Annotated in this window: 51 protein-coding genes and 2 pseudogenes (1 of these 53 running past the window's edge); 45 read left to right on the top strand and 8 right to left on the bottom strand. The window is 39.9% G+C overall.

All coding sequences use genetic code 11. The features are described 5' to 3' along the window. The 7 genes from AX762_RS08280 to AX762_RS08250 form a co-directional block, all read left to right on the top strand. Positions 1-273: the 3' portion of an ABC transporter permease gene (locus AX762_RS08280; RefSeq protein ID WP_071848675.1), read on the top strand. The gene continues 678 nt to the left of window position 1, outside the view; the window shows 273 of its 951 coding nt (coding positions 679-951); the start codon falls outside the window, past its left edge; the stop codon is at positions 271-273. A 17-nt stretch (positions 274-290) separates the two neighbouring features. Further along, a complete protein-coding gene (locus tag AX762_RS08275) occupies positions 291-1,241 on the top strand; it encodes an ABC transporter permease (RefSeq protein WP_071848674.1) in 951 nt (316 codons plus the stop codon). A 123-nt stretch (positions 1,242-1,364) separates the two neighbouring features. Continuing rightward, positions 1,365-3,044, top strand: a complete 1,680-nt coding sequence (locus AX762_RS08270) for an ABC transporter substrate-binding protein (RefSeq protein WP_071848673.1) — start codon at positions 1,365-1,367, stop codon at positions 3,042-3,044. Between the two features lie 118 nt (positions 3,045-3,162). Beyond that, the gene (locus AX762_RS08265) at positions 3,163-4,257 is read left to right on the top strand and encodes an ABC transporter ATP-binding protein (protein WP_071848672.1); all 1,095 of its coding nucleotides are present in this window, start codon (positions 3,163-3,165) and stop codon (positions 4,255-4,257) included. Then, the gene (locus AX762_RS08260; RefSeq protein ID WP_071848671.1) at positions 4,241-5,221 is read left to right on the top strand and encodes an ABC transporter ATP-binding protein; all 981 of its coding nucleotides are present in this window, start codon (positions 4,241-4,243) and stop codon (positions 5,219-5,221) included. The genes AX762_RS08265 and AX762_RS08260 overlap by 17 nt, the downstream gene beginning before the upstream one ends. 100 nt (positions 5,222-5,321) lie before the next feature. Next, the gene (locus tag AX762_RS08255; protein WP_071848670.1) at positions 5,322-6,683 is read left to right on the top strand and encodes a M20/M25/M40 family metallo-hydrolase; all 1,362 of its coding nucleotides are present in this window, start codon (positions 5,322-5,324) and stop codon (positions 6,681-6,683) included. 478 nt (positions 6,684-7,161) lie between these two features. Continuing rightward, positions 7,162-8,880: a Na/Pi cotransporter family protein gene (locus AX762_RS08250; protein WP_143139330.1), complete on the top strand. Its 1,719-nt coding sequence runs from the start codon at positions 7,162-7,164 to the stop codon at positions 8,878-8,880. Between the two features lie 56 nt (positions 8,881-8,936). Here AX762_RS08250 and AX762_RS08245 read toward each other — a convergent pair whose 3' ends face one another. Next, positions 8,937-9,833 carry a fumarylacetoacetate hydrolase family protein gene (locus AX762_RS08245; protein WP_071848668.1) on the bottom strand — a complete coding sequence of 299 codons (897 nt, stop codon included), beginning with the start codon at positions 9,831-9,833 and terminating at the stop codon, positions 8,937-8,939. 164 nt (positions 9,834-9,997) lie between these two features. On the opposite strand from AX762_RS08245, the gene AX762_RS08240 reads away from it, so the two are divergent. The 11 genes from AX762_RS08240 to sufB all read left to right on the top strand — a co-directional run bounded on the left by AX762_RS08240 (position 9,998) and on the right by sufB (position 21,330). Beyond that, on the top strand, positions 9,998-10,228 hold the full coding sequence (locus tag AX762_RS08240) for a DUF2969 family protein (protein WP_071848667.1): 231 nt from the start codon (positions 9,998-10,000) through the stop codon (positions 10,226-10,228). 252 nt (positions 10,229-10,480) lie between these two features. Then, the gene (locus tag AX762_RS08235; protein ID WP_071848666.1) at positions 10,481-11,524 is read left to right on the top strand and encodes a YihY/virulence factor BrkB family protein; all 1,044 of its coding nucleotides are present in this window, start codon (positions 10,481-10,483) and stop codon (positions 11,522-11,524) included. Between the two features lie 66 nt (positions 11,525-11,590). Further along, positions 11,591-11,980 (top strand): arsenate reductase family protein, encoded by a 390-nt coding sequence (locus AX762_RS08230; RefSeq protein ID WP_071848665.1) that lies wholly within the window; start codon positions 11,591-11,593, stop codon positions 11,978-11,980. Positions 11,981-12,010: 30 nt separating this feature from the next. Beyond that, entirely contained in the window at positions 12,011-12,382 is a 372-nt protein-coding gene (locus tag AX762_RS08225) for a glycine cleavage system protein H (RefSeq protein WP_177244074.1), read from the top strand. Between the two features lie 1,013 nt (positions 12,383-13,395). Further along, on the top strand, positions 13,396-14,190 hold the full coding sequence (locus AX762_RS08220) for an SDR family oxidoreductase (RefSeq protein WP_071848663.1): 795 nt from the start codon (positions 13,396-13,398) through the stop codon (positions 14,188-14,190). 171 nt (positions 14,191-14,361) lie between these two features. Next, positions 14,362-15,807: a phosphatidylserine/phosphatidylglycerophosphate/cardiolipin synthase family protein gene (locus tag AX762_RS08215; protein ID WP_071848662.1), complete on the top strand. Its 1,446-nt coding sequence runs from the start codon at positions 14,362-14,364 to the stop codon at positions 15,805-15,807. A gap of 230 nt (positions 15,808-16,037) precedes the next feature. After that, on the top strand, positions 16,038-16,811 hold the full coding sequence (gene sufC, locus AX762_RS08210) for a Fe-S cluster assembly ATPase SufC (RefSeq protein ID WP_071848661.1): 774 nt from the start codon (positions 16,038-16,040) through the stop codon (positions 16,809-16,811). Positions 16,812-16,829: 18 nt separating this feature from the next. Next, positions 16,830-18,128, top strand: a complete 1,299-nt coding sequence (sufD, locus tag AX762_RS08205) for a Fe-S cluster assembly protein SufD (protein ID WP_071848660.1) — start codon at positions 16,830-16,832, stop codon at positions 18,126-18,128. Further along, positions 18,125-19,363: a cysteine desulfurase gene (locus AX762_RS08200; protein ID WP_071848659.1), complete on the top strand. Its 1,239-nt coding sequence runs from the start codon at positions 18,125-18,127 to the stop codon at positions 19,361-19,363. Before sufD ends, AX762_RS08200 begins: the two co-directional genes overlap by 4 nt. Further along, the gene (gene sufU, locus AX762_RS08195; protein WP_071848658.1) at positions 19,350-19,820 is read left to right on the top strand and encodes a Fe-S cluster assembly sulfur transfer protein SufU; all 471 of its coding nucleotides are present in this window, start codon (positions 19,350-19,352) and stop codon (positions 19,818-19,820) included. The genes AX762_RS08200 and sufU overlap by 14 nt, the downstream gene beginning before the upstream one ends. A gap of 115 nt (positions 19,821-19,935) precedes the next feature. Further along, positions 19,936-21,330, top strand: coding sequence for a Fe-S cluster assembly protein SufB (gene sufB, locus AX762_RS08190; RefSeq protein ID WP_071848657.1), 1,395 nt, complete (start codon positions 19,936-19,938; stop codon positions 21,328-21,330). A 325-nt stretch (positions 21,331-21,655) separates the two neighbouring features. Here the strand turns inward: sufB and AX762_RS08185 are convergent, their stop codons facing one another. Next, complete coding sequence (locus AX762_RS08185) at positions 21,656-22,501, bottom strand: helix-turn-helix domain-containing protein (protein WP_071848656.1); 846 nt, start codon at positions 22,499-22,501, stop codon at positions 21,656-21,658. 88 nt (positions 22,502-22,589) lie between these two features. Here AX762_RS08185 and AX762_RS08180 point away from each other — a divergent pair, with 88 nt between their 5' ends. From AX762_RS08180 to AX762_RS08165, 3 genes and pseudogenes are all read left to right on the top strand, one after another. Beyond that, the gene (locus AX762_RS08180) at positions 22,590-22,769 is read left to right on the top strand and encodes a hypothetical protein (protein WP_071848655.1); all 180 of its coding nucleotides are present in this window, start codon (positions 22,590-22,592) and stop codon (positions 22,767-22,769) included. Between the two features lie 854 nt (positions 22,770-23,623). Further along, complete coding sequence (locus tag AX762_RS08170) at positions 23,624-24,481, top strand: polymorphic toxin type 44 domain-containing protein (protein ID WP_071848653.1); 858 nt, start codon at positions 23,624-23,626, stop codon at positions 24,479-24,481. Positions 24,482-24,525: 44 nt separating this feature from the next. Continuing rightward, positions 24,526-25,089, top strand: a pseudogene (locus tag AX762_RS08165) (SufD family Fe-S cluster assembly protein); the annotation flags it as partial. Positions 25,090-25,392: 303 nt separating this feature from the next. On the opposite strand, the gene AX762_RS08160 reads toward AX762_RS08165, so the two are convergent. Beyond that, on the bottom strand, positions 25,393-25,929 hold the full coding sequence (locus tag AX762_RS08160) for a DUF308 domain-containing protein (RefSeq protein ID WP_071848652.1): 537 nt from the start codon (positions 25,927-25,929) through the stop codon (positions 25,393-25,395). Between the two features lie 641 nt (positions 25,930-26,570). Here AX762_RS08160 and AX762_RS08155 point away from each other — a divergent pair. Together AX762_RS08155 and AX762_RS12620 are read left to right on the top strand one after the other, a co-directional pair. Continuing rightward, positions 26,571-27,227 carry a fasciclin domain-containing protein gene (locus tag AX762_RS08155; protein WP_071848651.1) on the top strand — a complete coding sequence of 219 codons (657 nt, stop codon included), beginning with the start codon at positions 26,571-26,573 and terminating at the stop codon, positions 27,225-27,227. A 141-nt stretch (positions 27,228-27,368) separates the two neighbouring features. Next, positions 27,369-27,536, top strand: coding sequence for a hypothetical protein (locus tag AX762_RS12620; RefSeq protein WP_177244073.1), 168 nt, complete (start codon positions 27,369-27,371; stop codon positions 27,534-27,536). A gap of 63 nt (positions 27,537-27,599) precedes the next feature. Here AX762_RS12620 and yghU read toward each other — a convergent pair whose 3' ends face one another. Beyond that, complete coding sequence (gene yghU, locus AX762_RS08150; protein ID WP_071848650.1) at positions 27,600-28,385, bottom strand: glutathione-dependent disulfide-bond oxidoreductase; 786 nt, start codon at positions 28,383-28,385, stop codon at positions 27,600-27,602. Between the two features lie 395 nt (positions 28,386-28,780). Between yghU and AX762_RS08145 the strand changes: the two genes are divergently transcribed. The 4 genes from AX762_RS08145 (at position 28,781) to AX762_RS08130 (ending at position 33,657) form a co-directional block, all read left to right on the top strand. After that, a complete protein-coding gene (locus AX762_RS08145; protein ID WP_071848649.1) occupies positions 28,781-29,746 on the top strand; it encodes a glycosyltransferase family 2 protein in 966 nt (321 codons plus the stop codon). Continuing rightward, complete coding sequence (locus AX762_RS08140) at positions 29,743-30,159, top strand: GtrA family protein (RefSeq protein WP_071848648.1); 417 nt, start codon at positions 29,743-29,745, stop codon at positions 30,157-30,159. Before AX762_RS08145 ends, AX762_RS08140 begins: the two co-directional genes overlap by 4 nt. Continuing rightward, entirely contained in the window at positions 30,152-32,902 is a 2,751-nt protein-coding gene (locus AX762_RS08135) for a YfhO family protein (RefSeq protein WP_071848647.1), read from the top strand. Before AX762_RS08140 ends, AX762_RS08135 begins: the two co-directional genes overlap by 8 nt. Before the next feature lie 134 nt (positions 32,903-33,036). After that, positions 33,037-33,657 (top strand): GyrI-like domain-containing protein, encoded by a 621-nt coding sequence (locus AX762_RS08130; protein WP_071848646.1) that lies wholly within the window; start codon positions 33,037-33,039, stop codon positions 33,655-33,657. A gap of 378 nt (positions 33,658-34,035) precedes the next feature. Here the strand turns inward: AX762_RS08130 and AX762_RS08125 are convergent, their stop codons facing one another. Further along, a complete protein-coding gene (locus AX762_RS08125) occupies positions 34,036-34,554 on the bottom strand; it encodes a GNAT family N-acetyltransferase (RefSeq protein ID WP_071848645.1) in 519 nt (172 codons plus the stop codon). Between the two features lie 208 nt (positions 34,555-34,762). Between AX762_RS08125 and AX762_RS08120 the strand changes: the two genes are divergently transcribed. The 7 genes and pseudogenes from AX762_RS08120 (at position 34,763) to AX762_RS08095 (ending at position 39,119) form a co-directional block, all read left to right on the top strand. Continuing rightward, positions 34,763-35,416: a YitT family protein gene (locus tag AX762_RS08120; protein WP_071848644.1), complete on the top strand. Its 654-nt coding sequence runs from the start codon at positions 34,763-34,765 to the stop codon at positions 35,414-35,416. 124 nt (positions 35,417-35,540) lie between these two features. After that, positions 35,541-36,341, top strand: coding sequence for an SDR family NAD(P)-dependent oxidoreductase (locus tag AX762_RS08115; RefSeq protein WP_071848643.1), 801 nt, complete (start codon positions 35,541-35,543; stop codon positions 36,339-36,341). A 209-nt stretch (positions 36,342-36,550) separates the two neighbouring features. Further along, the gene (locus tag AX762_RS08110) at positions 36,551-37,426 is read left to right on the top strand and encodes a phosphate/phosphite/phosphonate ABC transporter substrate-binding protein (RefSeq protein WP_083432885.1); all 876 of its coding nucleotides are present in this window, start codon (positions 36,551-36,553) and stop codon (positions 37,424-37,426) included. Further along, on the top strand, positions 37,427-37,630 hold the full coding sequence (locus AX762_RS12805; RefSeq protein ID WP_177244072.1) for a hypothetical protein: 204 nt from the start codon (positions 37,427-37,429) through the stop codon (positions 37,628-37,630). 48 nt (positions 37,631-37,678) lie between these two features. Continuing rightward, positions 37,679-37,831 (top strand): annotated as a pseudogene (locus AX762_RS08105) (Fe-S cluster assembly protein SufB); the annotation flags it as partial. Positions 37,832-37,953: 122 nt separating this feature from the next. Next, complete coding sequence (locus tag AX762_RS08100) at positions 37,954-38,271, top strand: transposase (RefSeq protein ID WP_071848641.1); 318 nt, start codon at positions 37,954-37,956, stop codon at positions 38,269-38,271. An 8-nt stretch (positions 38,272-38,279) separates the two neighbouring features. Continuing rightward, the gene (locus AX762_RS08095) at positions 38,280-39,119 is read left to right on the top strand and encodes an IS3 family transposase (protein WP_083432884.1); all 840 of its coding nucleotides are present in this window, start codon (positions 38,280-38,282) and stop codon (positions 39,117-39,119) included. A 105-nt stretch (positions 39,120-39,224) separates the two neighbouring features. Here AX762_RS08095 and AX762_RS08090 read toward each other — a convergent pair whose 3' ends face one another. Further along, complete coding sequence (locus tag AX762_RS08090; protein ID WP_071848639.1) at positions 39,225-40,658, bottom strand: PLP-dependent aminotransferase family protein; 1,434 nt, start codon at positions 40,656-40,658, stop codon at positions 39,225-39,227. A 148-nt stretch (positions 40,659-40,806) separates the two neighbouring features. Between AX762_RS08090 and pdxS the strand changes: the two genes are divergently transcribed. Then, positions 40,807-41,697, top strand: a complete 891-nt coding sequence (gene pdxS / locus AX762_RS08085) for a pyridoxal 5'-phosphate synthase lyase subunit PdxS (RefSeq protein ID WP_071848638.1) — start codon at positions 40,807-40,809, stop codon at positions 41,695-41,697. 2 nt (positions 41,698-41,699) lie between these two features. Next, positions 41,700-42,272, top strand: a complete 573-nt coding sequence (gene pdxT, locus AX762_RS08080) for a pyridoxal 5'-phosphate synthase glutaminase subunit PdxT (protein ID WP_071848637.1) — start codon at positions 41,700-41,702, stop codon at positions 42,270-42,272. A 186-nt stretch (positions 42,273-42,458) separates the two neighbouring features. Here pdxT and AX762_RS08075 read toward each other — a convergent pair whose 3' ends face one another. Together AX762_RS08075 and AX762_RS08070 are read right to left on the bottom strand one after the other, a co-directional pair. Further along, positions 42,459-43,493: a zinc-binding dehydrogenase gene (locus tag AX762_RS08075; protein ID WP_071848636.1), complete on the bottom strand. Its 1,035-nt coding sequence runs from the start codon at positions 43,491-43,493 to the stop codon at positions 42,459-42,461. Positions 43,494-43,868: 375 nt separating this feature from the next. Further along, positions 43,869-44,051: a hypothetical protein gene (locus AX762_RS08070; protein ID WP_071848635.1), complete on the bottom strand. Its 183-nt coding sequence runs from the start codon at positions 44,049-44,051 to the stop codon at positions 43,869-43,871. Positions 44,052-44,401: 350 nt separating this feature from the next. Between AX762_RS08070 and AX762_RS08065 the strand changes: the two genes are divergently transcribed. The 9 genes from AX762_RS08065 to AX762_RS08025 all read left to right on the top strand — a co-directional run bounded on the left by AX762_RS08065 (position 44,402) and on the right by AX762_RS08025 (position 57,621). Continuing rightward, a complete protein-coding gene (locus AX762_RS08065) occupies positions 44,402-45,757 on the top strand; it encodes an ABC transporter substrate-binding protein (protein WP_071848634.1) in 1,356 nt (451 codons plus the stop codon). Between the two features lie 91 nt (positions 45,758-45,848). Beyond that, positions 45,849-46,772 (top strand): carbohydrate ABC transporter permease, encoded by a 924-nt coding sequence (locus AX762_RS08060; protein ID WP_218162488.1) that lies wholly within the window; start codon positions 45,849-45,851, stop codon positions 46,770-46,772. An 11-nt stretch (positions 46,773-46,783) separates the two neighbouring features. Beyond that, on the top strand, positions 46,784-47,599 hold the full coding sequence (locus AX762_RS08055) for a carbohydrate ABC transporter permease (RefSeq protein ID WP_143139327.1): 816 nt from the start codon (positions 46,784-46,786) through the stop codon (positions 47,597-47,599). A gap of 26 nt (positions 47,600-47,625) precedes the next feature. Then, a complete protein-coding gene (locus tag AX762_RS08050; RefSeq protein WP_071848632.1) occupies positions 47,626-49,311 on the top strand; it encodes an ROK family protein in 1,686 nt (561 codons plus the stop codon). Between the two features lie 14 nt (positions 49,312-49,325). Further along, positions 49,326-50,867: a DUF4127 family protein gene (locus tag AX762_RS08045; protein ID WP_071848631.1), complete on the top strand. Its 1,542-nt coding sequence runs from the start codon at positions 49,326-49,328 to the stop codon at positions 50,865-50,867. Continuing rightward, a complete protein-coding gene (locus AX762_RS08040) occupies positions 50,857-52,455 on the top strand; it encodes an FAD-dependent oxidoreductase (RefSeq protein WP_071848630.1) in 1,599 nt (532 codons plus the stop codon). The genes AX762_RS08045 and AX762_RS08040 overlap by 11 nt, the downstream gene beginning before the upstream one ends. 12 nt (positions 52,456-52,467) lie before the next feature. Further along, the gene (locus AX762_RS08035) at positions 52,468-55,560 is read left to right on the top strand and encodes an alpha-mannosidase (protein WP_071848629.1); all 3,093 of its coding nucleotides are present in this window, start codon (positions 52,468-52,470) and stop codon (positions 55,558-55,560) included. Between the two features lie 32 nt (positions 55,561-55,592). Next, the gene (locus AX762_RS08030; protein ID WP_218162491.1) at positions 55,593-56,273 is read left to right on the top strand and encodes an N-acetylmannosamine-6-phosphate 2-epimerase; all 681 of its coding nucleotides are present in this window, start codon (positions 55,593-55,595) and stop codon (positions 56,271-56,273) included. A gap of 553 nt (positions 56,274-56,826) precedes the next feature. Next, entirely contained in the window at positions 56,827-57,621 is a 795-nt protein-coding gene (locus AX762_RS08025) for an MBL fold metallo-hydrolase (RefSeq protein WP_071848627.1), read from the top strand. The last annotated feature ends 50 nt before the right edge of the window (positions 57,622-57,671 follow it).

The following is a 57,671-nucleotide window of genomic DNA, read 5'->3' as shown; positions in this document are numbered from 1 at the left end:
GTGATCTTAACTAAGCATGGCATCAGAAATGCTCTTATTCCCGTAATTACGATTATTGGGACAGATTTGCCTAGGCTTGTTGGTGGAGCCATTGTAACAGAACAGATTTTTCAATGGCCGGGTCTGGGGCGTCTGACGATCATGGCTATCCAGCAACGTGAATATCCGATGCTGATGGCAATAACAATGTTGTCGGCAGTTGTCGTGTTATTCGCTAACTTATTTGTAGATATTATGTATGCGGTAGTCGATCCGCGTATTAAATATAATTAGAAAGGGGGGAGATAAGAATGGCACAAAATGTAGGCAATAAAAATGCAGAAGCAATGTTTCGTTTAGTGAGTACCATGGATAGAGCGAATTATCCGGACACTGCTGAACAGGTTGCGACAGATGGTGATAGTTACATTAAAACAGTGGCTAAAAGGTTTTTGAAAAATAAAATTGCGGTAATTAGCCTCGTGATCTTTCTTATCTTACTTTCAACCGCCGTTTTCGCCAATCAAATAGCACCGCATCCACGTGATGCTTCAGTGGGTATGTTTCAGGCAGCGCCCTATGATAATTTTTATTTAGGAACGGATGATATCGGACGAGATGTTCTGACGAGACTTATCCATGGGACGCAAGTATCTATGATTGTCGGAATTGGTTCGGTTTTCGTTTACGTCATCATTGGAACGACCTTAGGTTTAGTTTCAGGCTACTTCGGAGGGTTCGTCGATAGTATTATCATGCGTATAACCGAAGCCTTTATGTCTTTTCCGTTTTTTATGGTTATCTTAACGCTGGTATCATTACTAGGATCCGGAATATGGGTCGTAACGATCGTACTTGGAACGTTAGGCTGGCCGCCGCTTTGCAGGCTGGTCAGAGGGCAAGTACTGACATTGAAAGAGCAGGATTTTGTTTTAGCAGCTGTTTCAACAGGTTATTCTGTGCCCGGTATTTTATTCATTCATATTTTACCCAATGTGCTATCTCCGATCCTAGTAAATGCAACATTTGGGATCGCAACAGCCATATTAACAGAAGCATCATTGAGCTTCTTGGGTGTTGGTGTGCAAAAACCACGTCCAAGTTGGGGGAATATTTTATCCGAGGCGCAGTCATTGAGAGTATTGACTTCAGAACCTTGGAGATGGGTGCCTGCAGGTATCTTGATCTTTATCGCAGTTCTGGCCATCAATTTTATCGGAGAAGGCTTACGTGAAGCGATTGAAGGAGAAACAAAAACATAATGGCTTTTTGGGGGGAACCATTGATGTTGAAAGCTTTATAGAAAGTAAAAAAATAGTTAAATAAAATCATTAAAACATATAAGCGTTGCCTTTAAGGTAACGACTTAAAAAGGGGAGACTAACATGTCTAAAATGAAAAGCGTATTAAAATATGGAACAATCGTATTCGCATCATCTCTATTTTTATCAGCTTGTGGTAATGGGGATGTACCGGATTTGGATGAAGATGCATCATCAGAAGAAGGAGCAGAAGAATCAGCTGAAAGTCTTCCGGAAGTTGATGCTGGAGATGGTTCAACGCTTATGGTCGGGTTGACTAATGCACCAGACAGTTTCAACCCGTTCTACCGTCCAGGTGTAGCAGGAACATGGATTCAGCGCTTTTTCTATGACAGTTTGCTGGTCATGCCGACTGCAGATAGTTTTGAACCTGGACTCGCATCATTCGAAACAGAGGATAATCAAGTCTTTACAGTTAACATCGATCCTGACGCAAATTGGTCGGACGGGGAACCTGTCTCTGCAGATGACGTAGCCTTTACACTGAATACGATTGCTGATCCGCAAGTTGAAACAACGCTCGGTACGAGTGTAGCGATGATTGAAGGAACGGATTCATCAGGAGTACGTGAAGAAGGGACAGAAGAATTAGCTGGTGTTGAAGTCGTCGATGAAAAAACATTGACTATTACGACTAAAAGTCCAGTCGACTTAGCTTACCTATCAGAATTCTTAGGGTTCAATGTTCTCATTGCACCGAAACATGTCTTTGAAGATATCGAAATCGTCGATATTCCAAACTCACAAGAGGCAACAATGCCGTCTGTTTTCAGTGGGGCTTATCAGTTCGTTGAATATGACAACGATAACTACGTTCATTTAGAAGCTAATCCTGATTACTTCCGTGGTGCACCAGCAATTGAAACTGTGTATGCACGTGTAATGAATGGCACATCACTAATTACTGAATTCCAAGCTGGCAACTTACACATGACAGCTGGCGGAGGTATCGGCATGGTGCCAGTACAAGATATCGGTTTACTAGAAGACATTGAAGGATTAGTTGTTGAAGAACACCCAAGTTTTAACGGTCAATACATGGTTATCAATAATGAGAAATTTGATAATCTAGAAGTTCGTCAAGCTTTTGCCTATGCACTAAACAGAGAGCTGACAGTTGAAAACTTACTGGGTGGACGTGGCGAAGTCCTCGCTTCAACATACTCTTCTGCCAGCCCATATAAAGATGACAGCTTAGAGCCCTTGGAATATGATCCGGAATTGGCAAAAGAAATGCTTGAAGAAGCCGGTTTTGACTTTGATACCCCACTTGAATTTGTGGTACCTACAGGAAATGCCGTCAGAGAACAAAACGGTAACTTGATCGAACAATGGTTCTCAGAAATCGGTGTGACAGTTAATCTTAATAGCTATGACTTCCCAACTTGGTTATCCATGGCGCAGGATTTAGACTATGACATTGGTTTAATGGGATGGGGACATACAGTCGATCCGAACATTGCAAGTTATATCCAAACAGGTGGAGCTTCCAATAACATGGCTGTATCAGATCCAGTCGTTGACGACCTGATCGAACAAGGCATGGCTGGAACCGATTTTGATGAACGTTACCCTATCTATGCTGAACTGCAACAACATATGCAAGATGAAATGCAAATCGTACCTTTATATTCCGATTCTCAATTCAGTGTTCAAGTGGATAATTTGAATGGTGGGATCAAGGAATACTGGGCAGGTTCACTACACGACTTGCACGAATGGACACTAGATACGGAAGAATAGACCCTTTTTAGTTGGAATTATTGGAGAGAGACACCCATTAAGAAAGGTTTAGTGTGTGTCTCTTTTTTCAATATACGTTGGTAGAAGAGTTGTAGTTAGAAAGGATAAGGTGAAAAAGATGGAAGAAACAACAATTTTAGAAGTGAAAGACTTAGCGGTTTCTTTCCAGACATTTGAAGGCGTTGTACAAGCAGTCAGAGGTGTAGATTTTTCATTAAAAAAAGGAGAAACATTAGCCATTGTTGGTGAATCAGGAAGTGGTAAATCTGTTTCCACTAAAGCAATCAATCAGTTGCTCCCAAAAAAGAATACCCTAATTGAAAGAGGGGAAATCCTGTTTGAAGGAAAAGACCTGCTTAAACTTTCCGAAAAAGAAATTCAGAAAATCAGAGGCAATGACATTGCGATGATCTTTCAAGATCCAATGACGTCATTGAATCCGACAATGCAGGTAGGAAAACAGATAGCTGAACCGATCATAGCCCATAAAGGCGTGAGTAAGGGAGAAGCAAAACAGAAAGCTCTTGAATTGATGGATTTAGTCGGGATTCAACACCCGGAAAGAACGTATAAAAGTTACCCACATCAATTTTCCGGTGGAATGAGACAACGCGTCATGATAGCTATCGCACTGGCATGTGAGCCCAAAATCCTCATTGCCGATGAACCGACAACGGCGTTGGATGTGACCATTCAGGCTCAAATACTGGATTTGATGAATAATTTAAAGAAAGATCTGGATACGTCCATTATCTTTATCACACACGATTTAGGCGTCGTCGCTCAAATGGCTGACCGCGTAGCTGTTATGTATGCAGGCAAAATAGTGGAAATCGGTACGGCAGATGAAATATTTTATAATCCGATGCATCCATATACCTGGGGATTGCTTGCGTCCATGCCGACATTAGATGTGGAACAGACAAGTTTGTATACTATCCCAGGCTCACCACCGAACTTATTGCATCCCCCAGAAGGAGATGCGTTTGCTGCCAGGAATGAATATGCTTTAGGTATCGACTTTTATGAAGATCCAGAGCTGTTTAAAGTCAGCGAGACCCATTTCGCTAAAACGTGGCTTTTGCATCCGGATGCACCAGAGGTTATACCACCCGCAGAAGTAATAAGACGGAAGGAAAAATTCCGTTATTTAAATTCAGAAAAGAGAATGTCTAAAACAGTGGGAGGGGAAGCTTATGGCAGAAGATATTGAAGAAAGAAAACGAATCGTTGAAATAAAAGAATACAAACAGTATTTCAATGAAGGAAAAAAATCAGAAGTACGCGCAGTGAAAGATGTAAGCTTTTCAATATATGAAGGCGAAACATTTGGTCTCGTTGGCGAGTCGGGTAGTGGCAAGTCTACTACTGGTCGAGCAATCATCAAGCTGGGAGACATTACCGGAGGTCAAATTCTCTATAAGGGACAAGATATCAATAGCATCAAACGGAGAAAAGATTTATTGAAATTCAGAAAATCGATGCAGATGATTTTTCAAGATCCCTATGCTTCCCTAAATCCACGGTTGACGGTAAAAGAAATAATCGGGGGAGCGCTGAAGGTTCATGGTATGGAAACAAACAGTGCTGAACGGACTAAGAAAGTGCATGAATTGCTCGAATCAGTAGGTTTGAACAAACAGTTTGCGAATCGCTATCCTAAAGAATTTTCTGGTGGACAGTGTCAACGGGTAGGGATTGCGAGAGCTTTAGCTGTCGAACCGGATTTTATCATCGCTGATGAAGCAATCAGTGCATTGGATGTTTCTATTCAAGCACAGGTGATAAACCTGCTAAAAGAGTTGAAAGAGAAAAACAATTTAACGTATCTGTTTATAGCCCATGACTTATCCATGGTTAAATACATCAGTGACCGCATCGGTGTGATGAATAGAGGACGCATTTTAGAAGTCTCCAATGCAGATGAACTCTATATAGCGCCACTTCATCCGTATACCGAATCGCTGTTATCAGCTATTCCAACACCCGATCCTGAAGCTGAGCGGCATCGTGTCCGGACCGAATATGATCCGGGCTATCATCACTACGATAATCATAACGGAGTCGGTTTGCATGAAATTGCGCCGGAACACTTTATTTATTGTCATGAAGATGAAGTCCCTTTGTATCGTAAAAAGCGACAAAGGTTACTGAAAAAGGCCAAGCAGTATGCTTGATACCTTGAGCAAAAAAGACTACAAAGCGGCATAAACGAGAAGCCACCGATAAAGGTAAACTTCTCGTTCGTGTCTTTTTTAATACATAGGGGGAGATAAAATGTTGACAACAGACCATGCTGTAAAAGAAATCATCCGGGAACGGAAAGAAGAATTCTTTGATTATTTACGTTTAGCCTCAGTGTCCACTCAAAATAGAAACATCTTGCCTACGGTGAAATACGTGGAACAGATGATTCAAAAAACGGGTGGAGAGACACAAGTGTTAGACGATTGTGGTGGCAACCCGGTCGTTTACGGCTACTTTCCTGCAGGTGAAAAGGACAATCCGGATAAAACAGTGCTGTTTTATAATCATTACGACGTGCAGCCGGAAGATCCGCTAGACGAATGGAAAAGCGAACCGTTTGAACCGACTGTGAGAGACGGCAAACTTTTCTGTAGAGGTGTGGCCGACAACAAAGCTAATTTCGTTGTCCGTTTATATGCGATTCAAGCTTTGATGGCGACAGAAGACGGTCTGCCGTGTAATGTGAAATTTTTAGTTGAAGGTGAAGAGGAAAATGGTAGTCCGAATCTTGGTCCGTACATTAAAAAGTATGCCGATCTGTTCAGCAGTGACGGCTGCATCTGGGAATTCGGCGGCAAAGACGAGGAAGAAAATTTTGTCATTCAAACAGGAGTCAAGGGCATGGCTTATTTTGATCTGCTGGTTGAAAGTGCAAACGTCGATATTCACTCGTCACTTGGAGCGGTCATCGATAATGCGGCCTGGCGATTAACACATGCCTTAGCCAGCTTGAAAAACAAAGAGAATCAGGTATTGGTGGATGGTTTTTACGATAACATCGAAGAGCCTTCTGATTACGCGCGCGAAGTCGTCAACCAGCAAAAAGTAAACAGTGAGAAGATGACGAAAATATATGGATTGAAGCATCCGTTCATCACAAAAGATCTGGACTGGTCAACGGAAGAAGCCTTGACGTTTTATCCGACGATGACGATCAGCGGACTGTTGTCGGGGTATACAGATGAGGGGACAAAAACAGTTTTACCAAGAAAGGCATCTGCAAAACTGGATTGCCGCTTGGTCCCCGGACAGGATCCAAAACACATCGAACAGGTCATCAGGAAACATCTGGATAAAGAAGGGTTCCAGGATGTCGAACTGTTCTTACTCAAAGGACTGAAGGCATTCCGTTCAGACTTGGAAAGTCCATTCTTACAGACAGTCAAAAAGGCGGCTGAGAAAGTATACGGAAAAGAGTCAGGAGTTGTCTTGTCACCAACGAATGCTGGATCAGGTCCAATGGCTTATTTTGGAGAATACCTAAACGTTCCGGTAGCGAGCAGTGGTTGCGGGTACGCGGAATCAAAAGCGCATGGGCCCAATGAATCGATTAGATTGAAAGATTTCGAAGATGGTGCATTACACATGGTTCAATTTCTCAAAGATTTTTAAACAGCTAAAACAGAGCAGATGCTCTGTTTTTTTGCGTCTGAAAAAATCTGACGGGCAGCTTTGTAAACGAATGGTTTAAAAAAAGTGAATTTTGTTACGAAAATGTGAACAAGAGGTAAATGAAACAGAGAAATGAATGACGGATAATGAACAATTTGACAAGAAATGAAAACGTGTTACATTCGAAGTCTTTCAGTCAATTACGAATGCTCAAGCGAGACAATTACATACTAGTTCGCTTTTGAACAATTAGTGAAGAAACCATTTTTTAATAGCGCTTTCTTTGTATTGCGATTCCTTGCGATCGATCAGCCCGTTACATTAAAATATTCTCAGACAGGAAAAACATATTTTTTTTGTCTAAGATAACATTTATGATAGATGTATAGTGTCTGAAATGGGCTAAGCAGAAACTGCTTTATTCAGGTAGTTGTTTCAGCATTTATGTTACTGAGATTATAAAATGGAGGGTTTCGCGTTGGATATACAAGAAATGCTATTTATGTTTATAGGTGGATTAGGTATTTTCCTGTTTGGATTGAAATATTTGGGAGATGGCCTACAAAAATCTGCTGGAGATAGTTTGCGTACGATTCTAAATACGATGACAGCCACACCCGTTCGTGCGATCATTGCAGGAATAGTGGTTACAGTGCTGATGCAGACGAGCACAGGAACGACGGTATTAGCCGTAGGACTTGTTAGTGCTGGATTTATGAAACTCAAGCAAGCCATTGGTGTCATTATGGGTGCTAATATCGGAACAACAGTGACAGCGTTTATAATCGGGATCGATATCGGTGCTTTTGCATTACCGATCATGGGAATCGGCGCCTTTTTACTGTTTTTCTTTAAACGAATCTCGATCAATAATATTGGACAGATCATGTTTGGTTTCGGTGGTTTGTTCTTCGGTCTGGAACTCATGGGAGATGCCATGTATCCGTTAAGAGACTTTCAGGCTTTCCAGGACGGAATGGTCAGCTTATCAGGGAATCCAATTCTGGGTGTAGGGGTTGGGACCGTCTTTACCTGGCTCGTTCAAAGTTCCAGTGGTAGTATCGGTATCTTACAAGAATTATATGCACAAGACCAAATCGCACTTGCTGGTGCGCTACCTGTATTATTCGGTAATAACATTGGTACCACAGTGACCGCCTTTCTGGCTGCTATTGGTGCCAGCGTTGCTGCAAAACGTACAGCCGCTTCACATATCATTTTCAATTTAGTAGGGACCTTTGCTGTTCTTCTAGTGCTTAAACCGTTCACTTCATTGATCGTCACGATCACACCTATATTAAATTTGAATCCGGCAATGCAGATAGCCTTTGCGCATGGATTGTTCAACATCACGAACGTGTTGATTCAAATGTGGTTTATCAATCAACTGGCCGATTTAGTAACCAAAATCGTTCCTGGTGATGATGCTCTTATCGAATACGATGCGTCACATTTAGATTTTTCTATCATCACAACCGTACCTGCCATTGCTTTGAACCAGGCGAAACTGGAAGTTCAGCAAATGGGCGAGTTTGTTTTGGAAGAATATAAAGAAATGTTTAAGTACTACAAGAATCAGGATGAAACGAGCCTGTCTAACTCCTTGCAGCTTGAAGAGGTCGTGAATGATATCGATATGCGTCTGACTGAATATTTGATGCTGATCTCGGTAGAAGACCTTCCACTGAAAAGTTCGACGGAACATGCAGAGCTAGTGGATATCACCAAGTATCTGGAACGTATCGGTGACCACAGTGAGAATGTATTAAACAACATCAAAGAAGCCGCACGGGCTCAGAAAAAAATAGCGAAGAAAAGCAATAAGGAACCAGAAAAAATCTTTTACGATGAAGATTTGATTGCGTTGTTTGGTCTCGTGGAACAAAACATTTCCGATGCCGTCGCGTCCTACACACAAGATAGTTATTCACTTGCGGGTAAAGTGATCAAACGTGAGAAAGAAGTCAACCGTTTAGAAGAAGATATCCGTAAGAAATATATCGATCGCTTGAACAGAGGAACCGGTTTACCATCCGATGGGATACTGTTCGTTGATATCGTTTCAAACCTGGAAAGAATGTCTGATCATGCAGCTAAAATTGCCAAGCATTCATTAGGTATAAGATATCCTTTCCAACAGGATATAAAAAGACCGCGTCACACACGCAAAGTAGAAGAAGCAACTAAAACTAATTAAAAACGAAAAAAGAGGGAATGACTCATTCAAGTCGTTTCCTCTTTTTTCTATGCTCTCTATACGAATGTATTCGTCAAGGTGCCGAGCGATTCAATCGTAATTTCAATTTCATCTTTTGTCTTTAACCAGTCCTGTTGCTCTTTTGGTTTCTCCAGGATAACGCCCGTTGGTGTACCGGTAAAGATCAAGTCTCCAGGTTTTAAAGTCATAAATTGAGAGGCTTGACTCACCAGTTTATTCACATCAAACAACATGTCTTTGGTTGAACTGTTTTGAACGATTTTGCCATTACGTTTGGTTTGAATCGTTAAGTCTTGACAATCGGTTATCTCGTCTTTTGTAACTAAGGCGGGACCCACAGGTGCAAAATAATCCATTGTTTTTCCGATCAACCACTGAGAAGATTCAAACTGAAAGTTCCGCTCAGAGAGGTCATTGCCAATGGTGTAGCCGAGTATGGCTTCACCTGCTTCTTTTTCGCGCACGCTATTCACGCTCTTACCTATAACGACAACGAGTTCCGCTTCATAATCAACGCGTTCGGCATTAGCTGAAAGAGGTATTTTCTGTTTGTGTGCAGCTAGAGCATTGGAAAATTTACTGAAAAAAATGGGATCTGTTGGGACCTCTCCACCCGTTGCTTTTATATGTTCAACGTAATTCATCCCTACACAAAGGATCTTTTCGGGATTTTTTACAAGCGGTAAGTATATGATCTCTGTTTCCGGTATCAAATAGTCTTTCAAATCTAGATGTAAGTCGCCTGCTTTGTTTAAAGTATCTTGAATCTGCTTTAATCCGTCGCCACTATGCTCGAGCAAATCTGCCATCGTTTGAGGGAGAGAGGTGTTTAAATGTCGAGCTAGGCGTAAGATATCTAGCACATCGGTTTCCATTTCTAGTCCTATTTTTTCAGTCAACTTTTCTTGTGCCCGATAACGAACCAGTCGCATAATATAACCCCTTTTTTGTTTGTTGCTATACTTAGAAGTATAAGTAAAACGATATCAATAACAAAAAATAGCGCTTGTGATTATTTAGGATAGTAATATTGCTTCTTGCTCAAAGGGTTTGTTTTTAGTACACTTATGGGACAGAAGAAAGTGGAGGAATTCATATGGCAAAAAGAAACAAGCAAATCGAAGTAGAAATCAACGAAACTAAAAATAATACGGATGCGTTTACTGAATTGGAACTCGTCGTTAAGAAAAAAGTGATCGGTACCTTGCAACAAGAAGGTGACAGTCTCGTCGGCGTAGAATTCAAGTCAGGCAAAAAACGAACAGCCCAATCTATCGATGAAGGCGTCCAAATGATTATTGAAGAATATAACTTACATGATGAATAAATAGTTTTTTAAATACAATACAAAAAGTACGCTTGTTTTGGCTGAAATCAAAACAAGCGTATTTTTTTTGTTTAGTCACTGATGGATTCGATTCGGTTGCGTACACATAATGGCTAGCCGTCTAATTAGTTTCATGTTATCACCTGTTACTTCTATCTACATCCAGTACTCGACAGTGCTTCTTGATAGGGATGAAACACCTAATTATGCTATGATTGATAAAAGAAGAAATTTGAAAGAAGGTGTGTAATAGTGGAAAAAGTTGAACAATTTGAAGAGAAGATTCCACGAAAAGATAAACTCGTGCGTTTCATCAAAATCGCTCAATCAAACTGGGAGAGAGGAACAATAAATCAAAGTGCTGCCGAAATGGCCTATTTTTTACTTTTATCTTTGTTTCCTATTTTACTGGTTTTAGCGAATATTATTCCGTTATTACCGATCAATTCGGATGAAATATTGAATATCGCACAAGATTTTGTGCCACAGGATATATATAATGTACTGGAACCGGTCATTTTGAATTACCTGGAAAGTGGAAGTGGAGGTGCGATTTCCTTTGGTTTGTTAGCCGCACTCTGGTCAGCGAGTCGTGTGATCACCATTTTAAGACGTGTATTGGATGATGTCTACGGTTCCACGCAAACGAGTAATTTTGTCATCGGCCGGATAATCTCACTTATAACGATGGTTGCGATAATCCTTGTCATTGGCATGGCAATATTTGCTTTTGTCTTTGGTGAACAGATATTAGTGTTTGCACAAGAGACGATAGGCATAACAATTCCATTCATTCAACAATTCTTATTATTGCGATGGGTCGTACTGATCGTCATTTTATTCCTGGTCTTTTTAATCGTTTTCTGGTTTGTACCCAATCATCATTTAACGTTCAAGTATTCTTACCAAGGCGCCATTTTTGCCACAGTCGGATGGGTAGCGTTGACGGAAGGATTTTCTATCATATTGAACTTTGCTGGTGGAGATGCCGTAGCGAACGCCACATTCGGCGCATTCATTGCGTTGATGGTATTCTTGTATCTGTCGAGTTTGATCTTGCTCTTTGGCGCGCTTATCAATGCGATGATCTTTGAATGGAAAAATTATATATCTGTTCCTGAATACGAAGCGAAAAAACGCAATGAAAAACGCCTGCTAGATTCAGATTGGAAAGGTTATCCAAGTGAAGCTGAAACAATCTTACTGAAACGCAAGCTCTATAAAGTAGGTAAATTGAAAGAGGACGAATTGAAAGAATGGGAAAAGAAAAACCCGGATATTGATACGGACAAATGATGAGCCTAATGTAGAGTGAGTGCCTGGCTGCCTCACTCTTTTATTTTTGTTCGAAAGTAGTCTATAATGATAAAGGCACACGATGTATCACAGGGAGGAATACATTTGGAATTTTATTGTCATCCACGGTGCAGCACATGCAAAAAGGCACAGAAGTGGTTAGATGGACACAACATTTCATATACTTTCAAAAATTTACTGGAGACATCGCCATCCAAAGAAACATGGATACAGATCTTGTCAAAATCGGACCGTACGATAAAATCCTTTTTCAACACAAGCGGAAATGTCTACAGAGAAAACAACTTGAAAGAGAAAGTACCCAATATGAGTATCGAAGAAGCGGCTGAGTGGCTCTCTTCAAACGGTATGGTGGTCAAACGTCCGTTGGCGATGGACGGAGATAAACTGACGGTCGGCTATAAAGAAGACATTTATAACCAAACTTGGCTATAGTCAAGTGCATACAGCAAAGGAGAAATGATAATGACAGTTAAATATCACAACAATGGTATCTGGATAGAAAAAATGAACGAAACGGATTACCGTATCGGTTTATCAGAAAAAGGCCAGGACGATGTGGGCGAAGTCATGTTTGCGGAGATCACTGAAAACGACGGCAAGCTCGAGCAGGGGGACGCCTTTTTAAACGTTGAAGGTGCCAAAGCGGTCACCGAAATCACGCTGCCGTTCTCTGCAAGTGTTAAAGAAACGCATAAAGAACTGGAAGACGAACCTGCGTTATTAAATAAAGAAGATAAAGCTAAGAACTGGATCATCACAGTGACCGAAGTGGCTGCCAGTGTCTGGGAATCACTGGATACGGAATTGGCATTCGACAAGGAAGCCGAAGCTTAAATAATATAAAAGGTAAAGAGCAGAGAAATCTGCTCTTTTTTTTTACTTAAGTGCACTTAATTAAAGCCCAATTGGCATCACTCAAACATGATTTTCACCTCAGTACGTCGAATAGGGGCAGTCTTAGGTAGACTCCAGTAGAAAAGCCATTGAGCCTTCCGAACTTGGCACTACTTGGCACCACTCACTGAGATTTTTCATTGAGTATGCCGAACATGGGACTACTTGGCACCACTCACCGGATTTTTACATTGAGCCTGCCGAACTTGGCACTACTTGGCACCACTCACTGAGATTTTTCATTGAGTATGCCGAACATGGGACTACTTGGCACCACTCACTGGATTTTTTCGTTGAGCCTGCCGAACATGGGACTACTTGGCACCACTCACTGGATTTTTACGTTGAGTATGCCGAACTTGGCACATCTTGGCACCACTCACTGGATTTTTACGTTGAGTATGCCGAACTTGGCACTACTTGGCACCACTCACCGGATTTTTACATTGAGTATGCCGAACATGGGACTACTTGGCACCACTCACTGGATTTTTACGTTGAGTATGCCGAACTTGGCACTACTTTTGAGGTAGTCTTAATAGTGGACACAATAAATTGGAGTATAATTAGCCTATAAAATAAAGGATGTGTCCATTATGCCAAAGCATTACGAACATGGCACTACTTGGCACCACTCACTAAAATCTTCCATTGAGTATGCCGAACTTTCATGTAGTCCAAATGATGGACACAGTAAACTATAGTATAATTAAGTATAATATAATTATAAATCTAAGAATGTTTTCATAATGAATGAATAAACGAGCCCGCCTATTCAAGACCATATTGACATTACCCAGTCAGTCATTTCCTCGAGCAAGACGAATCTATCAAATGTTGACACTTAAACAAAGAAAGCGATTAAATCATTATCATATACAGCTGAAAAAATCTATGATATATACTTTTTCCATAGTATAATTGAAGCGAATACATAATGAGGAGGAAGAACAATGAAAGTTAACGATAAAACATTAGTCATCACGGGTGGCGGTTCGGGTATGGGCAGGGAACTTGTCATGGAACTATTACATAGAGGTGCGCGGGTAGCCACTTTGGACATAAATGAAGAGTCTTTGCTTGAGACGGCGCGTCTGGCATCAGATCATAAAGAACAGATCTCCACACATGTTATCGATATCACTGACAAAGCTGCGATCGAAGCGTTAGTCGATGAAGTGAAGCAGTTTCATGGCAGTGTTGACGGAATCATCAATAACGCCGGAGTTATTCAGCCGTTTATCAACGTTAACGACTTGGGTTACGACAAAATCGAACAGGTCATGAATATCAATTTTTACGGGACGCTGTACATGGTGAAAAGTTTCTTGCCTGAATTGTTGAAACGTCCGGAAGGGCACATTCTTAATGTTTCGAGTATGGGAGGTTTCTTACCGGTTCCGGGTCAGTCGGTTTATGGGGCATCCAAAGCAGCTGTCAAACTGATGACCGAAGGATTGCACTCGGAACTCCTGAATACCAATATAGGAGTGACGGTTGCCTTCCCGGGTGCGGTCAAAACAAACATCATGGCAAATTCTCAAGTTGTACGCGAATCTAAAGCAGGTGATTCCGGTAAAGAGCATAAATTGACCAGTGCCTCAGATGCTGCTAAAATGATGATCGATGCTATCGAAGCCAACCAATACCGGGTGATGGTTGGGAATGATGCAAAAATGATGGATCGCCTGTATCGTCTCATGCCTAAAAAAGCAGCGGCAATCATCGCCGATAAATTGAAAAGTTAAATCGGTCTGTGAATCCATCCGACACACACGAATATAAAGGTTTTTACACATCCTTATGTAGCGATGTGTAAAAACCTTTTTTATTTTAATTGAAACTGAAATTTTTGATGTTATTTTCAATGAATTAAGGTAAACTGATAAAAAGAAAAGTTGGAGAAATGTGGGGAAAAGATGAATCAAGTGGATTTAAGTCGAAAATTAGTGAATTGGTTATGGAAAACAGCAGCAGTGTACTTACTTTATGTTTTAGTTACGGGAATCATTTGGCCAGTCATCAGGCCGACCCCGGAAAAGATCGACGTGCAGCCTGAATTTGTTGAAACATCAGAAAAGGTTGCTTTGCTTGAATATGGCATCGAAGGCTTTGGGGCACGGATGGATATCATCGATGAGGCTGAAGAAACTATCGATGTCGCTTACTTTTATATGAAAGAAGGGGAAAGTGTCGATCTCTTTTATGCCTACATATTAGCTGCTGCCAACCGTGGCGTGAAGGTCCGCTATATTTTGGATGGTGTCTTTCACGGGGTAAGAGGTGAAGATAGGGATGTCATGCATGCCTTCAACGAACACCCGAATATTGAATTTAAACTTCACGAGCCCATTAGTTCGGTCTTTTATGCACCCTGGCGTATAAACAATCGCCTGCATGATAAATTGCTCCTCGTTGATAATAAATACTCAGTGAGCGGGGGACGTAACATCAGCGATTTATACTATGAGCGGACCAGTTCAGATATGGCGTATTCCTTTGATCGAGATATTTTCATGATGAAAACCGAAGCAGATGAAACGGGAATAATTGATCAGATGGGTGACTACTACAACGAGTTGTTCAATAGTGATTACGCGGTAGACCAAACGAATTGGTCTACGTTTGACTGGAGCGGGGATAAAGCGGATCAGAAAATGGCTGAACTGGAAGGCGTTTACCTTGACTATAAGAAAGAACGTGAAGATAGAGAACCGCTGACCTCGATTGAAACGTGGGAAGCAAAAGCCGTAGACATCGACCAGGGTTACTACGTGCACAATGAACTGTCGCGCGGGTTCAAACAACCGTTCGTTTGGAGCCATCTACTTACCTTAGCTAGTCAAGCTGAAGAGCATTTATATGTTCAAAGCCCCTGGATAGTGCCGAACAGCCAGATGCGGGCAGATATAGAAGCAACAGATTTCCAGGCTTCAGAGGGCCTGATGTTAACGAATGGCATGTCGACCGGCAACAATAAAGGCGGCCAGGCAGGAACGGAAAACAGGAAATCGGTCTTCATTGATTCCTTTTTGGATTACTACGAATACCAGCCAAAAGAATCGACCCTACATACGAAAACATGGGTGTTCGATAAGCAGATCAGTGCCATCGGTTCGTTTAACCTTGACGCCAGGAGCAGTTACTTGAGCACCGAATCAATGGTCATACTGGACAGTGAAGCATTAGCCGAACAACTGCTGGCTGAAGCAGAAGAAAGTTATCTGGAAAAAAGCGTACAAGTCTATGCCGATGATTCAGAATCAAACGGAGAAAAAACAAAAGGACAAAATCCGACTTGGCAGACGCGGGCAATGATGCCGATACTGAGATCCTTTGCGTGGTTACTTGAAGATCTGCTCTAAACTGTATGCAAAAAACGATAGAAAGTGACTGATCGATTAAATCGATCAGTCACTTTCTTTTTTCACTCGGATTTTCCAAACAATAATTTATATAAACTGGTATTCGGGCAGAATCAGGAGATATAATGATATTATAAGGTAAATAGGAAGAATAACTTGAATATCATTCTCAATTAGACTAAAATAATAGAAGTAAGTAAAAAAAATCAAGTAGAAAAGGAAGGCACATAATGGCAGTTTTAGAAATCAAGAACCTACATGTATCCATTGAAGATAAAGAAATTCTAAAAGGCGTCAATTTAACCATGAAAACAGGCGAGATCCACGCAATCATGGGACCAAACGGAACAGGAAAATCAACGCTTTCAGCCGCAATCATGGGACATCCAAAGTATGAAGTCACAGAAGGTGAAGTATTGCTTGACGGCGAAAACATCTTGGAAATGGAAGTCGACGAACGTGCCCGTGCCGGACTGTTTTTAGCTGTACAATACCCAAGTGAAATTGCAGGGATATCCAACGCAGAATTTATGCGCGCTGCCATCAACTCACGCCGAGACGATGACAACAAAATGGGCGTTATGGAATTCCTTAAAAGATTAGATAAAAAAATGGCACTTTTAGATATGCCGGAAGAGATGGCTGAGCGTTATTTGAACGAAGGCTTCTCTGGCGGAGAGAAAAAACGTAATGAAATCTTACAATTGATGATGATCGAACCCACCTTTGCGATTTTAGATGAAATCGACTCAGGACTCGATATCGATGCCCTGCAAGTCGTTTCAAAAGGGATCAATGAAATGCGCGGCGAAGGCTTCGGTTCATTGATAATCACACACTACCAGCGCTTGCTCAACTACATCACACCAGATATTGTTCACATCATGATGGATGGACGCGTAGTGAAAACCGGTAACGCTGATTTAGCGAAAGATCTGGAAGCAGAAGGATACAAAGGTCTAATGGAAGAACTAGGATTAGACATCGAAATTGAAGAAGACTAAGTGTAGAGGAGGCATAATATGGAAACCAAAGTAAGTGAATATGTGAGTCATAAAGATGCTTTAACCGCCTTCTCTCGCGGATTACAAGAACCTGAGTGGATGCTTGAGATGCGCTTAGCTGCGTTAGACCAAATAGACGAGCTGGAACCTCCCGTTATTGAGCGTCTGCGTTACAACCGCTGGCCTCTATGGCAAGTACCGAATTTAACAGGAGCTCCGTCACCTAAACCAATCGATCCGTTTGAATTTATTGAAGATAAAGCGGATGCGACACGTGTCATTCAAGCAGGAAACGATACGGTGATCGAAACATTGCCCGAATCACTCAAAGAAAAAGGTGTAATCTTTACCGATCTACACACGGCATTGAGAGAACATCCAGAGCTGGTAAAAGAAGCCTACATGAGCAAAGCAGTGAAACCGGGAACCAACAAAATCACCGCGTTCCATGCCGCCTTCATGAACTCCGGACTCTTTTTATATGTCCCTAAAAATGTTGAGATCGAAGACGCTTTTGAATCGGTCTTGATCCAAAACAGTTTAGTGGAAGATACATTTATCAAACATGTTTTGATCTATGCAGACAGCAATTCTAAATTCAATTATGTTGAAAAAACCTTGACCAAAGGGGATAAAAAGAACGCTGCGAACATCATTGTGGAAGTCATTGCGAAAGCCGGCTCCCAAGTGAAATACAGCGCAGTCGACCAATTGGGGGAAAACTCCACCGTCTACTTCAGCCGTAAAGGCTACACGTTTAGAGATGCCCATATCGACTGGGCCGTTGGGGTCATGAATGGCGGGAACGTTGTCGCTGACTTTGACACCGATTTGATCGGAGACGGTTCAAGCACAGATCTGAAAGCTGTTGCTGTCAGTAATGGACGTCAATTGCAAGTCGTTGATTCAAAAGTCGAGAACCATGGCAATAACACTGTAGGGAACATCTTCCAGCATGGGGTTATTTTGGACCGTGCGACTTTAACATTCAACGGGATCGGTCATATTCTCAAAGGGGCTAAAGGTGCAGATGCACAACAGGAATCTCGTGTCTTGATGCTTTCAGACAAAGCCCGTGGAGACGCTAACCCGATTCTCCTGATAGATGAAAACGAAGTAACCGCCGGGCATGCGGCCAGTGTTGGTCGAGTGAATCCGGAAGAAATGTACTACTTGATGAGTCGAGGTATTGAGAAGTCAGAAGCTGAACGCTTAGTTATTCGTGGCTTCTTAGGCAAAGTGATCCAAGCGATTCCACTGAAAGGCGTTCGTGATGAATTGATTCAGACAATCGAAAGGAAGCTGACTTCCAGATGACCATCTCAAGCGAAAAATGGAGAGCAGATTTTCCGATTCTCCATCAAGTCGTTAACGATGAACCGCTCGTTTATTTAGACAATGCCGCGACGTCACAAAAACCAACAGCCGTTCTGAAAGCTGTGGAAGAGTATTATCATACTTCTAACGCTAACGTCCACCGTGGTGTGCATACCTTGGCTGAGCGGGCAACCACACAGTATGAGAATGCACGCGAAACCGTGAGACGGTTCATCCATGCAAACGAAACGGCAGAAGTGTTGTTCACGCGTGGTACGACAACGAGTTTAAACTGGCTCGCACAAAGTTTGGGCGATGCCATCGTTGAACCGGGTGATGAAATCGTGATTTCCTATATGGAACACCACTCCAACATCATCCCGTGGCAGCAGCTGGCTAAGCGCAAGCAGGCCAAACTCGTGTATATCGAACTGACTGGTGACGGCCAGCTCGATATGGATGATGCCCGCAAAAAAATAACCGATAAAACAAAGATAGTGTCATTGACGCATGTCTCAAATGTACTGGGCAGCATCACACCAATCAAAACGATTGCAGAGTTAACGCATGCGAAAGACGGCGTGATGGTGGTAGATGGGGCTCAAGCAGTTCCGCATATGCCCGTTGACGTCCAGGCTTTGGATGCCGATTTTTACGCATTCAGTGGACACAAGATGCTGGCACCAACAGGCATCGGCGTTTTGTATGGTAAGCGTGAATGGTTGGATAAAATTGAACCGATCGAATTTGGCGGCGAAATGAACGACTTCGTGGGGCTAGAGAGTAGCACCTGGAAAGAGTTGCCGTGGAAATTCGAAGCGGGAACACCGAACATTTCCGGTGCGATCGGCTTGGCGAAAGCGATCGACTATTTGGAAATCATTGGCATGAGTGAGATAATGGAGCATGAACAAGAAATCGTTGACTATTTGATGCCGAAGCTGGCAAAAATCGAAGGCTTGACCGTTTTCGGACCCAAAAATCCCAAAGACCGTACCGGTGTGATCGCCTTTAACTTGGACAGTGTCCACCCACATGACGTAGCGACCGCTATGGACATGGAAGGTGTCGCTGTCAGAGCCGGTCACCACTGTGCGCAGCCGTTGATGACCTATTTAGAACAACAATCCACAGCCCGGGCAAGTTTCTATTTGTACAACACACGTGCTGATGCAGATAAATTTGTCGAAGCACTTATAGCCACAAAGGAGTTTTTCGCATATGGCCTTGACTAAATTAGATCAATTATACCGAGCAGTCATTCTTGACCATTCACAACACCCGCATAGAAAAGGCGTACTGGAAAAAGCCACAGCGCAGATCGAACTGAAAAATCCAGCGTGCGGCGATGTCATTCAAGTTCAACTCAATATTGAAAACAGTAAAATCACCGATGTCCGTTTCGACGGCAGCGGCTGTACGATTTCCATGGCCAGTGCCAGCATGATGACCGATGCCATTATAGGCAAGTCACTCGATGAAGCCTTAGCGTTATCCAAAGAATTTTCAGGACTGGTTCAAGGTGAAGATCCTGAACACGAAGATGACTTAGGCGACGCGATGATGCTGTCAGGCGTCGCGAAATTTCCAGCCCGCATCAAATGTGCCACGTTATCCTGGAAAGCTTTGGAAAAAGCCCTAGCTGATAACGAACAGACCGGTGTCGACGGACAACTGAAACACGACGAATAGCATGTTAAAAAACATAAATAAAACAACAAAGGTTAGATTTGATCAGTGTCTAGCAGTTAAAGCCTGAAAGAAAGGACTTTATCTGCTTTTCCGGATGTGAGGAAGGGGAAAACACATGTCTCAAGTACCAGAGAAAAATGAATACAAATACGGCTTCCATGACGATGTGGAATCCGTTTATGACACGGGTAAAGGGTTGAATGAAGGTATTATCCGCGATATTTCCGCTCGTAAAGAAGAACCTGAGTGGATGCTTGATTACCGATTAAAAGCGTACGAACACTATAAATCTCGCGCGATGCCAACATGGGGAGCAGATTTATCAGATGTCGATTTCGATAACTACACCTATTACCGTAAAGCAAGCGAGAAACCCGAACGCAGCTGGGACGATGTTCCTGAAAAGATCAAAGAAACCTTTGACCGTTTAGGCGTACCCGAAGCAGAACGTCAATTTTTGGCCGGTTCAGGCGCACAGTACGAATCTGAAGTGGTTTACCACAACATGAAAGAAGAATTCGAGAAACTGGGGATCATCTTTACAGATACAGATTCCGCGTTGAAAGAATACCCGGAAATCTTCAAAGAACATTTCGGGACAGTGGTTCCGCCAACAGACAACAAACTGGCTGCGCTGAATTCGTCCGTCTGGTCGGGGGGCACATTCATCTATGTACCCAAAGGCATCAAATGTGACGTACCGCTGCAAATGTACTTCCGTATCAACAACGAATCGATGGGACAGTTCGAACGTACCCTGATCGTTGTCGACGAAGGCGCAAGCGTGCATTATGTTGAAGGCTGTACCGCACCAACATTCTCATCCACCTCACTGCACTCTGCAGTCGTTGAGATCATCGTTAAAAAAGACGCATACTGCCGTTACACGACCATCCAGAACTGGTCCGATAACGTGTATAACCTGGTTACAAAACGTGCCACAGCCGCAGAAGGCGCAACCGTTGAATGGATCGATGGTAACCTGGGCGCAAAAATAACCATGAAATACCCAAGTATCCACCTGAACGGACGCGGCGCGCGTGGAACAACCATGTCGATCGCAATGGCCGGAGCAGGACAAATACAGGATACGGGTGCTAAAATGATTCATAACGCACCGAATACTTCCAGCTCGATCGTTTCTAAATCGATCGCCAAAGATGGCGGAGCCGTGAACTACCGTGGACAAGTCACCTTCGGCAAAAACTCCGAAGGTTCAATTTCACATATCGAGTGTGACACCATTATCATGGATGACCTGTCGAAATCTGATACTATTCCATTCAATGAGATCCACAACTCAAACGTGTCATTGGAGCATGAAGCGAAAGTTTCGAAGATTTCAGAAGAACAACTTTATTATCTAATGAGTAGAGGACTCAACGAAGAAACCGCGACGGAAATGATCGTCATGGGCTTCGTTGAACCGTTCACCAAAGAATTGCCAATGGAATACGCCGTTGAACTGAACCGTCTCATCAGTTTCGAGATGGAAGGATCAGTGGGTTAATAAATAATCGGAAGCCTCGCAGCGATGCGAGGCTTTTTCCTATAAGGAAGAGCTTTAATATGGAAAAAAGACTGGACAGTCTTTTTAGTGACTAGTTCATGGCGAATAGTTGTAGGAAGTGATCTCAAAAATGTTATTGAGACTAGTTAATTGACAAAAGCTACAAGAAGTGGTTCCAAAAGGCTTATTGCGACTACTTCCTTTTGGGAAATAAAATAAACTGGTCACTAAATGAGTTTTGAGACCACTTCAACTTCATACTATTCTGGAACTGGTCACAAAGATAGTTAGATCGCAAATTAATTTGCTATTACTGTTGATGCGTCTATTTTTTATATTGAGAGACTTCTTTTTGCAATTCTTTTTTCAGCTTATCATTTTGCATGATTTCAAGAAGTTTGTATCCATTGTCATACCACTCTTCGGAACCAGTTTGACTGAGCAATTCCATTAATAATCCTTTGCGAACATAGCAAACGGCCAAATGCATAGTCAGATTTTTGGAAATACAAGAGGGAATCAATCTATCTACCTCATCCAGTGCTGCTTCATATTGTCCATTTTCTATCAAAAGAAGTAACAGATTCATTTGGATACTTATAGATAAATTATTAACACCTCTCATTTCTTTATATTTCTCTAATTGATTAACAGCTAATTGACCAATGGAAACGGCAGTATTGACAGGAAACAGATAAATTATATTGTTAATAATTTGAATATCGTAAAGATACCAATTGTCATACTTTTCTAAACGTTCCCATATCGGTTTGATTTTCTCTTTAGCTGCTTTGAAATCGTTCTTCTCTCCAATAAGGATTAAAGCATCATATATAGCTACAATTTCTAATTCACGAGTAGTCAGCTTCTCTTTTCTATCTAGCCGATGTTTATATTCTGCAATTAGTTCAGTGTCGTTAAACTTTAAATTTTTCAATTTACTCATTTGAGAATGGGCATGCTTTTTATAATCATTCTTTATATACATAAACTCATCGACTGACATATCGAGACGATTGAGCAGCTCCACCATTTTCGAAAAAGAAATATCGATTTCTCCTTTTTCTACTTTTGAATAATTGGATTGGGACATTATATTTTTACAGACTTGTGACTGAATAAAACCAAGACTTAGCCGTATATTTTTAAGCGTTTCTCCTATAGTATTCATTATTCCCATCTCCTTTTATTCATATATAACTATTATAAAGAATATCATATTTTGCATGCTACAATATAATCAAAAGGAGGTAAATTAGGTGAAAAAGATAATGTTGTTGTCAACATCTGTATTAATGTTCAATATATCTACTATAGAGAAAGAATATAATATACCGAGAGATCAATTTACAGAAGAAAAGAAAGATGGAGAGAATGAAAAGATTTTTCCAACTGGTGTATTTTTCCCAGGAGGTATCGAAGACGAAGAAGTTCCATGAATTATTATTTAATTTCATTGGTGTTGCATTTAATTTGGATGTTTATATAAAACAGGGGGGTAATGCAAACTGTTCACCTAAATAATTTCAGATTTACATTACAAAAATATCACACATAATAGTTGAAGGTTGGCTTATAAATAAAATCATCTAAGATAGGAGGTCATAAAATGCGTATAACAAAAAAACAAAAAAACTTTTATACTATTTTCTTGCTGGCATGGCAATCTATTTTCTGATTTCTCTTAGTTTAAACTTAGCGGGGATAGAAATTACTAACTTAATAACTAGTATACTTGAGCAAATGTTTGATTAATTTCATGATATTAAAAAATATTCAAAATAACTATTATCTCGGCAGAGTAAACCTTACTGTTTTTAACAGTAGCACCAAATGAAAACGTTCTTGTTGAAAATAAAGCCGATTTATAAGGTTAATAATATAGTGCACACCTATTATCTTCTTTATAAAATTTGAAGGTGAAAAATAAGTTAGTATGCCTCGATAACTAAAATGTTGAAAGGATATATGATATGTCTACTAAAAAAAGCTTTTATGTTCTATGTTTCATAAATTTAATCCTTATTGGAGTATATACTTTATATATTGTTATCCCTGAGGAGCTTTACCTAGGATATTATCCGATAGGTGTTATACAAATTGTTCTGATGATAGGAACTTTAATATCTTTAGTTATATATATCAAAAATTGGAAAATAAAATCCAAAAAAGGGAAATTAAAAAAGTTCCTTCTTATTATTGGTTATGTCATTTCTATTATATGGATGGTTTACAGTTTATTTATTTGGTATGCATTTTTACCAAGATAAAAAGATGAAAATGGAGGAATCTGATGAATTTTAAAAAGAGTTTTATTTTATTGAGCACTATCAATCTTTTAAGTCCAGTTTTATTGAATGTAGATAATGTTTCTGCAAATGAGAAAGTTACCAATGAACAACAATATGTTGAAAGAGAGTCAGAAAATCTTAATGATACATTCTTAGATGTTTACAATACTGCAAAAAAACTAAAAATAGAGGAAATACAAACAGATGAAGAAGCATATGCATTTCTTATCCAAAACAAAAAATATATTTCTATTACTCCAAATGGTCAAATCAAGGAAGATTATAATGGGTATCCTATATTAGAATCCCGTTCCACTGAAGAAATAGAGACTATTAAAAACTTTGTATATAGAATGAATTCTTTAGTTGCAAATCAAGCCATTTCGATTGATCATGATCTGGTATTTAGTATTGTGCAAAACATAGAGCCTGAATTTACCATGAGACCTCAGGCAATAGCAATAATAAACATAATGTATACTACTAGAAACAATAAAAATACTTTGAAGTCAGTATTTGATAATGCTCCTTTTGGGACAAGGCACGCGGTTGCCGGCTTGTATTTTGCCCAAAGAGTAAGAACAGGTGGAGTCTGGGATATGAAAGCACAATTAGGAACCAATACATCATATTATATTGATGATTTAGGAACAACAATGACTGGAGAAGCAATTGGTAATTTTCATTATGGATACGTAGGAAGAGCTGTTTTTAGTGGTGCTACTTTAAAAAGTTCTGCAGGAATGTATCAAGTTATTAGTGGAACTTCAAGTATTAAATACTACTCTTCTTTCTTTGATGACCCTAGAGATCAGGCTCAAATCCAAAGAGGAATCGATATGTATGATAGAGAACATTGAGAAAAAGTATATTGTAAAACCTCTTAGTTACTGAATGTGTCCATGCTGAAGGCGCAACAGTCGAATGGATCGACGGGAACCTGGGTGCTAAAACGACCATGAAATACCCAAGTATCCACTTGAACGGACGCGGCGCACGCGGAACAACCATGTCGATCGCGATGGCCGGTGAAGGACAAGTTCAGGACACTGGGGCGAAAATAATCCACAACGCACCGAACACATCCAGCTCGATCGTGTCTAAATCGATCGCCAAAGATGGCGGAGCCGTTAACTACCGTGGACAAGTCACCTTCGGCAAAAACTCCGAAGGTTCAATTTCACATATCGAGTGTGACACCATTATCATGGATGACCTGTCGAAATCTGATACTATTCCATTCAATGAGATCCACAACTCAAACGTGTCATTGGAGCATGAAGCGAAAGTTTCGAAGATTTCAGAAGAACAACTTTATTATCTAATGAGTAGAGGACTCAACGAAGAAACCGCGACGGAAATGATCGTCATGGGCTTCGTTGAACCGTTCACCAAAGAATTGCCAATGGAATACGCCGTTGAACTGAACCGTCTCATCAGTTATGAGATGGAAGGATCAGTGGGATAAAACATTAAGCAAATTAGGCTGATACCGGGACAAAAATCCCGTCTTAAGCTAGCATAAGAAAACCCGAGTTAATTTGTTGATACATACAAATTAACTCGGGTTTCTCTTTTTGCTAAAATCATTTTCGCTTTTGGTATTTTACTCAAGTGAAACTTATATTAGCGTTCACTTGTCAAAAAGCTGGATCGACCATTATTTTTTTTTTCCCATAGTGTCGTATTCATTCTTTATAACGTAAGCAATAACAAACTAAAAACAACGCAGCCCCTGTCATCAAGGGGGCTGCGTTGTTATATATTTGAATTAAGTCTCTTGCTCAAAGTTCTCTAAGTCAGGAATAAGGAAATACATCATAACATTGTTAACGCCAGTGAAAATCAATTGAAAGGAAACAGTCCAGTAAAAAATAGCCACTGCTAATTGTGGGTCAAATAAGGATAGGATACCAAACCAAACAACCAGAATGTTCAACACAATAGCAACCCATTTTAAATTATTCTCCGATTTGAAAATAGCAAGAGTATTAGTGACAGCTAAAATCATCAGCATAATAACAACTAGACTAACCACAAGAAAAGCCCCACGTGCGGGGTTTCTTAAAAAGAAGACTACACCAATAGCGCTAATTAGTAAACCTTCAAATATACGCACTATTTTATACTTGGTTTCTTTCGTCATGAAGATACCATCAATGACAGTAACAATGCCTATAATAGTAAATGTGACCCCGATAACCGTTAAAAATATAACACGCTGACGGACTGGGTTAGACATAAATAACATGCCTAAAATCAACAACAGAATACCTTGAAAAAGAAATTTCAAGCGTTCTTTTTTCATTGATAAACCCTACTTTACTTATCTCCTTTACTTTATAGTGTGAGTGTATGTCTATACAAATGGGATGTCAAGCAATATGGATTGACATCCCATTTGTGTTTTTTCTTCACAATAGATAGTTTGAATAACCTGTTAATTCGACGAATCCTCATACTATCTAATCGCCAGTGCTTCCCGCTATGAATGCTGAAAATAATTAGTGCTAAACAAGATTCGGAAGTTTTCATCTCACTCATTAATTATGAGATGACAGGATCAGTGGGATAATAATAAGTAAAAAGGATCGTAACGAAGAAATAACGTTGCGGTCCTTTATTTATTTGGAAAGACTGTTAATTCAAGTATAAGTGTCAAAATCCATTTCTGCTCTAATGGAATTTAGAGAGGAGATGTTGTTTGCAGGATGGAACGCTAAATGAAAAATTAATATGTGAATTTTGTAAGAATGCTGCTTTGAAGGATAAAAGTCTAATATAATAAGTCCTATTTTGAGTCGGTCAAAAATAACTGGCACGTGTTTTTCTTCGAGCCTATTAATTGACTTACAGTATTCTTTTTATTAGTATGATGGTGTAAAGAAGAAGTATTTGTTCTCTATTGTCGAAGCATTCTATGTACACTATTAGAGAGGAAGGATTTTTATGAACAAAGAAGTATTGAAGAGGTTACGATTGGGTGTTCTCTCTTTTTCAGCTCTAGCTTTATTAGCCGCCTGTGGGACCGATGATACGGACGAACCATCAGTCGACGAAGACCCAGCTGTTGAAGAGCCGGTTGATGATGAAATGGCAGATGATGAAATGGCAGACGATGAAATAGCAGACGATGAAATGGCAGACGAAGACCCAGCTGGCGAAGCCGAAGAAGATATTGTCGGTATTGCACAAGGTGATCCTGATTTTAGTATCTTGGTCGCTGCTCTTCAAGAAGCAGAACTTGTTGAAACGCTTCAAGGGGAAGGACCGTTCACAGTGTTTGCACCGACTAACGCTGCCTTTGAAACACTGTTGGGTGAATTAGATATTACAGCCGACGAATTACTCGCACAACCAGATTTAGAACAGATTCTTACGTATCATGTTGTGTCCGGTAATGTTTTAGCCGCTGATTTAACAGATGGGATGACAGCAGAAACTGTTAATGGAGAAGAATTGACTTTTGACTTGTCAGGTGATCCCATGGTGAATGAATCAACAATTATTACAACCGATATCGAAGCGTCAAACGGTGTTGTACACGCAATCGATACCGTCTTGGTTCCTTCTGATTTTGAATTACAAGAAGTAGAAGCAGAGTAATTCACCGATGCATTTTCCTCATCATTAATGCAGTGATCTAAAAAATGTATGCTTATCTACTTTAATGATAGTTTTATTTTGTTCTTGAAAATAAAAAATCGCTCCCTTTGACTTTTGTCAAAGGGAGCGATTTTTTTAATATTGTCACTTGATACAGTGACGACTTCAGTGGCTTTCCCAATCTACAGTGCCGGCAGTATCGTATTAATAAATATAGACGGCTTACTCATTTATAGACAAAAAATTGAGCGGAAGAATCAGTTGGCCATTGTCATGACGATCATCGCGCTTGTACTGATCAATGCTTAATAACAGTAAAAACCTCGAAGTGCCGTTAATGGCACTTCGAGGTTTTGTTATCGATAGGAGATATTATTTTATATTCTTATATTCTAAAGCCAGTGCACGTTTTACGGCAGGCCGTTCACCGATGCGGTCGGCCCACTCGTTTAAGTTCTTATACTCGTCAGCTTTTAAAAACTCCGCGGCATCGCCGTACAACGCACCTTGAACAAGGCGCCCGTACCATGGCCAGATTGCCATGTCCGCAATGGTATAGTCATCGCCGTTTATATACTCTTTATCTGCTAAATGTCTATCGAGTAAATCAAGTTGACGTTTTGTTTCCATGGTAAAACGATTGATCGGGTACTCCTGTGCAAAGGGTGCGTAGGCGTAGAAGTGGCCAAAACCGCCACCTAGATACGGTGCAGCTCCTGTTTGCCAGAACAGCCAGTTCATCAGTTCCGTTCTCTCAGAAAGTGTTATCGGAATAAACTGTTCATATTTATCAGCTAAATATAATAGAATGTTAACTGACTCAAATATACGAACTGGTTTATCCTGTGAATGATCCACCATGGCTGGAATTTTCGAGTTAGGGTTGATTTCAACAAAGTCACTACCGAACTGATCGCCTTCTCCAATGTGGATTTTATATAAGTCATATTCAGCCGATTTAACACCAGCTTCTCTCAACTCTTCCAGCATGATCGCCACTTTCTGTCCGTTAGGTGTTCCTAATGAATAGACTTGCAAGGGGTGTTCGCCTACTGGAAGTGTTTGTTCAAATCGACTTCCGGCGACAGGCTGGTTACCGAACTGATTCTTCTCTTCCTGATTCCATTCCCATACTTTAGGTGTTTCATAGTTTGACATAATATCCGCTCCTTATATATTCAGTATACTGATTTATGATTTTTTAAACAAGAAATCTAACATAGGCATTTGATAAGAGTTCACTGTAGAGGCTGATAATGAACATATTATTTGTGAAACTTAAAATAACAGCTTGATTTTCGGATCCAAAACAGAGGATCCATTTTTGTTTGGGGATCTTTTTGGAGATGGTCATTTTCACGAAAAAAAAGGAACAGCGATGATAAAAAATGGAGCTTTAAGTTCAGATTACATATACGATAATAGTGGGGATTTGTAGTATCGAGATGGTGTAGCTTTTTGAAAAAAAATTGTATGAAAGGCAATTTTAGAGATATCGTGATACAATAAGAAAATGAGTAAAAAGCTCAGCTAGTAAAATTCTGGAGGGAAAAATGAAAACAATAACAATTGTAATCCCTATTTATAATGAAGAAGAAGTACTACCTCAATTAGTTCGCCGATTGGACGACATGAGTAAAAGTCTAACCAATATTGAGTGCGAATTTTTATTTATAAATGATGGAAGCGAAGATCAGACATTAGATAAAATCAAAGAAATCAGAGAAAAAGAACCAAGAGTAAATTACGTTGATTTATCCAGAAATTTTGGCAAAGAGTTGGCTATGCTGGCAGGATTTGATTATGCAGATGGCGATGCCGTAGTAGTCATTGACGGAGATTTACAACAACCACCTGAGTTGATACTGGAAATGGTGAAGTGGTGGGAAAAAGGTTATGATGATATTTATGCCGTTCGAGTGGACAGAAAAGGTGAAAGTAAACTCAAGAAATGGACATCCGAGTTGTATTATAAGTTGATTCAGCAAATGACGACTGAAAAAGTCTATCCGTTGGCCGGTGATTTCCGTCTGCTTGATAAAAAATGTGTAGCAGCACTACGAGAATTACGTGAGAGTGAACGATACACTAAAGGAATGTATGGTTGGATTGGATTTAAAAAGAAACAATTAACCTATGTGGCAGATGAACGCGCAGCAGGGCTGACAAAATGGAATTTTCCGAAGCTGTTTAAACTTGCCATGGATGGGATCACTTCTTACAGCACCATACCTTTGAAAATCTGGTCATATGTCGGCTTTGCAATTTCATTTTTTTCATTTTTGTTTTTGCTTATTGAAATAGGGAAAACGATTTTTTTGGGAACGGATGTAGCTGGTTATCCGACACTGTTAGCAGGCGTTCTATTTCTCGGAGGTATTCAATTGATTTCACTTGGTGTGATTGGTGAGTATTTAGGAAGAGTATTCATTGAAACAAAGCGAAGGCCGCCTTATTTCATTCGTGAAAAATCAGGTAATGACTCAAATAAAGATGATAGTAAGGAAGACCGGTCATGAAGCACCTATATTCAAAGTACCACCAGTGGATCGATTATATATTTGTCGGTGTACTGACAACGATTATTAATTTCGGTGTATTCTTTCTGTTTGATACTATTTTTGGTATCTCTTATTTAATTGCCAATGCTATATCTATTGTTGTGGCGATTTTATTTGCTTTTTATATGAACAAAAAATACGTTTTCAAATCACGAACAACGGACCGCAAAGTGTTATTTCGAGAGTTCACTTTATTTGTGGGTTTTCGTTTGGGTTCAGGATTTTATGACATGTTAAGTATGTGGGTTTTGGTTGCCTATTTCAGCCTCAACACCAATGTGTCTAAATTGTTGACCGAAGTTGTCGTTGTTCTGCTCAATTACGCCTTCAGTAAATTTATTGTTTTCAGAAAGAGGAATACACATGCATGAAGAAACAAGGCAATTAACAGATAAAAGAAACATCACATCCCGCACGTTTTTAGTGTATACCGGACTTTTTCTGGTAATGATCAGTGCGATCTATAGCTATTTTGTTTGGACCAATACGTCTTTTATCTGGGAAAGTGATGGCTTCACCCAGCATTATCAGCTGTTTTTTGATTATATTTCTAAAATCAGAGGATGGGTCAACGAAGGCAGTATATCCTTATGGGATTGGAATATTGGACTTGGCGCAGATGTAATTTATTCTTACGGGTATTATGCTATCGGAGATCCATTTGTTTATTTGGCGTTGCTTTTCCCGTCTCATTTAATGGAAGCAGCGTATCACATCCTTATTCTGCTGCGTGTATGGGCGATCGGGATCAGTTTCTTATTCTTTCTTCGGAGTCAACGCGTCTCTCATCACGCCGGTTTGGCTTCAGCCATTGCTTATTCATTTACACATTTCGTTATTTTTAATGTGACACGCCATCCGTTCTTTTTACTGCCTTTGATCTGGTTTCCTCTTTTATGTTTAGGGATCGATAAGATTCTAAAAGGTGGATCCAATCGTTTGTTTATGGTGGCAGTGACGGTAAGTGCGTTAAGTAATTTTTATTTCTTTTATAAACTAACTCTTTTAACTGTTCTATACGCGCTGGTCCGGTTTGCGTATCTGAACAAAAAATGGGACTGGGCTTCTTTTGCAAACGTCTTTTTGAAGGCAGCTTATGCCTATGCAGTCGGATTATTGATCTCAGCTAGCCTTTTCTTGCCTATGGTTTTTGGCTTTTTGGATTCTTCTCGTCAAGCAGGAGAAATGGGTATCAATCTTCTGTTTTACCCGCTGGAGTATTATTTAGCTTTGGTCCAGCATACGGTCAGTCCCGGAAGTTACTTTTGGATGATCGGCGGATTTCCTATCCTGTCAGTATTTGGATTCGTGTACATCTGGAAAAAAACAGACTACCGCTTTATTCGAACGACGGTTATCATATTATTCATACTCGCATTGTTTCCTTTTTTCGGGTCAATGATGAACGGGTTCTCTGGACCTTATAATCGCTTTTCATTTGCATTGCCTTTCTTCTTTTCACTGGCTTTAGCTCACTTTTTGGATCAGCGGGAACACATGGATACGGACTACTTGAAGAAGATGAAGTGGGTACTGATCCTATATTCTGTGTTTTCCTTTATTACGTGGGTTTTTGTTGATGGTTCACTTCCTTATATGCTTTTTCCGGTTGCTTTAGGCTGGGGAATATGGGGATATCTTAAGTTGCCATCAGACAAAAAAATCTCCCGCCTCAATGAAAATCGGTTAGTGATCGGTCTAATTATGTTGAATTTGATCGCGAATGCCCTGTACTACTATTACCCATTTGGCATGAATAAGATGGACAGTTCTATTAAATATGGAACAGCTGAAGAAGCCTATCAGCAGGTACTAGCGGATGGACCAGAATACTTACCAGACAAAGGCTTAGACCCTTACCGTGTGGGAGTCACTTCTCAGGACAACCATGTCAGAAACCAATTTTTATATCTTGATGTAATGGGACTGAATTCCTATTTATCCATTACGAATGGCTATGTCAGTGATTTTGCGAAAGCGATCGAAACGGCAGGCTTTCAGATCATTCAACCCCTTAGAAACGGAATCGACGACAGGCGTATCGCCAATCACGTAATGGGCGTGCGCTATATCATTACGGATTCCGAGAATGAGTCGTATCTTCCTTTTGGTTATGAAGTAGTCGAAGAGTTGAGCAACAACGAAAATGAGCAGTACATCTTAGCGGAAACAACGGATGCGTACCCTTTTGCATATGCCATGGGGAAAGCCATCTCAGAGAATGATTTTATGGAACTGAATGCAGTGGAAAGAGAAGCTGCTTTAGTTGAAAATGTGGTGTTGGAAGAAAGTGTCCATCAGGAATCGTCACTGGAAAAAGCGTCTAGTGAGAGTATCGTGAAAGAGATTCGTTTTGAGGTGAAGAATGATGAAAATGAAACGATCAGTCTGCCTGACGACGAAATTTTAATCGAGGAAGAAAACACACAGTTTACGATCGTCTTAGAAGACCCTGATGAACTGATCGGACACGAGTGGTTTATCCGATTAGACGGGTTAGACTACCGTCCATTCGAACAATCGCCTTGGCTGCGTCAATCAACGAATTACCGTTTAGCAGTGAACGATGGTGAACAGAGGAAAAGTATTTATCAGTCAGATCAATACAGTTTCAGCTCTTATTTCCATCGGGAGAATATGCTGTTTAATATGGGTTACGTGACAGAAAACGATGTAAAAGAGCAAGTGGATATTGTCGTGGATCAGGCTGGTATATATGCCCTAGATGAAATCGCTGTTTATGCCGTACCGGTCAGTGCCCAAGAAGATGAACGTATCGCTGCCGAAAAAAGGGAACGTGCTTTAGATATTAAAGTGTTCTCAGGTGAAAAGTTAGAAGGAGAAATCACCGCTGACGCAAACGAGCTTTTAGTGACCGCTATTCCATTCTCTGCTGGATGGTCTGTAGTGGTCAACGGTGAAGAAAGTGACGTGCTGAACACGAATTTAGGCTTCGTAGGGGTTGAGCTGACTGCTGGAGAGAATAACGTACAGTTCACATACCGTACGCCTTATCTACGAATGGGTATGGGTCTAACTTTAGTGGGGATTATTTTAGCCGCCCTCAATATGAAAAGTTGGGGCAAAACGAATGATAAAAAAAGTAATGACTAGACAGGAACCCGTATGATGTATCTAGTCAAAATATCAGGCTCTGTTTATAGTAAGTCTCGATATGAGATGCTTTTCAGCTAACAGGTTATTATATGTTTAAGTATTTCATTACTTTCCGATTGGAGGTTGAAATGATGAAGCATGAGTATAAAAAGCACGAGAAAGAACTCTATGCTCCTAAAAATAAAGCAGAGTTAGTAACAGTGCCTAAACAAAAATTCTTTTGCATAAAAGGTAAAGGTAATCCGAATAGTGAAGAATTCTCTGAAAAAATTGGTGTATTATATTCTCTTGCCTATGCTGTCAGAATGATGCCGAAGAATGGTTTTACTCCGGATGGCTATTTTGAGTATACTGTTTATCCACTAGAGGGCTTATGGGATTTGACGACGGAAGGTAAAAAAAGTGAATCCCTGAATAAAGATGAATTATTATATACGATTATGATTCGCCAACCAGAGTTTGTCACTGAAGATGTTGTTGAAAAAGCATTTCAGATAGCCAAAAAGAAAAAACCAAACCCATTACTTGAAGAAGTATATTTTGATGAAATTGAGGATGGTTTATCTGTTCAAATTTTACATGTCGGTTCTTATGATAATGAACCAGAATCCTTCAATAAAATGAAGGGTTTCATTGAAGACAATGAGTTGGAAATCAAAACGATGGTTCATAGAGAAATATATTTATCAGATGTAAGAAGAGTTGAAAAGGAAAAACTGAAAACTATATTGAGATATTTGGTCACAGAGTAGAACGACAATTAATTATAATATAAAAAGTGGACAAATTAATTTGTCCACTTTTATACGTTCTATTATCAGTACTATTTTTAAAACAGAGCCAATTATTAACATTAACTCTGTATAATAAAGCTTGAAGATCAAATAATGCTTTGGATACTTTTAGACAAAGGGAATCGCAATAGTAGAAGTGACCGGATTTGCCATCTACACAGGGTGCAGCACCTGTCTGACAGACCACCCTGTTCATGAGTTTAACGCAGTCACTCCCGAACTGAGCGCCTTTTGAAATGTCGGTTTTATAAAAGAAATCGACGGTGGGGATATGAATTAGTTTTGCCATAGAAGCACTAAAACTATACAAACATAATAGTGAGGGAAGTCAACGTTCTAATCTAAATCACTTTCGTAATTATCTCTCAGTAACCCCATAGACAAACTAGTATGATAGTGTCCTTTGATGAAATACTGTTGTTCCTTTCTGCCCTCAACTTTAAATCCCACTTTTTCATAAATATGGACTGCTTTTTTGTTGTAGTCCACGACATCAAGCGTGATTTTGTTCAAATTCAGTTGATAAAAACCATAGTCGACTATTTTGTGCACGACCTTTTGGGCATGCCCGTTACCTTGATTGTCTGGATCCAACATTATAGCTAAAACTGCAGTCCGATGGCGTAGATTAATTAGATGCAGATTCGTGTATCCAATTAGTTTATCTTCTGCATAAGCGATAAACTGTCTAACGGAATCATCCTTTTGGCGTGCTTCAAAAGAATCGTTGAATTTATCTTTATTCATATAAGGTTCACTGAACCAATAATCCATAATCTCAGGATTTGTCCACATTTTAAGCAAGTAATCTATATCTTCTTTCTCTGTTGGTGTAATACGAATCACATCGTCCATTGTAGCCCTCCTGATCTTATCTTGATATTTTACTAGACACAGCCAATTGTCCTTCTTTAGAAAAACGGCTATCACAAGACTAACTGATTTATACTTCAATGACAAACTAAGAGAACAATCCGGACTTGTGTGCTAAACTGACAATGACTCACCGGTCAATCAAAATTTATACTATATTAACAAATACACATGTGTGGAGATGAAGAAAATGAAAAATTACAAAGGGTACGCTTTGCTATCACTTTTCTCAACTGGTGTGGCTTTAGCGATTACCTTTATGCTTAAAGCATCTGTGGGATTAGGTCCTTTTGATGCCGTGATCCAAACATTATCATTACTGTCAGGGATTAGAATCGGAACCGTTTCTATGATGTTGAACTTGTCCTGTGTGATAGGCCAGTTGATCATTCTGAAAAAGGATTTTGGCTTTAACCGTCTCCTGCAAATCCCTTTAAGTATATTAATTGGTATACTGGTCAATTATTTCTATTATAATTTATTCGTATCTGTTGAGTTTAATAGTTATGCGATATCTCTGATAGTTTTTATCTTAGCTTTAGTCTTAGCGATTTTTTCAGTAAGTATGGTAATGATGTTGAACCTTGTGACATTTCCTATAGAAAGTTTCTGTATGGTATTGTCTAAATTAGTTCCTTTAAAGTTTGCAGTGTTAAGACAAATGGCTGATATTCTATTTGTGGTTATTTCAGTTGCCTTAACACTTATATTTGGGTTGGTCCCATCAGTTAGAGAAGGAACAGTCATCGGCATGCTGATTTTTGGGCCTTTAATGGGATTTTTCATTGAGAAAGTTCATCCAGTATTAACAAAAAGAGGAATTATAGAGGAAATACGAATTTAGTGTATATCCATTGATACCTGCTCGGTTAATTAGAGTGATAAATATAGTATTGATCACGTGTATTCAGAAAAGAGTGCTTAATAGATTTTCCCACTAATAAATCAAACAACTTAGGAGGAATCGTATGTCTATTTTTTCATTAGACGTTTTTACAGGCAAACATGCTTTAATTACAGGGGCCACTGGCGGAATTGGTTACGAAACAGCGAAGGTGCTATCTGCTATGGGTGCGGACGTTACGATCACCGGGAGAAAGGAAAGCGTCTTACAACAACTGAAAGAAGAAATTGAGAGCGAGTGGCCGTATGCGAAAGTGATGCTGGTTGTGGCTGACTTGGTCAAGGCTTCTGACAGAGAAAAATTGGTTCAAACTGCAGAAGAAAAGTTGGGGCCGGTCTCCCTCTTAGTGAATTCAGCTGGAATAATGGGCGGTGGCGTAATGGAAGAGCTGACCCAAGAAGAGTTGGAGCGCGTTATGCATTTGAACTTCACCGTACCGATCCTTCTGACTCGACAAATTTATGAGACGATGAAGAAAAATAAAGAAGGGGCCATAGTAAATGTCTCTTCCCTTTCTGGTCTGAGAGGCGTGGTTGGTGGGACTGCTTATGCGGGCTCCAAGTTCGCACTCAACGGCTTCACCCAGTCGTTTGCATTGGAAGCCATTAAGCACAACATCCGAGTCAATGCCGTTTGCCCAGGCTATGTAGACACAAAGATGGGCAGAGATGCGATTCGATCTAAAGCCACACGAGAAAATAATAGTTTTGAAGAACAATTCGAAATCGAAAGTGGAAATCTACCATCTAGACGGATCACGACTGCAAAAGAAGTCGCCAATACGATTGCCTTTTTATTGTCAGACGCTGCAGAAAACATCGTGGGGGAATCAGTTAAAATCTCAGGTGGATCAGTCATGCGTTAATGAACAGCAAATGAAAATTAAGAGCACTATTTCAATCTAGGATTTCATAGATGAAATAGTGCTCTTTTTTTAACTCACTTTATAATCCTGCTCAATATATATAATCTAAGGATTTACATAATATTGACAAAAGTCTTACAGTAAATTGATTAAAACCAACAGAAGTACCTTTATACTAAGGTAGTAGTAATAAACAGGAGGTAAATAAAGTGGAAAAAAAGAGATTATTCGGCATGACTTTTATGACACTATTATTTGCACTTGTATTTATGGGATGTAATAGTAATGGTGCTTCAGAGATCAATGATTCAGAAATTAATGATGTGATCGAAGGTCAAGAAGACTGGCCTACAAAATTACATTTTGCAGAAACAGGTGTAGAGGGAAAGGAAGAGCTACAGAGAGCTTTTGGACCGTTTCAAGAAACGTTAGAAGAAATATTGAAAGTGGAAATAGAATTTTTCCCTGTATCAAATCATACTATCGCTACAGATGCCTTAGAATTTGATCAGGTAGATATTGTTTTGGCAGGACCATTTGAATATACCCAGATCAAAGAAGTAATACCTTGGATCGAAGCAATAGCAGCTATCGAAAAAGATGAATATAATGCTGTGATCATTGTACATGAAGAAAGTGAGTACCAAATATTAGAGGATATCAAAGGAAGCAAAATGGCCATGAAAGATGCCGGATCCACTCGCGGACTTATAGGTCCTAGTGCAATATTAGCAGATGCTGGCTTTGATTTAGATAATGATGTAGATATTTTACTGTTAAATGAAGCCAGATTCGAAGCTTTCAAAAACCACGAAGTAGATGCGCTGGCTATGGGAGTGGAAGAGTATCATAGTATGATAGAGGAAGATGGAGAAGGAAAGTATAGGGTATTAGAGGAAGGACCAATATTACCAGCAGATACTATTGTTGTAAGTCCTAATTTACCTGAGGATTTTGTAGCTGAGATGCAAAGAAGAATTCTTGAAAATAAAGAAAAAATTTTAGAAAGTATTGTATCTAGTGGTGAAAGAGATCAATATAGTTCAGCAAAAATTGTTAAGGCTCAAAATTCTGATTATGACTAAATGGAAGAAACCAATGAAGTGATTAGATCGGACTGTAATTATTGGAGGGAAATAAATAAATTTCGTTATGGTAAAAGGTTAGAAAAAATGTCTTCTGATGGGACAAGGACTTTTGATAACGTTGATTTCCAGATAGAATTAGGGGAAGGCATGGTGCTGCTGGGACATAATGATTCTGACACACCACTATTATTGAAAAGGTAAGTATGTTTCAATAATGTTTTGTTTGGTGCTCTTGGAAGAGTTTCTCCTTACTATTTTATGAGTAGAGTACTCGACGAAGAAACCGTGACAAAAATGATCGTCATAATATTCGTTGGACCGTTCACCAAAGAACTCCCAACGGAATACACCGTTGAACCGAACTGTCTCATCAGTTATGAGATAGAAGGGTCAGTGGGTTAATAAATATAAAAAAGCCAAGAACATTGTTAAGTCAATTAGACTAACACAATTAAATGGGACAATATAAAACACCTCCGAAATTGTACACTTACTACAAGTACTGAAAACGGAGGTGTTTTTGCATGGGCAAAAACGTATATTCAAGTGAGACAAAATGGGCCGTAGTAAAAGACAAAATGGACGGTCAGCTGACGACCAAAGAGATTATGAAGAAATATGGATTCAAAAACAAATCACAAATCGAGACGTGGATGAGATGGTACCGGGCAAATGAAATACACCGGTTCGACCAACCAATCGGTAAACAATATTCATATGGGCATGGGCCGCAATTTGCAAGTGAAGATGAGAAGAAAGATCGGCAAAACGCACATTTGAAAATGGAAAATGAGATCTTAAAAAAGTACTTGGAAATGAGAGAGGAGTTGAAAAAGAACTAATACTGCAATTGGTCGAAAGATACCGGCAGACATATACCATCACGGCCATTTTGTCTGCTTTGAGTGTGCCACGCTCCACTTATTATAGGTGGCTCGACGAAGGCGCTAAAAGTGCATTGACAGAAGTGGAAGAAGCGATTATCGCATTGTGCAAGATAACAAAGTATCGTTTCGGTCATCGGAAAATCAAAAAATTACTGAAGGAAAGGTACAAGTTGAACCGGCATCGAAACACGGTTCAATCCATTATGCAAAGGCATAACCTGCAATGTCGAATAAAACCGAAGCGAAAATGGAAATCACAAGGTGAATCGGTCATCATAGCGCCGAATATTCTCCAACGCAATTTCGTTGCATCTGCGTCGAACCAAAAATGGGTAACGGATATTACATATATCCAGTACGGAAGTTCCACAATGTACCTGTCGACGATTATGGACCTGTTCAATAATGAAATTGTAGCCTATAAGATGTACGATAACCAAAAGACGTCGTTGATCATCGACACATTGAAAGATGCACTGGAGTTGCGGGGAAACCCCGAAGGGGTCATCATCCATTCCGACCGAGGAAGTGTATACACATCATATGCGTACCAGGATTTGTTCAAGAAGAATCATCTGGTCAGTAGTATGTTGCGTCGTGGAAATTGTTGGGATAACGCGGTTATTGAGTCATTCCATTCTAATATCAAGTCAGAGGAATTCCAGTACGTCAAATCCAATTCGCTTCATAATAGTCATGTTGTGGAGAAAGTGAACACGTATATCTGCTATTACAACGAAGAACGAATCCTAGAAAAATTAGGCTACCTAACCCCCAAAGAATTCGGGGCGCAAGCAGCCTAAAGAGGTGTTTTATAGTTGTCTCAAATTGCTATGTCAGTCTATAAAGTTCTTGGTTTTTTTAGTTTAATAATTATTATTAACTAAAATTCAATTATTCAAACATTACTACAGAGAAACACTTAAAATAGATTCACTAAATAATTTTTTCCTAAAGTTAACAAAACTCAGCCTAAACCCATTCTGCTGATCGCCAAACTTCTGTCCTTCTGACACGATGATCTTCTTTTCCAGCAACTCCATTAGAATCTCATCAACTTCTGCCTTCGTTTTATTTGGAAAACGACAATACAGATGAAACCCGCCTTTAGCAGGGTGAAAGTCTATGTCATCTTTAAATTCTGCTCGCAACCATTTTTCCATGTTGCGGGCTCTTTTTCGTAATTCGTTTGTGATTTTTTCCTGATGCACATCCATTTCGGTCCTTAAGAAATGGTCAGCCATAAATTGAGGCAAGAAACTCAGCTCTGAGTCAGTTTGAAGGCGGATATCTGCCAGTTCTTTCAAGATTGCAGGGGGACCGATCATCCAACCGATTCTTAAATGATGGCCGGCGAATTTTGATAAGGTGCCTAAATAAATGACTTGTTGCTGCTTATCCAGCTTTTTCAGAGGGCTGTTATCGACTGACGAGTCAAACGTTAACCCACCATATGCGTCATCTTCTACGATGGGAATCCGTTTCAGTAGGCAATAATCAAGGATCTCTGCTTTGCGCTTGGGGCTCATAACCAGTCCGGTCGGGTTTTGAAAGATGGGATTCAGAAAAACCATCTTGAGTGGATAAGTTATGGATGCTTCCTGTAACGCTTTGATGGTCATACCTTCCGCATCCATCGAAATGGGAATGATGCGCAGACCGGCTGCTTGGAACAAGCGGAGTGAATAAAAGTAGGAGGGCGCCTCGATCCCAACAGCGTCTCCTGGTTTCAACAGCCCCTGTGAGATAAGAAACAGCGCATTTTGTGTGCCTGAAGTGATCATGATTTCATCCAGCGGGACTGTCATCTGATATGTTTTACTGAGATACGCCTGTACGCTTTCTCTTAAAGAATAGATGCCTGTGTTCCGTGGCGTCTGTTCTTTTTCCTGCTGGACCAGTTCTTTCCAGGATAAACGAGGTGACTGAAGCTCCGGCAACAGATCAGAAGGCAAGACACCTTTAGATAAATCCAAAATTTCTCCAGGTTTTTTATCCCGCAGTTTTTCAGCAGCCTGTTCATACGCACTCTTTCTTTTCAAGCTTTCGTTGGTGAGGGAGGTGCCCCAGTTGATCAAGGGTTTTGTCTGTAACCCCCATTTATCTGGGTTCACATACGTTCCGCTGCCTTTTTTTCTAATTAAAACGCCCTGAGCGGTCAATTCCTCCATGGCCCGGATCACGGTGGACCGATTCACGTTCAGCGCTTCAGCCAGTTTCCTTTCAGATGGCAGACGGGTCCCGGGAACCAATTCACCCGATTTGATTTTTTCTTCCGTCAGCAGCATGATTTTTTGATACAGCGGCATGGTCTCATCTTGACTGATAATCCATTTATCCATGATAGTTCCTCTTTCCTACATGTTTTTTCTATTGTACCATAAAATTGGATGGGTTTATTCCGATCCAATTGGATGTAGACCGTCGCGTTTATCTTGCGTATACTTTTAAGTAACAACAGTTTAATACAAACATTCAGGAGGAATAAATATGAGCGAAAAAAGAATTGGAAGCGCACGAGTCAAACGCGGAATGGCCGAAATGCAAAAAGGCGGCGTCATCATGGACGTGGTCAATGCCGAACAAGCTAGAATTGCAGAAGCGGCAGGAGCCGTTGCGGTCATGGCTTTGGAACGCGTGCCATCTGACATACGTAAAGCCGGCGGAGTCGCACGTATGGCGAACCCTGAAATTATTGAAGAAGTTATGAATGCCGTCAGTATCCCGGTCATGGCTAAAGCACGTATTGGCCATATCGCCGAAGCACGCATATTGGAAGCGATGGGCGTGGATTACATCGATGAAAGTGAAGTACTTACACCGGCAGACGAAGAGTATCATTTACTGAAATCCGATTATGTCGTCCCATTTGTCTGCGGCTGCCGTGATCTAGGGGAAGCGCTACGTCGAATCGGCGAAGGTGCCTCCATGCTCCGGACTAAAGGGGAACCTGGTACCGGAAATATCGTTGAGGCTGTGCGTCACATGAGAAAAGTGAATAGCCAGATTGCAGTGCTTTCCACGAAGTCAAACGATGAGTTGATGACGTTTGCCAGAGATATAGGTGCACCTTATGAATTAGTGAAAGAAATTAAAGAACTTGGTAAATTGCCGGTCGTTAACTTTGCGGCAGGCGGCGTGGCTACACCGGCTGATGCGGCCTTGATGATGAGCCTTGGAGCAGATGGTGTCTTTGTCGGATCCGGCATTTTTAAATCCGAATCACCAGAAAAATTCGCCCGTGCTATCGTTCGCGCAACGACAAATTATGAAGACTACGCATTGATAGCGGAATTATCTAAAGACTTGGGTGAACCGATGAAAGGAATCGAAATCAGTCATCTAGGGGAATCTGAACGCATGCAGGAACGAGGTTGGTAAGTATGTCAAAAACGATAGGTGTACTCGATTTACAGGGTGCTGTGAGAGAACACCTTCTTGCTCTAAAAGCTTTAGGTGTAAACGCAGTATCTGTAAGAAATGCAGAGGATTTTGATGCGCTAGACGGTTTGATTATTCCCGGTGGAGAATCAACTGCCATTGGTCGACTGATTCGCGAACAGGGACTGGAAGACCGTCTGCGCGCTTTTCATAAAGAAGGCAAGGCTATTTTCGGTACCTGTGCGGGTCTGATACTCTGCAGTACAGACGAAAGTCATGAAACGGACGATCTGCGTCTGGGCTTTATCGATATGGAAGTTGAACGAAACGGCTTTGGCAGACAGATCGCCAGCTTTGAGACGTCTCTTACTTTTGCAGGGATCGATCAGGAAGTCGAAGCGGTATTCATCCGTGCGCCTTACATTCAGTCTGTTGGACCAGACGTCAATGTACTGGCTACCTATGATGATAAAATCGTCGCTGCTGAATATGAAAACGTACTGGTGACGGCTCATCACCCAGAATTAACTAAGGACTATGCTGTGCTTAATTACTTCTTAGACAAGATCCGTTAATCGATCCGTCCTGTATGGGATGATTCAAAAAGAGCCACTACACATAAAAAAGGCATTCAAACACTTGCTGTTTGAATGCCTTTTTTTGGTTTGTCTGGGTTTTTTTCTTCACTCTGAAAGATACCATCTCTTCAAATTCGGTTAAGAATTTTTTGTTTCAAAGATGAGATAAACATTCATTTATTCTTAAGGAAGTAAGACCACTTTTCCTAGTTTTCCTGCTTTTTTAAAATAAAGTTGAGCTTCTGGTGCTTCTTCTAAAGGGAAGGTACAATCAATTACTGGTTTTATTTTACCTTCGGATACAGCCTGAAGCAGGCGTTTAAACTCTTCCCTAGTACCTAAGACAGACCCATAAAGGGTAATATGTTTTAAATATATTTTTCTAAAATCAAGCTCAGTTTTCTGGCCACCAGCAGATCCAGAGGTACAGAATTTTCCGCCTTTTTTTAGTACTTCTAAAGAAGTAGAGAACAAAGCATCGCCGACAACATCTAATACCGAGTCAACCGGACCACCATTCACCTGGATGATCTCTTCAGCAAGGTTTTCTGATTTATAAGATAAAACATGTGTTGCGCCTAGTTCCTTCATTTTTTCTTCCAGAGTTAAGTCACCAACAATCGCAATGACTTTAGCGCCAAATACTTTTGAGGCAATTTGCACATTCAAGGAGCCAACGCCGCCATTTGATCCAGTTACCATTATCGTTTCTTCAGGCTGCACTTGAATTTGTTCGTTCATATGCCAAGCTGTCAAACCACTAACTGTGAACACGGAACTTTCTGTGTAGTCAAAAAGGGGCATATCAAAGCAAAGGTCAGCAGGCCACGCTACAAATTCCGCATAGCCACCATCATATTCAGAACCGATGAAAGACATATCTTCTGAAATATGTTCGAACCCGGGTTTTCCACTTGATTTAAATGGGAAAAGAACAACATTCTTTCCAATCATGGCCTTATCTACAGCGCTACCCGACTTGACTACGGTTCCTGCTATATCGGAGCCAGGGGTGCGAGGGAAATGAACGCCTTCTGGTCGCCAGCCCGATTTTGAGCCTGTACCGTAAGCTCCTTCTCTCATCCAAATCTCTGTATTATTTATTGCGCATGCTTGGACTTTGATCAGCACTTCGTTTTCTTTTGGTTCTGGAACAGTTTGGTCAACTATTTCTAACTTGTCAACATCTCCGTATCCCTTTACTTGTACTGTTTTCATAAAAATCCTTACCTTTCTGATTTTCTGTGAATGCATCCACTGCATTATATCATATTATATTTCGACTATTTATTAAGCAAGCTTCCGACTTTTTTTAGGCTCTTGTCCTTATAATCCTGCTTGTTATTATAAAAAAATTAAAGAAGATGATTCCCGGAGCTTATCGGAATCATCCTCTATGGACTGCACAGTATCGCCTTTTTAAAGTATCTAGTTTAAAGCTGTTCATTCGTATTACGAAGTTTCCAAGACTTTTTATATTTCGAAAATTAAAAATTATATAGCGCTGAACCAATTATGTTTCCTAAAAAAAATGAACGCTGCTATTCGAGCTCTTCCTGACCTGTAATGATTTCGTGATGTCTGAAAATCTGACTATTCATTATTCGTCAACGTGACTCTGATCTTTGTGTCCGTTTCGGTCAATAATCCCTCGTTCATATTTTCTTCAACGTCAATCTCTCCGTAGTTATTTGGTTTAGGAGGCTCAAGCTCTCTATTACAGGCTCCGAGAAAAAATGCGCTTGCCAAGACTATTGTTCCTAAAATCTTTTTCATTATAGATTTTCCTCCTTCATATATTTGTTGAGGTAAAAAGGATATGTACCGACTTTGAATAGGAAAGAGATAGCTAATAAACATATTATAGTCTGATTTTCTCATATTTATAAGAGATTGTAAAAAGTAAGCGATTTTACTATGAATTAGAGCAGATGACACTAGAGTGAATGTTTTTCTTTGAATGGTATATACTTATTTCTGACTATAATTACGTATAAAATGCCATTAGTGAAAGTTTATTCCAATAATAAATAAAAAAAGAAAAAATACACCAAAACGCTTGAATTATTGTAAACGCTTTAGTATACTTCTAAGTGTAAACAAAAAAGGAAAATGGAGGGAAGAAAATGACTAAATCATTTAGAAATAAGTTTTTGTTTAGTTCAGCTTTATTGTCAATTTTACTAACAGGTTGTGGGGATGATAATGTTGATAATGAGGGAACTGGTGATGTTTCAGAAGATGCAGAATCAGATACAGAAGAGAGCAGTGAATTATCGGGTGAAATTACTTTCTGGACCGCATCATTATCTGGAGATCCGTTTGACGGATATTTCGAAGAAATAAAGAGTGATTTTGAAACAATGCATCCTGATGTGACAGTCAATATCCAAGATACACCACAAAATGAAATGGAACAGCGTGTATTGACATCATTGACTGGCAGTGACGCGATGGATGTTATCAACTTGAATCCGCATTATATGGCCAATATAGCAAGTCAGGGCGGATTACTTAATATGGAAGAATATTTAGACGATGATATTGGTTCCAGATTCGTTGAAGGTGCATTTGAAGCTGGCTATTATAATGACGAGCTATTAGCACTTCCATGGTATTTAACAACGACAGTCAGTTGGTATAATTCAGATCATTTTGAAATGGCAGGAGTTGAGAACGTTCCTTCTAACATGCAGGAACTGTACGAAGCATCCAGTGCTATTACCGAAGAAACAGGCAATCCTTCTTTCTTCCAAATCATAAATGATGGCAACACGATCATGGAAAAAATGGTGACGATCGCTAACGGAGAAAACATTGTAGAAAACGGTGAAGCTGTTTTCCAAGACAATGCAGATATACTCGAATTTTTTGACACTGTTCAAACGATGTACAGCGAAGGGTTAATTAGTCAGCAGAATGCTGAGGGATCCATCGGTGCTGCTCAGGAACTATTCATGAATGAAAATCTTTCTCTAGTTGAAGGAGGAATAACCTTCTTAGGACCTGTTGAATCGGGAGCGCCATCAGTATATGAAGCAGCTAAAGCAGGCCTACCACTAAATGGTGACGACGCACCTATGAATATTGCAGTAATGAATTTGGCCGTTCCGACAAATACGGAATATCCGGAAACAGCTGTAGCGTTTGCCGAATTTGTATTAAATGCTGAAAATCAATTAGAATTTGCTGAACTAGCGGGTACAGTCTTACCTTCAACGGTAGAATCTCTTGAAGACGATTACTTTACTGATCCAGGTGATTCTCCTAAGGCTTCCGGCATGCAGCAAGGTGCCCAAGCTTTAGAAAGAGCAAGAGTGCTCATTCCATTGACTGAAAATAACTTCGAATTAAGAGAAGTGACTAAGAATACATTCGTTGAGGTAATGATCGGTGATATATCAGCCGAAGAAGGATTGAATCAGTTAGCTGAGGAATGGACCAAATCGTTTAGCAACTCAGATATTGATGTTTCATTTTAATATAACATACTTTGGTAGAGACTATCTTTTTTAAGGTAGTCTTTACTTTTCAAAGTAAAACAGAAGAAAGTCATCAAGAGGAGGAAGGTAGTTGAGATTAACTTTAAACAAACAAAGTAATGTTAAAGTGAAAAAGAGAAAAGAATCAAGTGTTTTGACTCCTTGGCTGTTTTTATTACCTGCATTATTAATGATCAGTGTCTTTTATATTTACCCTATTTTACAAGCGTTTATGTGGAGCGTGCAAGATTACAAGATCATTGCAGGAGAAGGAGCATTCGTGGGGCTAGATAATTTTAGATATATTTTCCAGGACAGTCTGTTTTGGAGAGCATTAACTAATTCACTATTATTTTTGGTAGTCGTACTTCCATTAAATGTATTTTTACCTATAATAGTAGCTTCAGCAGTAAATCAAAAAGTAAAAGGGATCGGTTTATTCAGGGTCATTTATTATTCGCCAGTCGTTACACCTATGGTGGTAGCAGCATTGATGTGGAGAATGTTATACGTTGAATCTGGTTTTGTAGGTAATCTCGTTCACTTCTTAGGTTTGTACGATAGACCGACAAATTTGTTGATGCAGACATCCACCGCTTTATTTGCAGTAACTGTCATAACAGTGTGGAAAGGTCTTGGGTATTACATGATGATATATTTAGCTGGTTTACAATCTATATCAGATGAAGTATATGAAGCAGCTAGTATAGATGGGGCATCTCCAATTCAAAAATTCTTCAAGATAACCGTACCCATGCTTGCACCCAGCATTACTCTAGTATCAATAATGACCATAATTAATGGATTAAAAGTGTTCGAAGAAATAGCTTTAACTACTGGTGGGGGACCCGCCGGCGCGACAACGACCTTGGTTATTTATATTTTTGATAAATTCAGGAATCTAGAAGTAAGTACGGCTTCTGCAGCTGGTATTGTGTTGTTAGTCCTTGCTGCTACGGGATCCGTTATACAATTGAAGTTGAATAGTGGAAAAGAAAAAGATTTGAAAGGATAAAGTGGTTTATAATGAAAATGACTAAAAATAAGATATTGCTCTATCTTCTAATCATATTTTTTGTATTTGTAACTGTAGGTCCATTTGTTTTTACATTATTAATGTCATTAAAAGGACCGGCAGAAGGCGTATATACAAATATCTTCCCTAGAGATCCGTCATTGGATAATTATTTCATCGCCTTTCGACAGGCACGCTTTGATGAGTATCTGATCAATACAGTTATCGCAGTATTAATAGCTGTTCCTCTGAATATTCTCTTTTGCAGTTTGGCTGCGTATCCATTAGCACGAATGGATTTTAAAGGGAAAAATGTAATACTCATTACTATCATCGCAACAATGGCAGTCCCGTTCCAACTGTTTATGGCACCCTTATTTAATCTGGTAGGCAACATGGGATTGAGAAATAGCTATATTGGGTTGATTGTTTTACAAGTAGGAACGGCTTTTGGTATTTTTCTAATAAGACAATCTTACCTGACCATTCCTAAAGCACTGGAAGAGTCGGCTTATATGGATGGAGCAAATAAATTTCAAGTATGGTTCAGAATAATTCTGCCTATGATCAAGCCTACGCTGATTACATTGGGTATTTACACCTTTACTTTCACTTGGGGAGATTATTTATGGCCTTTGATCAATACGACAGATAACGAAATGTACACATTGTCTATTGGCCTGGCTCAGTTATCCCAGAGTTTTGATGGATCAAATATTAAGTTGATTAGTGCAGCTTCTTTATTGACAACTATCCCATCTTTGGCTATTTTCATCTGGCTGCAAAAATATTTTGTTGGTACCACTAAAGGTGCTGTGAAAGGTTAAATTATTGGAAATGAAGGTGGAAAATCGTGAAAAAATTTTTAACAATTGATATAGGCGGATCGTTGATCAAGTATGGAATTATTGATGAAGATGGGACCCTCTTGTATAAGTCAGAGATTGATACAGAAGCGCATCTTGGCGGACCTTCAATCATAAATAAAGTGAAAAAAATCGGCGAAACACTGTTGGAAGATTACACCGTTGAAGGCATCTGTGTAAGTACGGCGGGACAGGTCGATTCAAGACTGGGAAAAGTAATCTATGCAACGCCGGATATAATTCCTGATTATACTGGACTCTCTGTAAAAGAAGAGCTCGAGTCCTTTTTCAAGCTTCCAACAGAAGTAGAAAATGATGTAAATTGTGTGGGACTGGCAGAATCATGGCTGGGAAAAGGTAAAAATGCAAAAAGTTTATTTTGTCTAACTGTGGGAACCGGTATAGGTGGCAGTTACATTCTAGATAATCAACTGCATACAGGCTTTAGTTATTCTGGTGGAGAAATTGGTTACATGTTGATGAATGATCACCAGACCTTACAACAAATCGCTGCGACCAGCAGTTTGATTGAATATGTGTCAGAGAAGAAGAAGGTTGACCCGAGTTCGCTGAACGGAAAAATAATTTTCGAACAAGCAAAAAAAGGCGATCAGATATGTATTGACGGTATCGACCGAATGGTCAAGCATTTAAGTAAAGGCATATCCACTATCATTTATATGATGAATCCGGAAATGGTTGTGATCGGCGGAGGGATTTCTGCTCAAGAGAGCTATCTAAAGCCTTTGATATATAAAGAGCTTGAAAAAATAATGGTTCCGGCCATATTCACTCAAACAAGCATTGAATTCGCCAGCAATATGAATAACGCTGGCTTAATAGGCGCGTTAAGAAATTTTTTGATCAAAGAAGCATTACATCCTATCAATAAAATCATCACGTCAATTGATTCCAATAGAAATAAGTTAACCAAAAAGGAACAAATCATTGCGGATTATATTTTGAATAATCTCTCTGAAGTACCCAATTTGACGATTAATGAGATGGCTAAAAAAATCGGTGTCGGTGAAGCATCGATCAGTCGGTTTACAAAAAAAATCGATGTAGGTTCCTTCAATAACTTACGCATGTTGACTAGTCGTGCGACGGCCAGTAAGAAAAAAATGGAGAATCGAAGCAATCAGTATCACAATATAAAAACACTTTACGATGATGTCATTACTCGGTTTGAAGAAAGTGCGATCGCTAAAGACATTGATTTAATAAAACAAACGTTAATGACAAATGACAGATTTTTTCTGGTGGGTAAACACGCATTAGAGAAAGAGTTGACGTTTATGAAAGACAAATTACTTGAACTGGGTTTTGATGTTCAATTGTTTACGGACATATCACAGAGGAATTTATCAAAAAAAATCGTTAACGACTCAATCAAAGTACTTGTTTTTGATGTTGAGGGATATGACGGTAGTCTGGTTGATTATGTAAAAGAAGTAAATCAGGTAACAAACACAGTGGGTATCACTTCTCAAACGGATTCGCCATTAGCCAGACAGGTTGGTAAAATAGCCATTCTTCCTTTTTCAAAGAATGATGAACAATCAAATGCGTATGAGGTGTCTTTCTACTTCTTCATGGACTTGTTGACCAATGCTTTGGGACAAGTTAGTAGTGAATCGATTAAAGATAACAGCAAAATTAAATCTGCTTGACTGAGGAGTTTGTTATGAATATTCTATATCTGCCTATAGATGAGCGGCCCTGTAACACGCTGGTAGTGGCCAATATTGCAAAGACGAATAAGGGAATCCATTTAATTACCCCTCAAAAAAGACTGCAAGAAAAAAAAAAAATTCCCGCCATTACACAGGAATTATGGCAATGGGTAGAACAAGAGGCGGCACAGTGTGAAGGATTGATATTTAGTCCTGAATTGATGCTTTATGGGGGGCTTATTCCATCGCGTATTCATCATTTAAGTGATGAGAAAAGAGACAGTTTTATTGAGAAGCTTATTAAATTAAAGAATGATAATCCTCAGTTAACCATCTTGTCTTCTGCCATCGTTATGCGAACACCAGGTTACAATTCTTCTGACGAAGAACCTGATTATTATGAGCAATATGGAGAGGCAATCTATAAGTCGAAGTACCTATTTGATAAAAAAGAGCGAATGGGTTTGTCTTCAAATGAAGAAGACCAGCTCGTCCGTCTGACTGATACTATTCCTCGAGAAGTTGTGGCTGATTATGAGAACAGACGGGCGTACAATTTGAAAACGACGCTCGCCATTTTAAAACTTGCAAAAGATTCAGTTATAAATAACGTAGTCGTGCCGCAAGACGATAGCGCTGAGTACGGGTACACAGCGATCGATCAGAAAAAAGTGATGACAGTCATCAATGAAAATGGGTTGGGCCGGAGCGTTCTCGTTTATCCTGGTTCTGATGAGGTCGGGGCAACCTTGCTGGCACGCTTCATCAATGATACTAATCAGTATCAACCAAAAGTTTACGCACTGTTCAGTAGTACGCTCGGACCGTCTTTGATACCGAATTACGAAGACCGCCCATTCTTCGAAACGCTGAAAAAACATGTCCAGGCTATAAACGGCAAGCTGGTCGAGTCGATGAGCGAAGCTGACATCGTGCTGGGGTATAACACACCTGGAAAAATCATGCAGGAATCTTGGGAACAGGAAACAAATATCGATCAGACCTACTATTCGTTCAGAGACTTGAATACGTTTATTGACGCTTTAAAAGAGGCGATTTCGGCAGGCAAAAAAGTGATCGTTGCAGATAGTGCTTTTTCCAACGGTGGAGACAGAGAATTAATCAATGCTCTGGTTCGAGAAAATGTCTTTTTGGGCCTATATTCTTATAAAGGCTGGAATACCAACGCCAACACGCTGGGAACGACTCTAGCTCAAGGCTGTATTGCGGATTCTTTATCTAGGGAAACAATCAAAACAAATATCTATCATTTACTGGATGACTTCATTTATCAGGCTATGATTCGAATGAACCTGACCAAATCTGTATTGAAACAAGAAGACTTGAACTATTTTGACCTGAAAGATAAAGCGGAAAAAATCAATACATTGATTTCTCAAGCCATTCTAGATTATTACAACAATCATCTTACAACGCTGGCGAACGAGGTTGCAGTTAAATCTTTAATCACTAGAAGCCCATGGAATCGCATGTTTGAAACTGAACTGGAGTTTGATATACACATCAGAGAAGGTGAAAGAGTTGAAGAATAGTAATACAGACGTACTGGTTGTCGGTGGGAGCATAGGCGGATGTCTGGCAGCCTATTCGGCAGCTAAACAAAAGAAGAAAGTGATTTTGACTGAAGAGACAGACTGGATCGGAGGACAATTAACAAGTCAGGGCGTACCTCCTGATGAACATCAGTGGATTGAACAAACAGGATGTACGGCTACATATCGTCAGTTTAGAGAACAGATTAGAAGTTATTACAGAGACCATTATCCATTGACTGAAGAAGCAATGCAGGATCCTTTGCTCAATCCAGGTGAAGCCTGGGTCTCACGATTGAGCCATGAACCCAAAGTAGCATTAAAAGTACTAGAGAATATGTTGGCTCCTTACATTAACAGTGGACGAATCATACTATTGAAAGGCATCAAACCAGTAAAAGCGGTGGTAGTCGATGATAAGGTAAGGGAAATCAAATTTTTTGATTCAACTAAAAAAGAGCATAGGCTTGTTTCGTTCAAAGCAGTTGTGGATGCGACAGAATGTGGAGATGTCTTGCCATTAGCGAACGTAGAATATGTTCTAGGAGCCGAGGGAAGAGAAGACACAGGGGAGACACATGCTTCTTTAGAAAAAGATTCTCAAGACATGCAGTCCTTTACATATGTTTTTGCAGTAGATTTTGTGAAGAACGGGCATTTTATTATAGAAAAACCCGAAGACTATGACTATTGGAAAACGTATATTCCACCGCAGCATTTTAATTCGCTACTCAACTGGCATGTAGGTCATCAAAATGACGCTGGTTCCGTCAATACCTTTACATTATTCCCTGACAGTTCAGATAACCCTGCTTTGTTTACTTACAGAAGAGCTTTTTCCACTGCCTTGCAACAGGAGAAAATATACGAAGGCGATGTTTCGTTGATCAACTGGCCGCAGAATGATTATTTCTTTGGCTCGATCATCGATGTGTCTCCGGAGGTACGTGAAAAACATATTCATGAAGCAAAACAGCTCAGCTTGTCATTGCTTTATTGGCTGCAAACGGAAGCGCCAAGAGACAATGATCAAAAAGGATATCCGGAACTAAGGCTCAGGAAAGATGTTTTCGATACCGAAGATGGTTTAGCCAAGTATCCGTATATCAGAGAATCCAGAAGAATCAGAGCAATGTACACCATTAAAGAAGCAGATGTAAGTATCGAAGACAGAAAAGAAGCTGGGATCAAAGAGTACCAGGATAGTGTAGGGGTAGGCAGTTATCACCTTGATCTGCATACCACGGTCAATTCAAAAACCAGTATGTATATACCGACCTATCCTTACGAAATTCCTTTAAGAGCCATCGTCCCCGTGCGTATTAGAAATTTGATCCCTGGTTGTAAAAATATCGGGACCACTCATATTACAAATGGCTGTTATCGTCTTCATCCGACAGAATGGAATGTGGGAGAAGCGGCCGGATGCTTAGCTTCATTTATGATAGATCAAAATAAGTCAGTACAAGAGATTGCAGCTGATAATGACCTGGTTTACGATTTTCAAGTGCTTTTAACTAATGAAGGCATTCAACTTCATTGGCCGGATGATATAAAAAAAGAAGTTTTAACGCCGAATCGACTATGAGAGGAAAATAATATGTTTTGGGAGAAGGAAAAATTTTTATCAAGAGTGACCGAACTTTATCAGTACCGGTATGTTGAAAAAGATACGATTGACTGTTTTTTGAAACGAGAAGATGAAAGCAATGAAGTTTCACCGTCATTTCCTGATTTTCAAAGTGAACAGACAGAGACATTTAAAACGGGGGAATATTGGAGTGGTAGAGACCGTTATTTATGGCTGAACACGAAAATAACACTACCGGCAGTGGATGAGCATCACAAAGTTGTCGGCTATTTCGATTTTGGACAAACAGGCGATGGAAACAGTTCGGGCACGGAGTCACTCCTGTATATAAATGAAGAACCCTATCATGGTTTGGACGCTAACCACAAAGAAATAGTCATGAAACCAGAGTGGCAGGGGAAGGAACTGACTTGTCACATTAGATTATGGTCTGGTATGGAAGCAGGCGGCGCACACAAAGAACAACACCATTTCTTTAATGACGCTTTTTTAGCGGTCCTTCATAAAGAAACCGATGAATTTTACTGGCGATTATATACGGCAGTTGAAACCCTGATTTCAAAAAGTGAAAATGAGGAATTCTCTGTACGGTTGATCCAGGCGATAGATGCCTCTTTGAATAAAATCGACTGGCGGAATCCTGGAAGTAAAGAATTTTATCACTCTATAAGTGAAGCAAATAAAATACTGAAGCGTCAGTTGGCTGCTTTGAAAACAGTCAGCCCGGTCTCTATCCATACGATTGGTCACACTCATATCGATGTTGCCTGGTTGTGGCGCACAAAGCACACGAGAGAAAAAACAGCCCGGTCATTTTCAACCGTTTTAGCCCTGATGGATGAATATCCAGAGTATACATTTTTACAGACCCAACCCCAGCTTTACAGTTATTTAAAAAAAGATTTCCCGGAAATATATGACAGAATCAAGCAAAAGGTCAAAGAGGGACAGTGGGAAGTCGGAGGAGGGATGTGGCTTGAAGCAGATTGCAATATTCCGTCAGGGGAATCGCTCGTCAGACAATTGCTTCATGGCTATCATTTCCTGAAAGATGAATTCGACGTGGAGTCAGAGTACTTGTGGCTGCCAGATGTTTTCGGATACAGTTGGGCACTGCCCCAAATATTGAGAAAAAGTGGGATAGATACATTCATGACTACCAAGATAAGCTGGAGTCAATATAACCGCATGCCGCATGACACCTTTAACTGGCGAGGCATCGATGGAACGGAAATACTGACTCACTTTATCACGACACCCGACCAGAACGGTTTATGGTATTACACTTACAACGGCGACATGAGTCCGAAATCATTAAGTGAATTATGGGAAAACTACCGAAATAAAACCATCAATCAGGACTTGCTCATTGCTTACGGATACGGCGATGGGGGAGGCGGGGTCACCAAAGAAATGCTTGAAATACAAAAAAGCGCTAAAGAAATGCCCGGTCTTCCTGAAATTAAGGAATCAACAGCAAAAGACTACTTCAATACCCTCCATCAAAATATAGAACAGACGGACCAGTACGTTCATACCTGGGATGGTGAATTGTATCTCGAGTATCACAGAGGGACCTACACCAGCCAGGCAAAAATCAAAAAATTGAACCGACAATTCGAAATAAAATTAAAAAGTCTGGAGACGTACTGTTCGCTGATGTGTCTGGCCAAAGGCTCCTGGAGGGATTACCCGCAGGAAGAAATCCATGCGATCTGGGAAGTCGTGCTTAGAAATCAGTTCCATGATATTATTCCCGGAACTTCAATAAAAGAAGTATACGTGGATGCCTATAAAGAATACGAGTGGGCAGAAAAACAAATAACAGCTATTTATAAAACGCTCAACACGAATCAGACTAAAGAAAATGTTCTGTTCAACCCACTTTCATTTAAACGCTCTGGCCATACCTTTTTAGCAGAAGACAGTCAGTTTGATTCAGACAACACGATGGAAACACAAAACACTTCTGATGGCACGCTAGTCTTTCTTAAAGATGTAAACCCGTATTCTTTTGTCAAAAAACTGGGAAATGGGGGTCTTTCTGAGAAAATAAAAACTGGATTTATTATAGAAGGTTGGAAAATCTCAACGCCTTATTACACGGTTACATTTAATGAATTCGGTCAAATTGAATCTTTATATGATAAACGATTTAACAAAGAATGGATTGAAGACAATAAAGTCGGAAATGAGTTTCAGATTTTTGAAGATAAACCTTTGACCTATGATGCCTGGGATATCGATTTGTATTATCAGCAGAAACAATATCCAGTTACTCATGTAGAGAAGATGGAATGGATTGAAGAAGGTCCTTTAAGAGCATCTTTACGTTTAAAGATAATCTATCAGCATTCTGAAATCGATCAGACCATTCATTTTTATAAAAACAGTCCAAGAATTGATTTTAAAACTGAAATTGAATGGAAAGAAGCGCAACAACTATTGAAGGTTGCATTTCCGGTAACTGTACGTTCAACGGAAGCCACATATGATATTCAGTTCGGAAATGTTAAGCGACCTACCCATTGGAACACAAGCTGGGACTACGCAAAATTTGAGACCGTTGCACACAAGTGGGCAGACTTGTCTGAGAGGAATTTCGGTGTCGCGTTATTGAATGATTGCAAGTATGGATATGATATCAAGGACAATATAATGAGGTTGTCTCTTATAAAATCCGGTATTCATCCCGATTTGAAAGCGGATCAAGGTCATCATTCTTTCAGTTACTCACTTCTTCCGCATGTAGGAGATTGGTATGAAGGTAACGTCGAAAAAGAAGCGTGGGACTTGAATAATCCAATGACACTGTCGTCCGCATACGATGATTTTAATGAAAATGAAAGTCATTTTGAAGTCGATTCAGACAATGTGTTCATCGACACGATCAAAAAGGCAGAAAAAGATAATAAATTGATCATACGGTTATATGAATATGCGGGTGCCACGACTGAAGTTAACGTATCAACAAGTTATAAAATACAAGAATGGATCGAATGTGATTTAATGGAAAGACCGCTTTCTCATAATGTAAATACTGACAAGCTGTCTTTTGATATGAAACCATATGAAATTAAAACCTTTTTAGTTTCATTTTAAAAAAACGACTTGCGAGGGTGAATGAAATGAATATGTTAGACAAAGTTAAAGGTGGCCTGATTGTTTCGTGTCAGGCCCTACACGATGAACCTCTTAATGGTTCATTTATTATGGGACGAATGGCTAAAGCCGCTACTGAAGGAGGTGCCGTAGGGATACGAGCGAATTCCAAAGATGATATCGAAGAAATCAAAAAACAGACCACACTGCCGATCATTGGCATAGTGAAAAGGGACTACACGGATTCAGATGTCTATATCACTGCGACCATGCAGGAAGTGGATGAGTTAATGGACGCGAGGTGTGACATGATCGCACTCGACGCCACAAAGCAAGTAAGACCTAATGGGGAAAGTTTAGAAAGCTTCGTAAAGAATATCCGTGATAAATACGTTGACGTATTACTGATGGCTGACACATCAACCGTCGAGGAAGGAATAGAAGCTGAGCGCTTGGGATTTGACGTGGTTTCAACGACTCTGGTCGGCTACACAAACTACACGATAAACCAATCCATCTTTGAAAATGATTATGCGATGTTAAAAGAATACGTGGATGTAATTGCAGTTCCAGTCATAGCTGAGGGAAATGTTGATACTCCTGAAAAAGCCAGGGCAGTTTTAAATCATGGCGTTTATGCTGTTGTCGTAGGAAGTGCAATCACGCGCCCTCAACTGATGACTAAACGTTTTGTGGAAACGATGAAGGAATAATAACTAGATCGACAAAGAAAACAGCTACAAAATGATTATTGGGAGATTTATTGAACTATTTTATAAAAGATCTTCCAATGGAATAGGTCGTTGAACTGAATCGTCTCGTCAGTTATGAGACGGAAATAGTAGTGGATAAAACTTTTCAAGGATAGGAATACTGATTTTAAAGTATTCCTATCCTGTTTTAATTCAAAGTAGGGAACAGTGTGTTAAGGCGAGTATGAACCTTTCAAAAATATTTTTTCTTGATAATAAGGATTATCTTCACGATTTCTATAAATAGTCAAACACACTCCTTAAGATTACGTCTTATCTTAAGGAGTGACAGTTTCTGAAGTATTAACTCCTGAAGATTTCCGGTTTATCTTCAGGAGTTTAGTTTGAAGTAAGTCCAACTTCTTAAGATCAACAATTAGTTATACAATTAAATCAATATATATCTTCAAAGTGTGAATAGTTTCGTAACGATGTAATGAATTTACCTATAATAAAAGTGTATTTGCTATACTGTTAATAAATATAAGCCGATAGTTCAATAAGGAGCTGAATCATGTTACATTATCAAAAAAACAACCTCACTGTTTTTCAAAGTTCACTGTACAAGACGACATCCGCTGTCATTCATTCAGAAGAAGCCATAATCATGACTGACCCCACCTGGCTGCCGGAGGAAATAGAAGGAATTAAACGCTACATTAAAGTGCATCTCGGTGACAAGCAACTTTACATCATTTACACACACAGCGATTTTGACCATATCATTGGTTCAGGAGCTTTTCCGGAAGCGACCGTGATCGCGTCTGAAGAATTTCAGAATAATCCCAAAAAAGAAGAAGTCTTAAAAGATATCGATGCTTTTGACCAGGAGTACTATTTGGAGCGGAACTATGTGCCACAGTATCCAACCGTTGACAGAGTAATTAAAAAGGACGGAGAAAAAATGGAACTGGGAGACATGACGTTAAACTTTTATAAAGCCCCCGGTCATACCAATGACGGACTGTTTACGGTCATTGAACCCTGCGGTATTTTTCTGTCCGGCGATTATTTATCAGATATTGAATTTCCCTTCATTACAAGCGGTTATCATGATTACATCGATACAATCGATAAGGCATCCTTAATCATGCAGTATCACGATATTAACATTCATGTGCCGGGACACGGTAACGCTACAAACCAAAAGCAGGAAATAATGGACCGGATCGATTTTTCGAAACAGTATTTAAAGCGTCTGCTTAATAACGATACTGAATTGGAAAAAGAATGCCGAAGTAAATTCAGGTTTTTTGAAGGGATGAAAAGTAGTCATCTAGAAAACGTTGAGCGTGCAAATAAAAAGTAAATAAAAGAAAGTAATTTGATTAATAACAAAATTGAGTTGATACTCAATAA

The sequence above is a fragment of the Alkalibacterium sp. 20 genome (assembly GCF_001885615.1).
Lineage (GTDB): Bacteria > Bacillota > Bacilli > Lactobacillales > Carnobacteriaceae_A > Alkalibacterium.
The sequence above is the reverse complement of the archived record's forward strand: the minus strand, read 5'-3'. Positions and strand labels throughout refer to the sequence as shown.

Coding starts and splice junctions, on each gene's coding strand:
- AX762_RS08275 (WP_071848674.1), top strand. CDS start 291: ATGGCACAAAATGTAGGCAATAAAAATGCAGAAGCAATGTTTCGTTTA.
- AX762_RS08270 (WP_071848673.1), top strand. CDS start 1,365: ATGTCTAAAATGAAAAGCGTATTAAAATATGGAACAATCGTATTCGCA.
- AX762_RS08265 (WP_071848672.1), top strand. CDS start 3,163: ATGGAAGAAACAACAATTTTAGAAGTGAAAGACTTAGCGGTTTCTTTC.
- AX762_RS08260 (WP_071848671.1), top strand. CDS start 4,241: ATGGCAGAAGATATTGAAGAAAGAAAACGAATCGTTGAAATAAAAGAA.
- AX762_RS08255 (WP_071848670.1), top strand. CDS start 5,322: ATGTTGACAACAGACCATGCTGTAAAAGAAATCATCCGGGAACGGAAA.
- AX762_RS08245 (WP_071848668.1), bottom strand. CDS start 9,833: ATGCGACTGGTTCGTTATCGGGCACAAGAAAAGTTGACTGAAAAAATA.
- AX762_RS08240 (WP_071848667.1), top strand. CDS start 9,998: ATGGCAAAAAGAAACAAGCAAATCGAAGTAGAAATCAACGAAACTAAA.
- AX762_RS08230 (WP_071848665.1), top strand. CDS start 11,591: ATGATAAAGGCACACGATGTATCACAGGGAGGAATACATTTGGAATTT.
- AX762_RS08225 (WP_177244074.1), top strand. CDS start 12,011: ATGACAGTTAAATATCACAACAATGGTATCTGGATAGAAAAAATGAAC.
- AX762_RS08220 (WP_071848663.1), top strand. CDS start 13,396: ATGAAAGTTAACGATAAAACATTAGTCATCACGGGTGGCGGTTCGGGT.
- AX762_RS08215 (WP_071848662.1), top strand. CDS start 14,362: ATGAATCAAGTGGATTTAAGTCGAAAATTAGTGAATTGGTTATGGAAA.
- sufC (WP_071848661.1), top strand. CDS start 16,038: ATGGCAGTTTTAGAAATCAAGAACCTACATGTATCCATTGAAGATAAA.
- sufD (WP_071848660.1), top strand. CDS start 16,830: ATGGAAACCAAAGTAAGTGAATATGTGAGTCATAAAGATGCTTTAACC.
- AX762_RS08200 (WP_071848659.1), top strand. CDS start 18,125: ATGACCATCTCAAGCGAAAAATGGAGAGCAGATTTTCCGATTCTCCAT.
- sufU (WP_071848658.1), top strand. CDS start 19,350: ATGGCCTTGACTAAATTAGATCAATTATACCGAGCAGTCATTCTTGAC.
- sufB (WP_071848657.1), top strand. CDS start 19,936: ATGTCTCAAGTACCAGAGAAAAATGAATACAAATACGGCTTCCATGAC.
- AX762_RS08185 (WP_071848656.1), bottom strand. CDS start 22,501: ATGAATACTATAGGAGAAACGCTTAAAAATATACGGCTAAGTCTTGGT.
- AX762_RS08170 (WP_071848653.1), top strand. CDS start 23,624: ATGAATTTTAAAAAGAGTTTTATTTTATTGAGCACTATCAATCTTTTA.
- AX762_RS08160 (WP_071848652.1), bottom strand. CDS start 25,929: ATGAAAAAAGAACGCTTGAAATTTCTTTTTCAAGGTATTCTGTTGTTG.
- AX762_RS08155 (WP_071848651.1), top strand. CDS start 26,571: ATGAACAAAGAAGTATTGAAGAGGTTACGATTGGGTGTTCTCTCTTTT.
- yghU (WP_071848650.1), bottom strand. CDS start 28,385: ATGTCAAACTATGAAACACCTAAAGTATGGGAATGGAATCAGGAAGAG.
- AX762_RS08145 (WP_071848649.1), top strand. CDS start 28,781: ATGAAAACAATAACAATTGTAATCCCTATTTATAATGAAGAAGAAGTA.
- AX762_RS08140 (WP_071848648.1), top strand. CDS start 29,743: ATGAAGCACCTATATTCAAAGTACCACCAGTGGATCGATTATATATTT.
- AX762_RS08135 (WP_071848647.1), top strand. CDS start 30,152: ATGCATGAAGAAACAAGGCAATTAACAGATAAAAGAAACATCACATCC.
- AX762_RS08130 (WP_071848646.1), top strand. CDS start 33,037: ATGAAGCATGAGTATAAAAAGCACGAGAAAGAACTCTATGCTCCTAAA.
- AX762_RS08125 (WP_071848645.1), bottom strand. CDS start 34,554: ATGGACGATGTGATTCGTATTACACCAACAGAGAAAGAAGATATAGAT.
- AX762_RS08120 (WP_071848644.1), top strand. CDS start 34,763: ATGAAAAATTACAAAGGGTACGCTTTGCTATCACTTTTCTCAACTGGT.
- AX762_RS08115 (WP_071848643.1), top strand. CDS start 35,541: ATGTCTATTTTTTCATTAGACGTTTTTACAGGCAAACATGCTTTAATT.
- AX762_RS12805 (WP_177244072.1), top strand. CDS start 37,427: ATGGAAGAAACCAATGAAGTGATTAGATCGGACTGTAATTATTGGAGG.
- AX762_RS08100 (WP_071848641.1), top strand. CDS start 37,954: ATGGGCAAAAACGTATATTCAAGTGAGACAAAATGGGCCGTAGTAAAA.
- AX762_RS08090 (WP_071848639.1), bottom strand. CDS start 40,658: ATGGATAAATGGATTATCAGTCAAGATGAGACCATGCCGCTGTATCAA.
- pdxS (WP_071848638.1), top strand. CDS start 40,807: ATGAGCGAAAAAAGAATTGGAAGCGCACGAGTCAAACGCGGAATGGCC.
- pdxT (WP_071848637.1), top strand. CDS start 41,700: ATGTCAAAAACGATAGGTGTACTCGATTTACAGGGTGCTGTGAGAGAA.
- AX762_RS08075 (WP_071848636.1), bottom strand. CDS start 43,493: ATGAAAACAGTACAAGTAAAGGGATACGGAGATGTTGACAAGTTAGAA.
- AX762_RS08070 (WP_071848635.1), bottom strand. CDS start 44,051: ATGAAAAAGATTTTAGGAACAATAGTCTTGGCAAGCGCATTTTTTCTC.
- AX762_RS08065 (WP_071848634.1), top strand. CDS start 44,402: ATGACTAAATCATTTAGAAATAAGTTTTTGTTTAGTTCAGCTTTATTG.
- AX762_RS08055 (WP_143139327.1), top strand. CDS start 46,784: ATGAAAATGACTAAAAATAAGATATTGCTCTATCTTCTAATCATATTT.
- AX762_RS08045 (WP_071848631.1), top strand. CDS start 49,326: ATGAATATTCTATATCTGCCTATAGATGAGCGGCCCTGTAACACGCTG.
- AX762_RS08035 (WP_071848629.1), top strand. CDS start 52,468: ATGTTTTGGGAGAAGGAAAAATTTTTATCAAGAGTGACCGAACTTTAT.
- AX762_RS08030 (WP_218162491.1), top strand. CDS start 55,593: ATGTTAGACAAAGTTAAAGGTGGCCTGATTGTTTCGTGTCAGGCCCTA.
- AX762_RS08025 (WP_071848627.1), top strand. CDS start 56,827: ATGTTACATTATCAAAAAAACAACCTCACTGTTTTTCAAAGTTCACTG.